The sequence below is a fragment of the Streptomyces mayonensis genome (assembly GCF_018982965.1).
Taxonomy (GTDB): Bacteria; Actinomycetota; Actinomycetes; order Streptomycetales; family Streptomycetaceae; genus Streptomyces; species Streptomyces mayonensis.
Genome location: NZ_JACBYP010000053.1, coordinates 1 through 51,782 on the forward strand (window position 1 = coordinate 1; position 51,782 = coordinate 51,782).

34 protein-coding genes and 4 pseudogenes are annotated in these 51,782 nt (G+C 70.2%); 18 read left to right on the top strand and 20 right to left on the bottom strand.

The window, feature by feature from the left end; all coding sequences use genetic code 11:
• Window positions 1-172: 172 nt before the first annotated feature.
• The 5 genes and pseudogenes from HZS56_RS20410 to HZS56_RS38355 all read right to left on the bottom strand — a co-directional run.
• Window positions 173-1,858, bottom strand: coding sequence for a ribonuclease J (locus tag HZS56_RS20410; RefSeq protein WP_216722177.1), 1,686 nt, complete (start codon window positions 1,856-1,858; stop codon window positions 173-175).
• Between the two features lie 153 nt (window positions 1,859-2,011).
• Entirely contained in the window at window positions 2,012-2,911 is a 900-nt protein-coding gene (dapA, locus tag HZS56_RS20415; RefSeq protein ID WP_216722178.1) for a 4-hydroxy-tetrahydrodipicolinate synthase, read from the bottom strand.
• A 223-nt stretch (window positions 2,912-3,134) separates the two neighbouring features.
• Window positions 3,135-3,584: pseudogene (gene thyX, locus HZS56_RS39215) on the bottom strand (FAD-dependent thymidylate synthase); the annotation flags it as partial.
• Between the two features lie 3 nt (window positions 3,585-3,587).
• Window positions 3,588-4,334: pseudogene (locus tag HZS56_RS39220) on the bottom strand (HNH endonuclease); the annotation flags it as partial.
• A gap of 102 nt (window positions 4,335-4,436) precedes the next feature.
• Window positions 4,437-4,784 (bottom strand): annotated as a pseudogene (locus HZS56_RS38355) (FAD-dependent thymidylate synthase); the annotation flags it as partial.
• Window positions 4,785-4,990: 206 nt separating this feature from the next.
• Between HZS56_RS38355 and HZS56_RS20425 the strand changes: the two are divergent.
• Together HZS56_RS20425 and HZS56_RS20430 are read left to right on the top strand one after the other, a co-directional pair.
• Window positions 4,991-5,230, top strand: a complete 240-nt coding sequence (locus tag HZS56_RS20425; RefSeq protein ID WP_216722180.1) for a hypothetical protein — start codon at window positions 4,991-4,993, stop codon at window positions 5,228-5,230.
• Window positions 5,231-5,383: 153 nt separating this feature from the next.
• A complete protein-coding gene (locus HZS56_RS20430; protein ID WP_216722181.1) occupies window positions 5,384-5,938 on the top strand; it encodes an SCO5741 family PH domain-containing membrane protein in 555 nt (184 codons plus the stop codon).
• A gap of 221 nt (window positions 5,939-6,159) precedes the next feature.
• On the opposite strand, the gene HZS56_RS20435 is transcribed toward HZS56_RS20430, so the two are convergent.
• From HZS56_RS20435 to rpsO, 5 genes are all read right to left on the bottom strand, one after another.
• Complete coding sequence (locus HZS56_RS20435; protein ID WP_216722182.1) at window positions 6,160-6,615, bottom strand: tetratricopeptide repeat protein; 456 nt, start codon at window positions 6,613-6,615, stop codon at window positions 6,160-6,162.
• Window positions 6,616-6,688: 73 nt separating this feature from the next.
• Complete coding sequence (dapB, locus tag HZS56_RS20440) at window positions 6,689-7,441, bottom strand: 4-hydroxy-tetrahydrodipicolinate reductase (RefSeq protein ID WP_216722183.1); 753 nt, start codon at window positions 7,439-7,441, stop codon at window positions 6,689-6,691.
• A 25-nt stretch (window positions 7,442-7,466) separates the two neighbouring features.
• Window positions 7,467-8,846, bottom strand: coding sequence for a M16 family metallopeptidase (locus tag HZS56_RS20445; RefSeq protein ID WP_216722184.1), 1,380 nt, complete (start codon window positions 8,844-8,846; stop codon window positions 7,467-7,469).
• Window positions 8,843-11,062, bottom strand: a complete 2,220-nt coding sequence (locus HZS56_RS20450; protein ID WP_216722185.1) for a polyribonucleotide nucleotidyltransferase — start codon at window positions 11,060-11,062, stop codon at window positions 8,843-8,845. The genes HZS56_RS20445 and HZS56_RS20450 overlap by 4 nt, the downstream gene beginning before the upstream one ends.
• A gap of 372 nt (window positions 11,063-11,434) precedes the next feature.
• The gene (gene rpsO, locus HZS56_RS20455; RefSeq protein WP_003973291.1) at window positions 11,435-11,722 is read right to left on the bottom strand and encodes a 30S ribosomal protein S15; all 288 of its coding nucleotides are present in this window, start codon (window positions 11,720-11,722) and stop codon (window positions 11,435-11,437) included.
• Between the two features lie 283 nt (window positions 11,723-12,005).
• Here rpsO and HZS56_RS20460 point away from each other — a divergent pair, with 283 nt between their 5' ends.
• On the top strand, window positions 12,006-12,302 hold the full coding sequence (locus HZS56_RS20460; protein WP_216722186.1) for a DUF397 domain-containing protein: 297 nt from the start codon (window positions 12,006-12,008) through the stop codon (window positions 12,300-12,302).
• Between the two features lie 239 nt (window positions 12,303-12,541).
• Here the strand turns inward: HZS56_RS20460 and eccD are convergent, their stop codons facing one another.
• Window positions 12,542-14,059, bottom strand: coding sequence for a type VII secretion integral membrane protein EccD (gene eccD / locus HZS56_RS20465; RefSeq protein WP_216722208.1), 1,518 nt, complete (start codon window positions 14,057-14,059; stop codon window positions 12,542-12,544).
• 331 nt (window positions 14,060-14,390) lie between these two features.
• Between eccD and eccCa the strand changes: the two genes are divergently transcribed.
• Window positions 14,391-18,365, top strand: coding sequence for a type VII secretion protein EccCa (gene eccCa / locus HZS56_RS20470; RefSeq protein ID WP_216722187.1), 3,975 nt, complete (start codon window positions 14,391-14,393; stop codon window positions 18,363-18,365).
• Between the two features lie 143 nt (window positions 18,366-18,508).
• Here the strand turns inward: eccCa and HZS56_RS20475 are convergent, their stop codons facing one another.
• The 5 genes from HZS56_RS20475 to HZS56_RS20495 form a co-directional block, all read right to left on the bottom strand.
• Window positions 18,509-18,808, bottom strand: a complete 300-nt coding sequence (locus HZS56_RS20475) for a WXG100 family type VII secretion target (protein ID WP_216722188.1) — start codon at window positions 18,806-18,808, stop codon at window positions 18,509-18,511.
• Window positions 18,809-18,923: 115 nt separating this feature from the next.
• On the bottom strand, window positions 18,924-19,271 hold the full coding sequence (locus tag HZS56_RS20480; RefSeq protein WP_216722189.1) for a WXG100 family type VII secretion target: 348 nt from the start codon (window positions 19,269-19,271) through the stop codon (window positions 18,924-18,926).
• A gap of 56 nt (window positions 19,272-19,327) precedes the next feature.
• A complete protein-coding gene (locus HZS56_RS20485; protein WP_216722190.1) occupies window positions 19,328-20,614 on the bottom strand; it encodes a S8 family serine peptidase in 1,287 nt (428 codons plus the stop codon).
• Window positions 20,615-20,638: 24 nt separating this feature from the next.
• Window positions 20,639-22,333: a WXG100 family type VII secretion target gene (locus HZS56_RS20490; RefSeq protein ID WP_216722191.1), complete on the bottom strand. Its 1,695-nt coding sequence runs from the start codon at window positions 22,331-22,333 to the stop codon at window positions 20,639-20,641.
• Window positions 22,334-22,335: 2 nt separating this feature from the next.
• A complete protein-coding gene (locus HZS56_RS20495; protein WP_216722192.1) occupies window positions 22,336-22,782 on the bottom strand; it encodes a DUF2563 family protein in 447 nt (148 codons plus the stop codon).
• Between the two features lie 1,193 nt (window positions 22,783-23,975).
• Between HZS56_RS20495 and HZS56_RS20500 the strand changes: the two genes are divergently transcribed.
• From HZS56_RS20500 to HZS56_RS20525, 6 genes are all read left to right on the top strand, one after another.
• Window positions 23,976-24,422, top strand: coding sequence for a hypothetical protein (locus HZS56_RS20500; protein ID WP_216722193.1), 447 nt, complete (start codon window positions 23,976-23,978; stop codon window positions 24,420-24,422).
• Window positions 24,422-26,488: a hypothetical protein gene (locus HZS56_RS20505; RefSeq protein WP_216722194.1), complete on the top strand. Its 2,067-nt coding sequence runs from the start codon at window positions 24,422-24,424 to the stop codon at window positions 26,486-26,488. The genes HZS56_RS20500 and HZS56_RS20505 overlap by 1 nt, the downstream gene beginning before the upstream one ends.
• A gap of 53 nt (window positions 26,489-26,541) precedes the next feature.
• Window positions 26,542-27,063 carry a hypothetical protein gene (locus HZS56_RS20510; RefSeq protein WP_216722195.1) on the top strand — a complete coding sequence of 174 codons (522 nt, stop codon included), beginning with the start codon at window positions 26,542-26,544 and terminating at the stop codon, window positions 27,061-27,063.
• Between the two features lie 390 nt (window positions 27,064-27,453).
• Window positions 27,454-27,963 carry a hypothetical protein gene (locus HZS56_RS20515; RefSeq protein ID WP_216722196.1) on the top strand — a complete coding sequence of 170 codons (510 nt, stop codon included), beginning with the start codon at window positions 27,454-27,456 and terminating at the stop codon, window positions 27,961-27,963.
• Window positions 27,964-28,032: 69 nt separating this feature from the next.
• Window positions 28,033-30,366: a hypothetical protein gene (locus HZS56_RS20520; protein ID WP_216722197.1), complete on the top strand. Its 2,334-nt coding sequence runs from the start codon at window positions 28,033-28,035 to the stop codon at window positions 30,364-30,366.
• 64 nt (window positions 30,367-30,430) lie between these two features.
• Window positions 30,431-30,946, top strand: a complete 516-nt coding sequence (locus HZS56_RS20525; protein ID WP_216722198.1) for a hypothetical protein — start codon at window positions 30,431-30,433, stop codon at window positions 30,944-30,946.
• 8 nt (window positions 30,947-30,954) lie between these two features.
• On the opposite strand, the gene mycP is transcribed toward HZS56_RS20525, so the two are convergent.
• Both mycP and eccB read right to left on the bottom strand, forming a co-directional pair.
• A complete protein-coding gene (gene mycP / locus HZS56_RS20530) occupies window positions 30,955-32,286 on the bottom strand; it encodes a type VII secretion-associated serine protease mycosin (protein WP_253914565.1) in 1,332 nt (443 codons plus the stop codon).
• Between the two features lie 4 nt (window positions 32,287-32,290).
• Window positions 32,291-33,835: a type VII secretion protein EccB gene (gene eccB, locus HZS56_RS20535; RefSeq protein WP_216722199.1), complete on the bottom strand. Its 1,545-nt coding sequence runs from the start codon at window positions 33,833-33,835 to the stop codon at window positions 32,291-32,293.
• 220 nt (window positions 33,836-34,055) lie between these two features.
• On the opposite strand from eccB, the gene eccE reads away from it, so the two are divergent.
• The 8 genes and pseudogenes from eccE (at window position 34,056) to HZS56_RS20575 (ending at window position 46,367) form a co-directional block, all read left to right on the top strand.
• Window positions 34,056-35,387 (top strand): type VII secretion protein EccE, encoded by a 1,332-nt coding sequence (eccE, locus tag HZS56_RS20540; protein ID WP_216722200.1) that lies wholly within the window; start codon window positions 34,056-34,058, stop codon window positions 35,385-35,387.
• On the top strand, window positions 35,387-36,163 hold the full coding sequence (locus HZS56_RS20545) for a hypothetical protein (protein ID WP_216722201.1): 777 nt from the start codon (window positions 35,387-35,389) through the stop codon (window positions 36,161-36,163). Before eccE ends, HZS56_RS20545 begins: the two co-directional genes overlap by 1 nt.
• A 355-nt stretch (window positions 36,164-36,518) precedes the next feature.
• A pseudogene (locus HZS56_RS20550) lies at window positions 36,519-39,740 on the top strand (SCO5717 family growth-regulating ATPase).
• 305 nt (window positions 39,741-40,045) lie between these two features.
• Window positions 40,046-41,926, top strand: coding sequence for an ABC transporter substrate-binding protein (locus HZS56_RS20555; protein ID WP_216722203.1), 1,881 nt, complete (start codon window positions 40,046-40,048; stop codon window positions 41,924-41,926).
• Between the two features lie 19 nt (window positions 41,927-41,945).
• Window positions 41,946-42,977 carry an ABC transporter permease gene (locus HZS56_RS20560; RefSeq protein ID WP_308408110.1) on the top strand — a complete coding sequence of 344 codons (1,032 nt, stop codon included), beginning with the start codon at window positions 41,946-41,948 and terminating at the stop codon, window positions 42,975-42,977.
• On the top strand, window positions 42,974-44,029 hold the full coding sequence (locus tag HZS56_RS20565; RefSeq protein ID WP_253914566.1) for an ABC transporter permease: 1,056 nt from the start codon (window positions 42,974-42,976) through the stop codon (window positions 44,027-44,029). Before HZS56_RS20560 ends, HZS56_RS20565 begins: the two co-directional genes overlap by 4 nt.
• Entirely contained in the window at window positions 44,026-45,198 is a 1,173-nt protein-coding gene (locus tag HZS56_RS20570; protein ID WP_216722205.1) for an ABC transporter ATP-binding protein, read from the top strand. Before HZS56_RS20565 ends, HZS56_RS20570 begins: the two co-directional genes overlap by 4 nt.
• Before the next feature lie 173 nt (window positions 45,199-45,371).
• On the top strand, window positions 45,372-46,367 hold the full coding sequence (locus HZS56_RS20575; protein WP_216722206.1) for an ABC transporter ATP-binding protein: 996 nt from the start codon (window positions 45,372-45,374) through the stop codon (window positions 46,365-46,367).
• Here HZS56_RS20575 and HZS56_RS20580 read toward each other — a convergent pair.
• A complete protein-coding gene (locus HZS56_RS20580) occupies window positions 46,342-47,298 on the bottom strand; it encodes a bifunctional riboflavin kinase/FAD synthetase (protein ID WP_216722207.1) in 957 nt (318 codons plus the stop codon). The genes HZS56_RS20575 and HZS56_RS20580 overlap by 26 nt on opposite strands.
• Window positions 47,299-47,525: 227 nt before the next feature.
• The gene (locus HZS56_RS20585; protein ID WP_374201186.1) at window positions 47,526-51,656 is read right to left on the bottom strand and encodes a trypsin-like peptidase domain-containing protein; all 4,131 of its coding nucleotides are present in this window, start codon (window positions 51,654-51,656) and stop codon (window positions 47,526-47,528) included.
• Window positions 51,657-51,782 lie beyond the last annotated feature (126 nt).

The window sequence follows — 51,782 nt, forward strand, 5'->3', positions numbered from 1 at the left end:
GCGGCGGCGCCCCGCGCCGCCCGGCCCCCCCCCCCCCCCCCCCCCCCCCCCCCCCCCCCCCCCCCCCCCCCCCCCCCCCCCCCCCCCCCCCCGCGCGGCGCGCGCCCCCCCCCCCCCCCCCCCCCCCCCCCCCCCCGCTCCAGGTTGGCGCTGTCGGCGAGCCGACGGGCCGTCAGACCTCCACGACGACGGGGAGGATCATCGGCCGCCGCCGGTAGGTGTCCGACACCCACTTGCCGAGGGTCCTGCGCACCAGCTGCTGAAGCTGGTGGGGCTCGACGACTCCGTCCTGGGCCGAACGCTCCAGCGCTTCCGTGACCTTGGGGAGCACTGCGGCGAAGGCCGAGTCCTCGATGCCCGAGCCACGGGCCTGGACGTGCGGGCCGCCGGTGATCTTGCCGGTGGACGAGTCGATGACCACGAAGACCGAGATGATGCCCTCGTCGCCGAGGATCTTGCGGTCCTTGAGGGCGGGCTCCCCGACGTCACCGACCGAGAGGCCGTCGACGTAGACGTATCCCGCCTGGACCTTGCCGGTGATTTTCGCCTTGCCCTCGACCAGGTCGACGACGACGCCGTCCTCGGCGATGACGATGCGGTCGTGCGGGACACCGGTCAGGGCGCCCAGTTCGGCGTTGGCACGCAGGTGGCGCCATTCGCCGTGGACCGGCATCAGGTTCTTCGGGCGGCAGATGTTGTAGAAGTACAGCAGCTCGCCGGCCGAGGCGTGGCCCGAGACGTGGACCTTGGCGTTGCCCTTGTGGACGACGTTGGCGCCCCAGCGGGTCAGGCCGTTGATCACGCGGTACACCGCGTTCTCGTTGCCCGGGATGAGGGACGAGGCGAGGATCACCGTGTCGCCGCTGACGATGCGGATCTGGTGGTCCCGGTTGGCCATGCGGGACAGGGCGGCCATGGGTTCGCCCTGGGAGCCCGTGCAGACCAGGACCACTTCGCTGTCCGGCAGGTCGTCCAGCGTCTTGACGTCCACCACGAGCCCCGGCGGGACCTTCAGGTAGCCGAGGTCCCTCGCGATGCCCATGTTGCGGACCATCGAGCGGCCGACGAAGGCCACCCGGCGGCCGTACTCGTGGGCCGCGTCGAGGATCTGCTGGATGCGGTGGACGTGGCTGGCGAAGCTGGCCACGATGATGCGCTTGCGGGCCCCGGCGAAGACCTGCCTCAGGACGTTCGAGATGTCCCGCTCGGGCGGGACGAAGCCCGGGACCTCGGCGTTCGTCGAGTCCGCGAGGAGAAGGTCGATCCCTTCCTCGCTCAGCCGCGCGAAGGAGTGCAGGTCCGTGAGGCGGCCGTCCAGCGGGAGCTGGTCCATCTTGAAGTCGCCGGTGTGGACGGCCATGCCCGCAGGGGTGCGGATGGCGACGGCCAGGGCGTCCGGGATGGAGTGGTTGACCGCGACGAACTCGCAGTCGAAGGGGCCGACCCGTTCGCGGTGTCCCTCCGCCACCTCCAGGGTGTACGGACGGATGCGGTGTTCCTGGAGCTTGGCCTCGATGAGCGCCAGGGTCAGCTTGGAGCCGATCAGCGGGATGTCCGGCTTCTCCTTGAGGAGGAACGGGACGCCGCCGATGTGGTCCTCGTGGCCGTGGGTGAGGACGATGCCCTCGATGTCGTCGAGGCGGTCCCGGATGGACGAGAAGTCCGGCAGGATCAGGTCGATTCCGGGCTGCTCCTCCTCGGGGAAGAGCACTCCGCAGTCGACGATCAGCAGACGGCCGTCGTACTCGAAGACCGTCATGTTGCGGCCGATTTCGCCGAGACCGCCGAGCGGGGTGACCCGGAGGCCGCCCTTGGGAAGCGCCGGGGGCCGGCCCAGTTCAGGGTGCGGATGACTCAAAAGACTCTCCTCACCACACGCGCCACGTACCGGTGGGCACGTGGCGCGCGTGACGTTCGTGCAGAAGCAGTTGTCGTATGGGGTGCGGGCACCGGTGGCCCGCCTATTCAGTTGTGAAGTCCGTCCGGTCGTGCGGTGGTGCGAAGTCTGATGTCAGAGATGTACCCCGCCGGCGGCAAGATCGATCTTGAGCTGTTCGGTCTCCTCTGCCGTGAGACCGACCATGGGGGCACGCAGCGGTCCGGCGGGCAGTCCCTGGAGGGCGAGCGCGGCCTTCGTGGTCATGACGCCCTGGGTACGGAACATGCCGGTGAAGACGTGGAGCAGCTTCTGGTGGATCTCCAGTGCCTTCTGTACGTCACCGGCGACGTGTGCGTCCACCATGGCACGCAGTTCCGGGGTGACGACGTGGCCGACGACCGAGACGAAGCCGACCGCGCCCACGGAGAGCAGCGGCAGGTTGAGCATGTCGTCGCCGGAGTACCAGGCGAGGCCGGAGCCCGCGATGGCCCAGCTGGCGCGGCCGAGGTCGCCCTTGGCGTCCTTGTTGGCGACGATCCGCGGGTGCTCCGCGAGGCGGACCAGGGTCTCCGTGTTGATCGGGACGCCGCTGCGGCCCGGGATGTCGTAGAGCATGACGGGCAGTGCCGAGGCGTCGGCGATGGCCGTGAAGTGCTGGTACAGGCCCTCCTGAGGGGGCTTGTTGTAGTACGGCGTGACGACCAGGAGGCCGTGTGCGCCGGCGCGCTCGGCCGTGCGGGCCAGCTCGATGCTGTGCTGGGTGTTGTTGGTACCGACGCCGGCGACGACGTGGGCCCGGTCGCCGACGGCCTCCACGACGGCTCGTACGAGGTCCGTTTTCTCCGCGTCGCTGGTGGTGGGGGACTCTCCGGTGGTGCCGTTGAGAATCAGGCCGTCGTTGCCTGCGTCCACCAGGTGGGTGGCGAGCCGCTGCGCGCCGTCGAGGTCGAGTGCGCCGTCCGCCGTGAAGGGCGTGACCATGGCGGTGAGGACCCGCCCGAAGGGGGTCTGCGGAGTGGAGGTCGGAGCCATGGGTTACACGCTACTCGTTGCTCAGGGCGGGGTCTGCCCTCGGGGGAGATGGCAGGTCGGAAGAAATGCGGAGCCCGGCACTGCCTGCTCGGGGGTTCAAGCAGTGCCGGGTCCCGTTGATCAGGCTAGATGAAATACTACAGACGCCGCAATCCGGACACTTCGCACGGTCGATGCGCACATGTGTGCCCGGTATGGGCAGCGGCGGGTCGTACCAGGGGCGTTACGGTGCGACGCGTCCGTTGGCGTTGAAGGCGGCGTAGGTGAGCGGCATGAGCCGGGCCCATTCCGCCTCCATCTTCTCGCCGACCATCTCGATCTCCCGTTGCGGGAAGGAGGGGACCTTCGCCAGCTCGTGCTGGGTGCGCAGGCCCAGGAAGTGCATCAGCGAGCGGGCGTTGCAGGTGGCGTACATCGAGGAGTACAGGCCGACGGGGAGCACCGCGCGGGCCACCTCGCGGGCGACGCCGGCTTCGAGCATCTGCTGGTACGTGCGGTAGGCCTCCAGGTAGGAGTCCTCCATGGACCGGCTCACCAGTTCGTGCTGCTCGGCGGTGCCCTCGACGAAGACGTACTTGCCGGGTCGGCCCTGCTGGACGAGCTTGCGGGACTCGTCCGGCGTGTAGAAGACCGGCTGGAGCTCGCGGTAGCGGCCGGACTCCTCGTTGTAGGAGTTGTGGACGACGATGCCGCCCGCCAGGAAGTTGTGCCAGGGGCCCTCGACGGAGAGGTCGTAGGTCATCTCCTCCCCGTCGTCCTCGATGCCGACGATCCGGTCGGGGACCGCCTTCGCGACCTCGCCGCCGCGTCGTGCCTGCGCCTGCTCACCGGCGCTCTTGACCGCGTGGCAGGGTTCACAGGCGGGGGCGAGGTTCCCGGCGTCGAGGGCCTGGGCCAGATCGCGTGCCACGGGGACGACGTGGTCCAGGGCGAGCTGCTCGCGGGGGAAGTCCTGGCCGCAGAGGTGGCAGGTGTCGACCTCCTTGATCAGCTCCTGCCGCCGCATGGCGGTCCACACGCCGATGCCCCGCCGCAGACCCGGCGGAACGAGGTCGTCGGAGGGTCGCGGGTCGGTACCGGCGGCCATGACCGCGTCGCCGACGGCGAGCTCCCCCGCCTTGCGCCACCCCTCGGGGGTGAACACGGCGTGATCCACCGTGCAGCGGAGCGTCTTCCCGGAGGCCGTGGTGATCCTCACCAGGTTCTTCACCCCGGACTGGATCACGTCGACGATCCTGGCCCGCTGGGCGAGCATCGTCTCCTCGTCGTAGCAGCGCACATGGCTGCGCCGCACCGGCTCGAGCCCCCGCAGCCGCGTACTCGGGTGCAGCTCGCGGAACTCCGCCACGGCGGACTCGGCCGCCTCACGGTTCTCGTACAGCCCCAGGTAGTGGTTGCTCTCGCCGCGCCTGACCTGTGCCATCCACTTTCCGGCCCGGCTGTGCCAGGTCACTCCGCCCGCGGAGTGCGGCAGCCGGTCCTCGACACCTGTGTGCCAGAGCTTGTACAGCTCGGCGATGGTGCGTCGGCGGAGGTTGCCGGATTCGCTCTCCAGCGTGATCTCGGTGTCGCCGGCGATGCACCAGCCGACCCGGTGCCGCATGAACTCGCGGAAGACGAAGATCGGGGCGCTGACGAAGAAGGTCATCGAGTTGTGCTCGAACGGGCTGCCGTGCCGGTCCCGCATCAGGTAGTTGATCAGGCCCTTCGAACGCTCCGGGTCCTTCTTCAACTCGTCCAGGGACTGCTCCCCGGCGGTGGAGACGCGGGCGGCGAACAGCACGTCGGAGTCGGTCGCGCTGCTCTTGACCAGCTCGACGGTGACGTCGCTGCGAAGTTCGATCTTGGAATCGTCGGCGGGGGTGTCGGTCACGGTGTGGAGGGCCTTCCCGGTCAATCTCGGTCAGTCTCAGCGCTTGGCGTGGCCACTCTACGGCCCTCCACCCGCGGGGCTTGCCGAATGGGGCGTTCAGTGCGGTGCCGCAATGAAGTCGGTGAAACAGGGCACCAGAAGGGGCGTTCGTTCGTCTGTATGAGTAACAGCGATTCACTCAGTCCCCGGAAGGAGACGCAGCTTCCATGATCCGCCGGCGTGAACCCGTGCCGTTCGCCTTCGTCGCCGAAGCCGACAGGTTCCGCAGCAATGTCACTCCCCCGCCCCGCGAGCGGGCGTCCTTCGGCCAGCTGGCCGGGCGCTGGCTGCTCGGTCTGACCGTCGTCGCCGGGATCGCGGGGTCCCTGCTGATCGGGATGCCCTCCCTGTCGGCCGACCAGCCCAACCCGCACAAGCAGCCGTCACAGGCGTCCCAGGACCGCTGAGACACGCAGCCGTCGCAGGCGTCCCAGGACCGCTCGGACACGCGGCGGGGACGACCGGACCGACCTCCGTCCGGACCCCGAGAGTGGTGACCGGAGACACAGGTCGGTAGCCTCACCGGGCACAGCACACCGTGGAACGAGTGAGGACCAGCCGTGCCCCTGCCCTTCCTGACGGCCGACCGCGCCTTCGACGCGGCCGACGACGTCGCGCTGCCGTACGACGACCGCGACCTGTGGCGCCGGCCCTACCGGCCGGGGCCCTGGCGCGTGGGGGTGGCGGCGCTGATGCTGCTGCTCGCCTCGTTCGTGCTGTTCGCGGCGGTCATCATCGCGGCGGCGGGCTCGCCGTCCTCCGCCGGAGTGGTCTTCGGCATCGCGGCCGTCGTCGTCGCCTGCGCCCTGCGGCTGCTGCGCATGGGGGCGTGGGTGAGCGCCCACGGGGTGCGTCAGGTGAGCTTCTTCAGCACGCGCACCGTGGCGTGGCAGCAAGTGGCCGGCGTGCGCACCGTGCAGCAGCCGGTGCGCTGGCTGGGTCTGCCGCGCACGGTGCAGGGGCAGGCACTGCTCCTGGCCCGGCAGGGCCGGACCGGGGAAACACTGCCCCCGCTGCTGACCACCCACAACTTCGACTTCCTCGCGCGTGACGACGCTTTCAACCGCGCCGCGGACGCGGTGGAGGCCTGGGCCGACGAGTACCGGCGGCGCTGAGCGCCGACGACAGGGCGGAGACGCCGGGGCCCGGACCGTGAGCGCGGTCCGGGCCCCGGCGTCTCCGTATCTGCCCAGGCGTCTCCGTTCCTGCCCCGGCGCATCCGTACTACCTGCCCCGGCGTCTCCGTTCCCTGCTCAGGCGTCTCCGCCCGTGCCTGGGAGTGTCCGTTCGTCCCTTCAGGCCGCCTCGACTCGTCAGGCCGCCTCGGCTCGTCCCTTCAGGCCGCCTCGGCCTGCTTGCCGTCGTGCAGGGCGATCGCGCGCTGCATCGCCTTGCGGGCGCGCGGGGTGTCGCGCGCGTCGTGGTAGGCGACGGCGAGGCGGAACCAGCTGCGCCAGTCGCCGGGTGCGTCCTCGGTCTCGGCCTTGCGCAGCGCGAAGACCTCGTCGGCCGACTCACGGTCGACGCGGCCGCTGGGGGTGCGCTTCAGCTCGTCGACGGGCAGTCCGCCCTCGGCGTCGAGTTCGGCGGCGAGCTGGTTGGCCCGGCGGACGAACTGGGTGTTCTTCCAGAGGAACCACAGGCCGATCACCGGCAGGATCAGCACCGCGACGCCGAAGGTGACGGTGAGCAGGGTGCCGGTCTTGATGAGCAGCACGCCGCGGCTGCCGACCAGGACGAAGTAGAAGACCAGGACGGCGGCCGTGACGAGGTAGGTGATCTTCGCGCGCATGGGGGTCAGGGGCTCGGTTCGCGTCTCGGTTCAGGGCTCGGTTCGGGACTCGGTTCGGGACTTGGGGCAGGTCTCAGGCGAGGTCCAGGAAGTGTTCCAGACCGAAGGTGAGGCCCGGCGTGGTGACCACCCGGCGGGCGCCCAGCAGGATGCCCGGCATGAAGCTGCTGTGGTGCAGGGAGTCGTGCCGGACGGTGAGGGTCTCCCCTTCACCGCCGAGCAGCACCTCCTGGTGGGCGAGCAGGCCACGCAGCCGGATCGCGTGCACGGGGACGCCGTCCACGTCCGCGCCGCGGGCACCGTCCAGGGCGGTGGCAGTGGCGTCGGGCGCCTGTGCGGAGCCTGCCTTCTGCCGGGCCGCCGCGATCAGCTGGGCGGTGCGGGTGGCGGTGCCGCTGGGGGCGTCCACCTTGTTCGGGTGGTGCAGCTCGACGACCTCGACGGACTCGAAGTACGGGGCGGCGAGCTGCGCGAACCTCATGGTGAGTACGGCGCCGATGGAGAAGTTCGGGGCGATGAGCACGCCCGTCTCCGGGGAGGCGTCGAGCCAGGTGTTCAGCTGCGTGAGGCGTTCGTCGGTCCAGCCGGTGGTGCCGACGACGGCGTGGATGCCGTGGCGTACGCAGTAGTCGAGGTTGTCCATCACCGAGGCGGGGGTGGTCAGCTCGACGGCGACCTGGGCGCCGGCCCCGGCCAGCGCCTCCAGGCTGTCGCCCCGGCCGAGGGCGGCGACCAGCTCCATGTCCTCGGCGGCCTCGACCGCCCGTACCGCCTCGGAGCCGATCCGGCCCTTGGCACCGAGGACGGCCACGCGCAGCTTGCTCATGTCTGTTGCTTCCTTACGGGGATCGTCAGGCGACGGCGTCGTGCAGCCGGGACGCCTGCTTGTCCTTCAGCGGGCCGATGACCGACAGGGACGGTCGCCGGCCCAGGACGTCGCGGGCGACGGCGCGGACGTCGTCCGGTGTGACCGAGGCTATCCGCGCCAGCATGTCGTCGACGGACATCTGCTCGCCCCAGCACAGTTCGCTCTTGCCGATACGGTTCATCAGCGCGCCCGTGTCCTCCAGGCCGAGGACGGTGGAGCCCTGCAGCTGGCCGATGGCACGGCCGATCTCGTCGTCGGTCAGTCCGTGCTCGGCGACGTGGTCGAGCTCGTCGCGGCAGATCTTCAGCACGTCGTGCACCTGGGCGGGCCGGCAGCCCGCGTACACGCCGAAGAGTCCGCAGTCGGCGAATCCCGAGGTGTAGGAGTACACGCTGTAGGCGAGACCGCGCTTCTCGCGCACCTCCTGGAACAGGCGGGAGGACATGCCGCCGCCGAGGGCGGTGTTCAGTACGCCCAGCGCCCAGCGGCGCTCGTCGGTGCGGGCGAGGCCGGGCATGCCGAGGATGACGTGGGCCTGCTCGGTCCTGCGGCCGATCAGCTCGACGCGGCCGGCCGCGCGGATCGTGCGCCGGCCGTCGCGCGGGGCGAGGGGCGTGGCCACCGGCTCCCGGAAGGCGCCGGCCTTCTCGAAGGCGGCGCGGACCTGGCGTACGACCTTGTGGTGGTCGACGTTGCCGGCCGCGGCGACCACCAGGTGGGTGGGGTCGTAGTGCTTCTTGTAGAAGCGGCGGATGCGGTCGGCGGTGAGGGCGTTGACCGTGTCCACGGTGCCGAGGACGGGACGGCCCAGCGCGTTGTCGCCGAACATGGTGTGCGCGAACAGGTCGTGCACGCAGTCGCCCGCGTCGTCCTCGGTCATCGCGATCTCCTCGAGGATGGCGCCGCGCTCGACGTCGACGTCCTCCTCCTGGATCAGCGAGCCGGTCAGCATGTCGCAGACGACGTCGATGGCGAGCGGCAGGTCGGTGTCGAGCACGCGCGCGTAGTAGCACGTGTACTCCTTGGCCGTGAACGCGTTCATCTCGCCGCCGACGGCGTCGATCGCGGCGGAGATGTCCAGGGCGCTGCGCCTGCGGGTGCCCTTGAAGAGCAGGTGCTCGAGGTAGTGGGTGGCGCCGTTGAGGGCCGGGGTCTCGTCGCGGGAGCCGACGTGGGCCCAGATGCCGAAGGTCGCGGAGCGGACCGAGGGCAGGGTCTCGGTGACGATGCGCAGGCCGCCCGGGAGGGTGGTCTTGCGGACCGTGCCGATGCCGTGCTCGCCCTTGATGAGGGTTTGGGTACGGGCGACGGCCCGCGCCTCCGAGGAGGTGCGGGCCGTCGCCGTGGCGCTACGGGACGTCACTTGTCGGCGTCGTCCTTCTTCTCTTCGCTGCCTTCCTCGCCCTCGATCACGGGGATCAGGGAGAGCTTGCCGCGGGAGTCGATCTCGGCGATCTCGACCTGGACCTTCTGGCCCACGCCGAGGACGTCCTCGACGTTCTCCACGCGCTTGCCGCCGGCGAGCTTGCGGATCTGCGAGATGTGCAGCAGACCGTCCTTGCCGGGCAGCAGGGAGACGAACGCGCCGAAGGTGGTCGTCTTGACGACCGTGCCCAGGTAGCGCTCGCCGACCTCGGGCATGGTCGGGTTGGCGATGCCGTTGATCGTGGCGCGGGCGGCCTCGGCGGCGGGCCCGTCGGCGGCACCGATGTAGATGGTGCCGTCGTCCTCGATCGTGATGTCGGCGCCCGTGTCCTCCTGGATCTGGTTGATCATCTTGCCCTTGGGGCCGATGACCTCGCCGATCTTGTCGACGGGGATCTTCACGGTGATGATCCGCGGCGCGTTCGGGGACATCTCGTCCGGCGTGTCGATCGCTTCCATCATCACGTCGAGGATGTGGAGGCGGGCGTCGCGGGCCTGCTTGAGGGCGGCGGCCAGGACCGAGGCGGGGATGCCGTCCAGCTTGGTGTCGAGCTGGAGGGCGGTCACGAACTCCTTGGTGCCGGCGACCTTGAAGTCCATGTCGCCGAAGGCGTCCTCCGCACCGAGGATGTCGGTGAGGGTGACGTAGTGCGTCTCGCCCTCGATCTCCTGGGAGATCAGGCCCATGGCGATACCGGCGACGGGGGCCTTCAGCGGCACACCGGCGTTCAGCAGCGACATGGTGGAGGCGCAGACCGAGCCCATGGACGTCGAGCCGTTGGAGCCGAGGGCTTCGGACACCTGGCGGATCGCGTACGGGAACTCCTCGCGCGTCGGCAGCACCGGCACGAGGGCGCGCTCGGCGAGGGCGCCGTGGCCGATCTCGCGGCGCTTCGGGGAGCCGACGCGGCCGGTCTCGCCGGTGGAGTACGGCGGGAAGTTGTAGTTGTGCATGTAGCGCTTGCGGGTCACCGGGGAGAGGGTGTCCAGCTGCTGCTCCATGCGGAGCATGTTCAGGGTGGTGACGCCCAGGATCTGGGTCTCGCCACGCTCGAACAGGGCGGATCCGTGGACGCGCGGGATGGCCTCGACCTCGGCGGCCAGGGTGCGGATGTCGGTGACACCGCGGCCGTCGATGCGCTTCTTCTCCTTGATGACGCGCTCACGGACCAGGGTCTTGGTCAGCGAGCGGTACGCGGCGGAGATCTCCTTCTCGCGGCCCTCGAACTCCGGCAGGAGCTTCTCGGCGGCGAGGGCCTTGACGCGGTCCAGCTCGGCCTCGCGCTCCTGCTTGCCGGCGATGGTGAGTGCCTGGGCCAGCTCGGGCCGGACGGCGCCGGTGAGCGCCTCGAGGACGTCGTCCTGGTAGTCCAGGAAGATCGGGAACTCGCCGGTGGCCTTGGCGGCCTTGGCGGCGAGGTCGGCCTGGGCGCGGCAGAGGACCTTGATGAAGGGCTTCGCGGCGTCCAGACCGGCGGCGACGACCTCCTCGGTGGGGGCCTCGGAGCCGCCCTCGACCAGCTTGATGGTCTTCTCGGTGGCCTCGGCCTCGACCATCATGATCGCGACGTCGCCGTCCTCCAGGGTGCGACCCGCGACGACCATGTCGAAGACGGCGTCCTCGAGCTCGGTGTGCGTCGGGAAGGCCACCCACTGGCCGCGGATCAGCGCGACGCGGACGCCGCCGATCGGGCCGGAGAAGGGCAGGCCGGCCAGCTGCGTGGACGCGGAGGCGGCGTTGATCGCCACGACGTCGTACAGGTGGTCGGGGTTGAGGGCCATGATCGTCGCGACGACCTGGATCTCGTTGCGCAGGCCCTTCTTGAAGGACGGGCGCAGCGGGCGGTCGATCAGGCGGCAGGTGAGGATCGCGTCCTCGGAGGGCCGGCCCTCGCGGCGGAAGAAGCTGCCGGGGATCTTGCCGGCGGCGTACATCCGCTCCTCGACGTCCACCGTCAGCGGGAAGAAGTCGAGCTGGTCCTTGGGGTTCTTGGAGGCGGTGGTGGCCGACAGCACCATGGTGTCGTCGTCCAGGTACGCCACGGCGGAACCGGCGGCCTGCCTGGCCAGCCGGCCCGTCTCGAAGCGGATGGTGCGGGTGCCGAAGGCGCCGTTGTCGATGACGGCCTCGGCGTAGTGGGTCTCGTTCTCCACTAGTGGTTTCTCCGATACTTGTCGTCTTTCGCCCCTCCTCGCCCGTGTGGCGGGGGGACGGTGGCGGAGAAGCGCTCCAGCAGTGCGGGCCGGTCTTCGATCGAAGCACCCGGGGTTCTGCCCCCGGGGGCCACTACCGAGGACCGGCGGCGGCGAGGCGCGCTTCTCCTCGTGTCGTTCTTGTTCGTCGTCGTACGTGTTCGTCGTACGTGTTTCGTCGTTCGTCGTGTGTCGTCGTGCGGGTACGCGAACGTGTACGCGCACATCGTGCGTCCTGTGTCTGATACCACACTACAAAGGGGCGGCAACACCGCGCACGTACAGCAAAGGGAGCGGCCCCCGAACGATGGGAACCGCTCCCTTCACGGCGTCCTAGCGGGCGCCCGCCGCACCGCGGCGGATGCCGAGGCGCTCGACCAGCGCACGGAAGCGCTGGATGTCCTTCTTGGCGAGGTACTGCAGCAGCCGGCGGCGCTGGCCGACCAGGATGAGCAGGCCACGGCGGGAGTGGTGGTCGTGCTTGTGGGTCTTCAGGTGCTCGGTCAGGTCGGAGATCCGACGGGACAGCAGGGCGACCTGGACCTCGGGGGAGCCGGTGTCGCCCTCCTTGGTACCGAACTCGGTGATGATCTGCTTCTTCACTGCGGCGTCGAGCGACACGCGTACTCCTCTTGGTCTGTGAGTGGCCACCGAGTGCCCCCGGTCTACGTCTCGGGGGATCTTCCGTGACTCGGAAGGCGGGGATCCGCTGGGCGCGACCTCCAGGGCCGAAGCTCCGGGGGCGCGTACACAAACGGCCGTCCCATACCGTACCAGCCCGTAGGGACACCTCTGTCCGCCACCCGAACCGGTACCCGCATCGGCGAACCGCTGACCTGGAAGAACGTTGGCAAGTATGGTGACCGCACAGCTCGTTGGCACAGCAGGAAGGACCGGAGCCGCGATGGCCGACGCCGAGGACCAGGATCTCAGGACACGCAAGGAACGGGAGCGGGACGAGCTCTACGCCCTCGACATCTCCGGCGTCGAGTGGCACAGCGCCCCCGGCACCGAGGAGCACGAGGAGCGGGTGGAGATCGCCTACCTGCCCGAGGGCGCCGTGGCGATGCGTTCGTCGCTCGACCCCGACACCGTGCTGCGGTACACGGAGGCGGAGTGGCGGGCGTTCGTGCTCGGCGCACGGGACGGGGAGTTCGACCTGGAGCCGGCGCCGGGCGGCGGAGCCGCGACCCCGGAGTGACGGTCGGGAGTGACGCCCGGGAGTGACAGCCCGGAGTGACAGCCCGGGCGGGCGGCACACTGGATGCCGCCCGCCCGTCGTTACGCCCTCGCAGCCGCCGGGTGGGGTGTCCCGCGCTCTTTGCCGCACTCCTCAGGCTGCCGTACTCCTCCGACTGCCGTGCTCTGCCGACTGCCGTACTCCTCCGACCGCTGTGCCCTTCCGGCTGCCGGGCCCTTCCGGGGCCGCCGGTACGGCCCTCAGTCCCCCGTCATCGACCGTGCCGCGGCGTAGACGTCGAACACCGCGAGCGCCAGAGGAATCAGCGTCAGCAGCACGAAGACCTCGGCGATCTCCATGAAGCGCCCCCAGAAGGGCGTCACCCCGCGGCGGGGAGTGATCAGGCCGATCGCGGTGACCAGAGTCACGGCCGCGGCCACCGCCGCCACCAGCCACACACTGCGGAGGTCGAGGGCGCCCGTGTCACCCCTGAGCGCGTCGCGCCAGTACTCCGCCGGCGGGCGCATCGCCAGCCCCAGGCCGAGAGCGACCAGGCAACCGAGCCCCGCGGCCAGCGTGGCGGCGACCTGAGTGGTGTAACGGAACAGCTGCGCCCGCATCACCATCGCGACGCCGGTGGCGAGCGCCAGCAGCTGCGCCCACACGTGACCGGTGAAGCCGAGGACGATCGACGCGCCCACGGAGACCAGCGCACAGCCCCCTACCAGCCCCGCGAGCAGCTCGTGGCCGCGACGGGCCTGGGCGACGACGCGCTCGGCGTCCACGGGTTCCGGCGCTGCGGTCTCGTCCGCCGAGTAGGAGCCTCGCGGCCGGTTGGGCGGTTCGTAGCCGATGGGCAGCCGTGCGAAGCGCAGGGACAGGCCCGGCAGGAAAGCGAGCGCGCACACCGACAGGACGGCGCAGACAGCGGCCGTCTCCATGGGCTCGAGGTGCGTCAGCATCGCCACGAACGTCGCGAGCAGACCGACCGCGGAGGAGAAGACGAACGCCACGAAGGCGCTGTCGCCGCTGGGCGAGACGAGGGTGAGCACGACGGAGACGACCAGGACCGCCGCGCACGCCAGGAGGAACTGGAGTCGTCCGATGCCCTGCCCCGCGGCGAGCGGGAGCAGCCCGGAGCCCGCCACGGCGACGTTCGCGAGGCCGCCGACGCCCAGGGCCAGGGCGGAGCCCCGGTCCTCGTACACACGGGCCCGCACGCACGCGAAGACGACCAGCAGGACTCCGGCGACCGCGGCGAGGATGCCCTGCAGGCCGTGCATGTCGTGGCGGACCTGGGAACTCCAGGCCACGAACGCCAGCAGAACGGGGAGTACACCCGCTCCGACCAGGCAGGCGACGCGGGTGAGGGCGCCGTCCCACAGTGTGCGGTCGTGGACGACGGCGGAGGCCACCGCTTCCGACACGTCGTCGAAGACGGCCGGGGGCAGCGAGTCGGCGAAAGGGCGCAGCGTGAGCAGCTCGCCGTCCAGGATGCGCTGCGCCCCGAAGGACCGGGCGCTGTCCAGGACGGTCCCGTCACGGCGTACCAGGTGGTACCCGACGGGTGCCCCTTCAGCCGGGCTCTGCCGGGAGAACCGCAGGATCTCCGGGTACAGGTCGGCGACCGGCACGTCGTCCGGGAGGGCGACGTCGATGCGGCTGTCGGGCGCGACGATGGTGACCCGGCAGAAGCCGAGCCCCGCGCCCGCTGCGGCCGGACTTCCGGTGCCCGTGCCTGGAGCGCCTGGCGCGCCGGTCGACGCGGAGGCCGTCATGCTCACCCGTTGTCCCCCTCGTAGGTGATGTCGACAGGGTGCGGCAGCGGCGCGCCCTGTCCCTCGGTACGGATCCTGATGGATCCTGCTCGGTTGTTCCGTGCCACCCTCCCACCGCCGCACGACGGCGCGAGGGAGTGGTGTCGAACGTTGCGCTCTTCGCGGGTCACCCGCGTTCCCAGGCGGGTTCGCAACCGCTCACACGCATCACGGGCACCCTACCGCCCACTGTTGTCCGTGTGTGTCAGTAGGATCGCCCTTCGTGATCGACGTGCACCGGCAGGCGAGCGGTGGACGGAACAGGTCTTGTCGGCAAGGAAATCGGGGCGAAGTGAGCCACATCGTCGTCAAGCGCCCGCCCAGGGCGCTGCCGAAGAACGTGCCCACGGAAGAGATCCGCCTGCAGTCGCCCCCGGAGCTTCCGCGCGGGCAGCAGGAGGGCGCGTGGATGCAACTCCTGCCCATGCTCGGCATGGGCGGGTCCGTCGTGTTCTTCTTCAATCCCCAGGCCCAGCCCATCATGAAGATCATGGGCATGGTGATGATCGCGTCCACGATCGCCATGGGCATCGCGATGCTGGTGCGCTACCGCCGCGGCAACCAGGGGCAGATGGCCGACACACGCAGGGACTATCTCCGCTACCTGTCGCAGACCAGGCGCGCCGCCCACGAGACGGCGAAGGCCCAGCGCGACGCCCAGTACTACCTGCATCCCTCACCGGAACAGTTGTGGGCGCTGGTCGCCGAGGGCAGCCGGCTGTGGGAACGGCGCACGGGCGACGAGGACTTCGCCCAGGTGCGCGTGGGACTCGGCCCGCAGGCCCTGGCCACCCCTCTGGTTCCGCCGGAGACCGCTCCGGTGGACGAGCTAGAGCCGCTGAGCGCGGGTGCCATGCATCGCTTCATCGCCACGCACAGCACCCTTGAGGACTTGCCGATGGCGGTCTCCCTGCGGGCGTTCTACCACGTGACGATCAGCGGCGAGCCGGTCACCGTGCAGGGCGCCGCCCGGGCCCTCACCGCCTCGCTCGCCGCGTTGCACTCCCCCGAGGACCTGGTGATCGCCGTCGCCACCGGACGGGAGTCGGCGCCGGGTTGGGAGTGGGCGAAGTGGCTCCCGCACGTGCAGGCGGACCGCGACGCCGACGGTGCGGGTTCACGACGGCTGATGACGGCCGACCCGATGGCCCTCGAAGCGCTGCTCGGCGCCCGTCTCGAGGGCCGCCCCAGGTTCCATCCGGCGGGCCGGCCGGTGCCCGACCAGCCGCACCTGGTCATCGTGCTCGACGGGGTCTCCCTGCCGCCCACGTCGCTGCTGGCGAGCCCGGAGGGCCTGCAGGGGGTGACCGTGCTGGAGATCGTGCCCGGCACCCTCACCACCGGACGCGGCGACCTCTCGCTCGTCGTACAGCCCGGCAGACTGCTTCTGGAGGCGGCGCACGGCGCGGTGTACGAGGGCAGCCCCGACGTCCTCTCCCGGGAGAGCGCGGAAGCGCTGGCGAGGCAGCTCGCGCCGTTGCGCGCGGGAACCGGCGGGGACGACGACGAACCGCTCCTGGCCAATCTGGAGTTCACCGACCTCCTCAACCTCGGTGACGCCGCGTCCGTCGATCCGAGCCGGACCTGGCGGCCCCGCTCCCAGTCGGAACGGCTCAGGGTGCCGATCGGCGTCGGCGAGGACGGCAGGCCCGTGATGCTCGACCTCAAGGAGGCGGCTCAGGAGGGCATGGGGCCGCACGGCCTGTGCGTGGGCGCGACCGGTTCCGGCAAGTCGGAGCTGCTGCGCACGCTGGTCCTCGGCCTGGCCGTGACCCACTCCTCCGAGACCCTCAACTTCGTGCTCGCCGACTTCAAGGGCGGTGCGACCTTCGCCGGGATGGCCCAACTGCCGCACGTCGCCGCCGTGATCACCAACCTGGCGGACGACCTGACCCTGGTCGACCGGATGGGCGACTCGATCCGCGGCGAGCTCAACCGCCGGCAGGAGATGCTCCGGGACGCCGGCAACTACGCCAACATCCACGACTACGAGAAGGCCCGCGCGGCCGGCGCCGCGCTCCAGCCGATCCCCTCGCTGGTGCTGGTGATCGACGAGTTCAGCGAACTGCTCACGGCGAAGCCGGACTTCATCGAGATGTTCGTCCAGATCGGCCGCATCGGCCGGTCGCTGGGCGTCCATCTGCTGCTCGCCTCGCAGCGCCTGGAGGAGGGCCGCCTGCGCGGCCTGGAGACCTACCTGTCGTACCGGATCGGTCTGCGCACCTTCTCCGCCGCCGAGTCCCGGGCCGCGCTCGGTGTCCCCGACGCCTACGAACTGCCCAACGTCCCCGGTTCCGGTTTCCTCAAGTTCGGCACGGACGAAATGGTGCGCTTCAAGGCCGCGTACGTCTCGGGCATGTACCGCACGGCCGCGCAGCAGTCGATGTCCGCCGGCGGCCCGCTGCCCGTCGACCGGCAGCCCGTACTGTTCACCGCCGCCGAGGTCCCGGTGCGGTACGCGGCGGTGCCCCCGCAGCGCGAGGAGAGCCCGGAGGAGGTCGACTCCGCGCTCGCCGACACCGTGCTCGACGTCGTGGTGCGGCGTCTGGAGGCACAGGGCCCGAGCGCCCACCAGGTGTGGTTGCCGCCGCTGGACAGTCCGCCGCCGCTCGACGCGCTGCTGCCCGGCCTCGCACAGGTGGCGGGGCGCGGCCTGACACAGCCGGGCTACGAGGGCGCGGGACGGCTCGTCGTGCCCGCCGGCATCGTCGACAAGCCGTACGAGCAGCGCCGGGACCCGCTGTGGGTGGACTTCGGGGGCGCCGCCGGTCACATGCAGATCCTCGGCGGACCGCAGTCCGGCAAGTCGACGCTGCTGCGCTCGCTCATCGCGTCCTTCGCCCTCACGCACACCCCGCACGAGGTGCAGTTCTACGGACTGGACTTCGGTGGCGGCGGCCTGTCGGCGGTGGCCGGCCTGCCCCACGTCGGAGGCGTGGCCTCGCGCCTCGACCCCGAGAAGGTACGGCGTACGACGGCCGAGGTCTACGGCGTCATGACCCGCCGCGAGGAGTACTTCCGAACCTCCGGCATCTCGTCGATCGCGGAGTTCCGTGCGCGCCGCGCCCGGGGTGACATCTCGGTGACCGATCAGCCGTGGGGCGACGTCTTCCTGGTCATCGACGGCTGGGGGAACTTCCGCACGGACTACGAGGGGCTGGAGTCGGTCGTCCTCGACATCGCGTCACGCGGCCTCGGCTACGGCATCCATGTGATACTCACCGCCTCGCGCTCCATGGAGGTCCGCAGCAATCTCAAGGACCACCTGATGAACCGCCTCGAACTGCGGCTCGGCGACACCATGGACTCGGAGTTCGACCGCAAGGTCGCGGCGAACGTGCCGACGGGCGTCCCCGGGCGCGGCCAGACCCCGCAGAAGCAGCACTTCATGGCGGCGGTCCCCCGCATCGACGGGCTGTCCTCCGACACGGATCTCGCCGAGGCCACCCAGGCGCTCGGAACCGAGGTCGCCCGCCACTGGCAGCAGCCGGGTGCGCCCGCGGTGCGCCTGCTGCCGCGCGAGTTCCCGCTGCACCAGCTTCCCCCCGGCGACCGGTTCCCCCGCCGCGGGGTGTCGTTCGCCCTGGACGAGGACGCCCTCGAGCCGGTCTTCGTGGACTTCGACACGGACCCGTTCTTCCTGGTCTTCGGCGAGAGCGAGTCCGGCAAGTCCAACCTCCTGAAGGCTCTCATCCGGCGGCTCGGCGAACGCTACGACGGCAACTCCTGCAAGCTGTTCGTCATCGACAACCGCCGCTCCCTGCTGGGGGTGACACCGCCCTCGCACCTGGCCGAGTACGTGCCCATGTCGAACCAGATGCAGCACCACATGGACGCCCTGGCCGAGCTGATGCAGCGCCGCACCCCCACCGCCGACGTCACGCCGGAGCAGTTGCGCGACCGCAGTTGGTGGCAGGGGCCGACGGTGTACATCGTCATCGACGACTACGACCTGGTCGCCACGTCGAGCGGCAATCCGCTGGCGGGCCTGACCGAACTCCTGCCCTTCGCCCGGGACGTCGGCGTGCGCTTCATCATCGCCCGCTCCACGGCGGGCGCGGGCCGTGCCGGCTACGAGGCGTTCATGCAGCGCATCAAGGAACTCGGCGCCCAGGGCGTCGTCCTCAGCGGCGATCCGGCCGAGGGCGACCTGCTGGGCGGGGTGCGCCCGCGGCCGATGCCTCCGGGGCGGGGCGTGTTCGTCTCCCGCAGACGCGGGAAGCCGTTGGTCCAGGTGGGGCTGGCGGAGGAACAGGACGCACGGTGAAGCCCGCGTCCCCTTCGGCGAACGGTCCGCAGCACGTCACGGCGGTACGAACCGCGAGCTGCCCGCCCGGCCCCGGGCCCTGAAACGCCACGAGGGTGGGCGTCTCCCGCGCACGCCCACCCTCGTTGCCGGCCTTCTTCCGACTACTGCAGGTACCTGGACGCCGCCAGGTCGCCCTCCATGTACGTACCGCCGGACGAGCCCACGACATGGCCAATGCCCATGAGGGCCTGGTGGATGTCGCTGGCTTCCTTGTCCCAGCGGCGCAGCTTCTCGTCGTAGGTGCCCTGGGCCTTGCCCACCCAGTACTGCTTGCTGCCCTCCACCATCTTGCGGAGCTGTTGGATGTCCTCGTCGAGCAGCTTCGCCTCGTTGGCGATGTTGGTCGCCGCGACGTCGAGTCCGTCGTACGTCACCTGCAGACCGTCCGCGTTACGGCTCATCCCTGCGCACCTCGTTTCCTTCCGACCATTTCATTGCCGGTCATTCCGACCGTGCCCCGTCTCGGTGTTCCGTCTGCGGCTGCGTCCGACCGGCGGCCGGCCGGACCTTCTCGCCTCAGAACGAACTGAACGGCGACGACTGGACCGTGGGAGCACCGTCATTGATGTTGATCTTGTTGACGGCCGCGCGGACCTCGTCTTCCTTGCTGTCCTTGATGTTGCGCGTCGCGGTCATCGCCTCGACGACATCACCGAGGATGCGGCCCATGTTCTGCAGCGACGTGTTGATCTCGTACTGCTTCGTGTCGAACGCCGCCCGTCCGATGCCCTGCCACTGACCCTCGAGGCTGTCGATGACACCCTGCAGGTTGTGCACCCGCTTGCGGATGCTCTCGAACTTCTCGTACATGTCCTTCTGCAGCTTGACTACCGCTGCGTCTTCGAGCTTCTGGTCGACGGCCATGATCCGCCCCTGCCCTCCCTGTTACTTCTCTCCATACGACACCGACGACGCCGGTGTCAGTTCGCGCGCCGAGCCCGCAGTACGGCGAAGACGCCTCCGCCGACCACGAGCACGGCTGCGGCGGCCCCCAGTGCGATCCAGAGGGTGCTGCTGCCGTCGCCCGACGCGTCGGCCGCCACGGCCTTCGCATCGTCCGACCCTGCTGCCGGCTTGTCCTCAGAAGACCCTGCGGCACCTTGTGACGGGGCTGTTGCACCCGCGGAAGGCTTCGAAGAGGCGGACGCCGGCGGGATCTCCGTCACCAGCTTCTCCCCCTCCTGCGTGTTCTCCTTCCGGAGCGGGTCGGAGTACGGCTCACCGGCGTCGTAGTCCGGGTCCGCCAGCACCGAGCGGGGGCGGATGGTCCCGTAACCGGCGGTCGCGGTCGGCTTGTCCTTGGGCCACTTGCGGCCGGCGGTGTCGATCAGCGCCCGCGTGACCTGGTTCGCCGTCCAGTCGGGGTGTGCGGACCAGATGAGGGCGGCCGCGGCGGAGGTGATGGCGGTGGAGGAACTGGTGCCTGGCACGTCGGGACAGTACTGGTCGAAGTTCGGCTTGCAGTAGCCTGGGATGTTCTCACCCGGTGCCACCAAGTCGACGTAATTGCCCGACTGGGCGAAGTCCGAGATATTGCTCTTTTCATCAATGGATGACACACCGATGACATACGGATAGGCAGCTGGGTAGCCGATATACCCACTGTCTCGGCCCTCGTTTCCCACGCCCGATACCAACAACTTCCCCTTGGACGCTGCGTACTCCACCGCGTTTTCGAAGTCCGAATCGTAGGCGGGAGAGGTGAAGGACATACTGATGATGTGCGCGTCACTGTCCGCGGCGGCCTTGATCGCTTCCATCGCAGTAGGGGCTCGCTTCTCTTCCTTGGCGGTAAGTGAGCTCCCTAGCGCGATGCGGTACGGCACAATCTTGGCATCAGGTGCCAGTCCTCGGATCCCGCCCCCCGCGCCGGTGCCGGCGATCAGCTCCGCCATGGTCGTCCCGTGGCCGTCGTAATCCTCCGTGGCTCCGTACGCGACTTGTGCCGGTACTTCATCAGCCAGAACCTGGCCTTGGAGTGAAGGCGTGTTGGGGTTGACTCCAGTGTCAATCACAGCGACCTTGATGCTCTCCCCCTTACTGGCCTTCCACATCTCCTCGGCCTGCATCGGCCCCAGGTACCACTGCTCCGACTGCACATCGGCCGCAGTGGCACCAGGAGCGAAGCTCACGCCAACGGCAATCAGGCCGCTCGCGACGGCGCCCCCTACGCGTACTCGCAGCCCTCGGCGTGTTGCTGACTTCATGATGGGGTGAGTCCTCGCTCGCGCTCAGTTGACAACCGGCGGCACATCGCGCCGGGGATTCGTAGGCAGGTGCGTCTCTTCGTCCTCGACCAGGTAGTCGGGTCGCTCCGCGCCTTCCTCCCTGCGTTCGTCATCCCGGCGCCCACGTCCGCCGGGACCGCGTACGAGCCCCGCACCACCACGGGTCATGCCGTTCCGTTCGGCGCGGGCGGCAGACCTCGGCCCCGCGGGCACACCAGTGATACCAGGCTTCGTCGTGGAGCGACCCTTGCCCGACTGAGACCCGGCATCGGCCCCGACGACCGTGCCACGGGGGATCTTCAGACCACCTCGTCCTGGTACTCCTGCAGTACTCGCCGGCCGACCTCCGACCACCCCACCGGTGCGGCCCGCGCCCGTAACCGGGCCACTCGTCGGCCTCGGTGCCATCGTGGGATTGGGACGCGGTGTACCGCCGCTCACCCCATGCCCCATGGGAGACGGCTTGGCTCCAGACGTGATCCCCTTGGCCCCGGGCTGCTGCCCGGCAGGCGTCGGACGTCCCACCTGATTGAAGGGGCCCTGGTTGCCCGGACGCCCCGGACCCGAGGCCCCACCCGAGCCGGGAGGAGTCACACGCCCCTGGGCGGAGAAGGGCGCCTTGGCACGGCCGGGTCCACCATCAGCCCGGCCGGAGCGACCAGGGGGCACTGGAGCGCCAAAGCCGGATGGGGACGGACCGATCGTCCCCCCGCTTTCAGTCGGAGGCAGTGTGATCGGCGCCGTGTGACCGGCAGTGGGAGCTGTGGGGAGCTTCGGCGTATCAACACTGTCGATGGTCGTCGCAACGGGCGGGTCAGTGAAGACGGTCTGCCTCATGATCCCTACAGGAGAAGTGACCGTGCCACCGGCTTCCTGGGGCCGAGCGGGATCCTCCATGGCCGTGATCGAACGGCCACCTGCGGGGCCTCCAGCCTCGCTTCCGTGAACGCCACCGGGCTGGCGGCCAGTGGGCACGTCCCTAATGACATCGTTGCTGGGCTTCGGGACCCCCACATCCGGCATAGCCTTGAACGTCGGCGGTTCCAGCCCTGCCAGCACCTCCTCCGACACAGCGTAGTAGGACGACAACCGGTTCATCTGGTTGATCGCCTCTTGGCGGTTCTTCTCGACACGAACCGCTTCCGCGTACTCGCTGTTGCCCTCGACCTGCTTAGGCGTCGGGAGTTGCTCGGGCCGCAGCGCTTTGCTCGTCGGCCTTGTATCACGTTCCGGCATGGCAGTGCGTACGTTCGCCAGACCCACAGCGGCAGCAGTGATCTGGTCTCCCGCCGCGCCGGCAAAGGCACTGAGGCCGTGCGTACTGGTGACCAGAGAGCGCCCCCACGTTCGGAAGGCTTCCCCCGCCTCGCCCACCCAACGCACACTCCCGATATGACCGTCCAGTTCCTTGGCTGCGTCCTTGATGGCGTCTCGCGCATCCCACAGCGCTTTGCCGGAGCTCTCCAGGTCTTCCGGGTTCGTCTTTTCAACGAGGCCGACCATCTCGTTGAGGTCGTGGTGCTCGAAGTTCGTCCGGCCCTGCATGGCAGAACCCAGCGGCGTCGATTCGACAGCCGACTGCAGAATCCTGTTGAAGATGCCGAACGAAGGACGGTCTTCCAGGCCTCGAGTGAAGTCCGCAACAGCATTCTGCTGAGAGACTCGGTCGTAGTCCGCCTCGTGGTGATTGTCGGACATCTTCAAAGGCTCCCGCTGACGGTCGGTTCGGGGCGCCGCTCGTCGCCCTTGGCATCCTCGATCTGCTGGATCTGCGCCTGAATCTGCGCGAAGCGGCGGCGCTGCTCCTCTTCGAGGTTGTCGAAGCCCACGTGCGCACCCCGGACGGCGATACCGATCGCCTCGATCTGAAGGTGCAGTGTCTTCGAGAGGCTGGTGAGCTCTTCATGGACCCGGTTGTACTGCAGGTACAACGCGTGGGCCTCCGGGAAGGCGCCCGTGCTGCCGCTGTTGAGCGAAGAGGGCTTGATCCTTTGTGCGCCGATGTGCGTCGGATCGCCCGCCGAGCCCTCGAGATTGCGAAGTGCGCTGTCCACCCGCTTCACGAACGTCGACAGCGCCTCGCCCGTGACCTCCAGGTTGGCCGCCCTTGCGGCGGACGCCCCTCCCACCATTTCCACCGGAAGCATGCTGCTACCTCCCCCGCTTCCCCGTACATCCATCGCCCGAGCCGGACTGGACCGCTCGCGCGCGCAACTGATCGTAGCCGCAAGAGAACGTCACTGTAGTCACCGGGTAGCACGTGGCCAACCGTCATTTGTGCCAGTCTCGTTGCGGCCGCGCAATGGTTTCCTCGTTCAACCACTACGGCAGCCAGGGCCCAGCGGGCGCCCTAGCAAGCCTGCCCGATCGCGTCACGGCTCCACCATGAGTACTCGTACTCATACCTCACGGCATGCCGACGCAGCACACACGCACGGACGGCTTGGGGCGAACGAGAGCACGAACAGTCGTCAAGGATTTCAGCTGCAAGAACCAACCTTCTGTTCCCACGCAGCTGCCTTCGTAATGACCGACCCCGGCTGCGATGGGGAGAGCGGGTGTCCCGGGCAAGACTCCGGAAGGGCACCTCGTCTTCTCGGGCACTGTGGACGGAAACGGGCGAAGCGTTGTCCGAGGCTTCCCGAGCACCCTGGGGCAGCACGCGAACGCCTTAGCGACATCGTCGACCGCAGAGCAGGTCTACACCCGCAGTGTGCTGAAGGAGCCACGGCTCCCGACGGCCTCAATGAGGGCCGCCAGGGCAACCGTGCGTACGGGTACCGGGGTGGAAGGCATGCTCGACCCGTCCCGGGCCGGCCGGGTCGAGTTCGGGGCTGCGGCCGGTGTCCCGGCGGGCGTCACCTTCCTGCCCGCGATCGCGACCGCGGTAGCAACTTGCTGCGGAACTAGTGGGCCACGACGCTCCGCCGCCTGCTTTGCGCGATATGCGCCTACACCACCACAAAAGCGGACGGGCCACCACTGCGACGAAATCCGCCGAGCGAAGCGGGACTTGGTCTGCGGATCGTCGTAGGCGCCGACAGCTCTCGCAAGCGGGGGGCCTCTAGCCACGCCCGCCCGGCTGAGGGAGCAGCGTCACGCATACAGGCTGTCAACGCGTCGAAAAGCGGGTAGGTGCACGCCGGTCTCGTACCGAAAGCAGCCGACTGCCGCCCTCATCGACCGCACGCGAGTGCGCGCGCGGAAACGGTTGGGCCGTAGTGTTGCGTTCAACCATTGTGATCTGATCGATTGGTACGTCCGTGCAGAACAGATCACGACATGACGCGCTCCGGCGATGACCGCAGTGCTGGGCGTACAACGGGGAGGGGGCTCGGGCGTGGCCTGGGAGGAATGGGAGCAGCTGAAGCATGAGGTGGCGGAGCGCCAGTCCACCGGCATGCAGCTGAATCAGCTGCCGGCCGACGGGGGCGGAACCACCCCGGCAGGTGACCTGTCTGTCGATCAGCAGGACCTCGCCGCCATCGGCAACACGGCGTTCGACCTGTGGGACTCCCTGGGCAACCACGGCCGTGACGCCTGGTCCAGCAGCCAGTCCGCGGCCTCCGACCTCAAGAGTCAGGGGTTCAGCCTGGGCGGCGGCCTCCACCACGTCCAGGAGCGCTGGGAAGAACAACTGACGTCGCTGCTCGACGCCTGCGGGCACATATCCAATCATCTGGACTTCACCAAGAAGGTCCACCAAGGGGACGAGCACTACATCTCGGGCATGCTGAGCAGCATCTCGACCCTCGACGACGGATTCAGTGAGGAGGCGGGGCGCTGATGGATCTGGACACGCTCAGGTTTGGCCGGTTCACGACACTGGACACCGCCATCGCGGACTGGTCACGAGTGGTCGGCCACCTCGAGACGCTGGAGAAGGACGCGCGCGACGGGCTCAAGGCCGCGGCCGACAAAGCCAACTGGAAAGGCGTGAACGCCACGGTGACGCGTGAGTTCATCGCCAAGACCGCGGACGAGTTCGCCGACGCCCACACCGAGGCCACCAGCATCCACAACATCCTCAAGGACACCTACGGCGAACTCGTGGGGTACCGGGACCAGCTCAACGAGGCGATCTCCGACGGTTTGAAGAAGAACCTGACGGTGATGGACACCGGAAACGGAGCCTTCACCGTCAGCATGAACGTCCACCCCGACAGGGCCGCCGAGGGCACCTCCGTGCCCGACCACAGCCAGCAGGACGTGGACCGTCTGAGGGACGAGGTCCAGCGCATCCTGAAGGCTGCCACCAAGAGCGACGACTCGGCCGACGAGGCCCTGCGGATCCTGGTCGACCAGGCACAGTACGGCTTCTCGGGCGCCTCCTACGAGGACCGGGACTCCGCAGCCCAGGCCGTGCAGGATGCTGAGGACCTCGCGCACCTCATCAAGGACAAGGGCGACTCCATGTCACCCGAGGAGTTCGACCGGCTCACTCGTGCCCTGGGCACCTACCGCAACGACCCGCTCTTCCAGGAGAAGTTCGCCACCACGCTCGGACCGCGCGGAACGCTGGACTTCTGGGCCGATCTCGCCGACCCGTCCGACGGCGGTGATCTGCAACGGTCCCGCCACGACCAACTGGGCGACCTGCAGAAGAACCTCGGTCTCGTTCTCGCCGGGGCGACCCGCTCCGACTCCCCCGCGATGCGCCAGTGGGAGGACCAGATGGTCCAGCTCGGCGACGACCGCATCCAGACCCGCGGCACCCAGGTGTACGGCTTCCAGCTGATGAGCAACCTCATGCGTACCGGGGACTACGACGACACGTTCCTGAACAAGTACGGGAACGCGCTCGTGGAGACCGAGAAGAAGATGCGGCTGCCGGACCACTACTGGAACGCCGGCGCGCCGCCCATGCCGAAGATGAACTTCATCGGAGACGACTTCGGCCGCGACCCGGTGACGGGCTTCATGACCGCTCTGTCCACCAGCCCGGATGCCGCGACGGACTTCTTCAACACCACCCAGCCGCAGGACAACGCCGAGTGGGTACTCAAGGACCGGCCCACCTTCGACGACACGCCCCTCGATGACGACGACGCCAACCAGTCCCGCGAGGCGACCGGCAAAGCCCTGCTGGCCGCCGCCACCGGCGTCAACCCCAACGACCCGAACGCCGTGCCCGTCGAGCACACCCCGGACAACCGGCATGTCCTCGACCGTTCCCTGAAGTACCTCTCCGAAGCCGGCGACGACATGCCTTCCGAGTTCCGCGACGACATGGCCACCGTCCTCGTCAACTGGGGCGACGAGGTCCACAACACCGCCAGCGCCCTTGCGGACGACCCGAGCGATCCCGGCCAGCTGGACCGCCACCACTTGATGGAGGTGGCCAAACAGGTCTCCCGCGACCAGCACGCCTACGGCATCCTCAACGACGGCATCAACCGCGAGATGGTTCGCGACATCTACAGCGACCACCCCAGCGATCCGAAGGAAACCCTCTTGCGCGCCGGGCACACCACTGGCTTCCTCGAGGAGGCCCGCTACCAGGCGCTCAAGACGGACAAGGACGACCCGTCCTGGGACGCCAAGTGGATCTACCACGGTTTCGGCGGTGCGGCGAACTTCATCCCCGTCGTGGGCGACGCCGCCCAGCGCGGCATCGACGCGCTTGCCTACCAATGGCAGCTGGACGAACAGAAGCGCATCGACGAGGAGATCGGCCGGCAGAACGGCGACGTCTTCACCGCCCGGGAGAACCAGCTGCAGCAGTTGGCCGACGCATGGATGGATGCCAACCCCGACCACCAGGGCAACAACCGCTACACCCTCACCTCCGAGATCAACGGAGCCGCTTTCGACGGCAATGCCCGCGCTCAAGGACTGGCAGGAGACCAGTGACCAAGCACACTTCCCCCCTGCAGGGGCGGCCGCGTCGGTCGGGCGGACGCACGTTGGCCACCGGGGCCCTGGCCGCCGTCCTTTTGTTCGTCTCAGCCGGCTGCTCGGGAACCGACCGGGCCTACTCGGTGCCCGGCGACCTGTGCGGGGTGACCGTGGACTCCGATCTGCTCTCCCCGTTCCTGCCCGACGGCGAAAAACTCGCCCAGGACTCTTACGACCACGGCGCCGTCAGCCCGCGATGCCGCGTCACCGTGGACAAGTCCCTGATCATGCACATCTCCGGTGATGTGGTCGAGCGAGACACCGACCCCGTCGAGGTGAAGGAGCGCGGACTTCTGCGGCTCGGCAACCCCTCCCCCGCGGATGTGGGCGATGCGGCTCGCGTCGCGGACCAGGGGGCCATGGCGGTCGCCGACTGCACGAGAGACGACGAGCCGATGCGCTTCGTCGCGATGATCGAACTCCAGAAGGAGATCCCCGAAGAGACCTCGGAGCGCAGGTCCGATCTGACAAAACTCCTCGGCGACTACTTCCCGAAAGCGATGGCAGCCGTGAACTGCCACGAGACCTGAAACCCGCAACGCTCGCCAGCGCGCTCGTCGTGGTTCGAGGCGTCGGTGGACGAATCCGGCGGAAGTATCGTCCTCCAGCGGGCCGCCGGTGGTGAAGCTGCCGTCCAGGGCCCGGGTGGACATGTCGGGCCCTCCCTCCCCCACGCCGCTGCCGTGCATAGTGCTGCACCACCACCGGGGACTCCCCTTCGATCTCGCGACCGGGGATGGCGCGGGGCAAAGACCCCAGCGCGCTGCCGTTGCAGACGCCTTGTCCCGTCCCTGGTTGCCCTCGGCGCACGCACCGCCCCGTCATGCCGTTGCTAGGTTATGGCGGAGTCCGGTCACCGCACGGCGCCGTCCGGTCCGTGACTGCGCTGACGGTACTGCACACGGGGAAGGTTGCCGCCCATGGCATGGGACGAGTGGGAACAGCTCAAGGCCGACGCACGAGAACGGCAACAGGGCGCTGCGCACATGCAGTTGAACCAACTGGACGGAGGCGGGCCGGTTGCCCCGCCGAGCCAGTACGGGGACCTGAAGGTCAAGAACGACGCCCTGACCAAGGTCGGCAAGGACGCCCACACCCTGTACAACCAACTGTGGGACAAGGCCCGGGTCCACATCGCCAGCAGCGACAGCGCCGCGGGGGACCTGTCCAAGCAGGGCTTCGCACTGGGCGCCGGGCTTCAGCATGTGTCGAACCGGTGGGACGAGCAACTGAAGTCGCTGATGGACGCGTGCGCCCAGATCTCCAACCACATGCAGGTCACCAAGAAGACCCATGACGGTGACGAGGGTTACATCCTGCGGCAGATGAGCAGCATCGCGACCTTGGACGTCGGCTTTGACGAACGGGTCGGGGCGCCCGGAAAGAAGAACGAGATCTACGGCGAGCAGAGCCAGCAGAAGGGCGACTGACGCCCCCGCGCCGTTGCACGGTGCCCCCGATCCTTCCTTCTGAACCGACTGACGAGGAACGAACATCCCATGGAACTCGAAGCGCTGCGCGACGCCAACTTCAAGCTGGTCGACGATGCCGTGGCGGACTGGTCGACGCTCGTCAGCAGTCTCGCGGAGCTGAAGAAGGACGCCGAGGACAATCTGCACCAGGGCGCCAACAAGGCCGACTGGGCCGGCGTGAACGCCAAGGTGTCCAAGGAGTTCATCGGGAAGACGGCGGGCGAGTTCGCGGACGCCCACACTCAGGCGAGGACCATCTACAAGATCCTCAACGACACGGTGGGTGAGCTGAAGGACTACCACCAACAGCTTCTGAACGCCCTTGAGGGCGGCCGCAAGAAGAACCTCATGGTCACCTGCCACGAGGGTGGCTTCACTGTCACCACGAACGCGCCGCCCGAGGCCCGCAGCACGATGGACCAGGACAACAAGGGCGACATCACCGCGCTGCGGGATCAGATCCAACGGATTCTCAACAAGGCAACCGAGAGTGACGACTCGGCCAAGACCGTTCTCCAGGCCATCGCCGATCAGAGTTCGCTGGGCTTCTCCGACGCCGACTACAAGGACCGGGACTCCGCAGCCGAGGCCGTGAACCAGGCCGAAGAGCTGGCGGCACTGGCGCAGAAGAACCCTGACGACCTCAGTGTCGAGGACTTCGACAGACTCAACGCCGGGCTGAAGAAGTACGCCGGCGATGAACTGTTCGCCGAACGGTTCGCCACAACGTTGGGCCCCGAGGGGACATTGGAGTTCTGGGCCGGGGTCACGGACTCGCAGCGGGGAAACTGGGACTTGCAGCGTGAACGCCGCGACCAGTTCGACGACTTGCAGCGGAGTCTGGGAATGACGCTGGCCACCGCGACGCAGAGCGATTCGACGGCGATGGGCACCTGGAAGCACACGATGACCGACATCGGTGACAAGCCGCTGTACGGCGAGCGTGGTGGCCCGATGGGTTTCCAGGTCATGAGCAATCTGATGCGGGCCGGTGACTACGACGACGGGTTCCTCAGGGACTACGGCACCAAGCTCATGGAAACCGAGCGGAAGCTCACGGGGAACGGAGAGCACCCCAACCTCGCCTGGCGGCGCCTCGGGGCGGACCCCTACCTCAACCGGATGGGGGACGACAGCGGCTCGGACCCGTTCACCGGTTACCTGAAGGGACTGTCCAACAGCCCCGACGCGGCAACCGACTTCTTCAACCAGCAGTTCGTGTCGAAAGACGACCCCGACAACCCCTTCGAACGCGACACCGACGACAACGGGAAGAAGGGGAAGGTCTCCCTGTCCAACTTCCAGTACTTGTTCGAGGAACGGGACTGGCCGCAGGAGTCGAACCTCAAGGGCGACGATCTGCATACCGGACAGAACAATCTGGCATTGGCATTGGAAGCCGCGACCACAGGCCACCCGGCGGGTGAGTTGTTCCCGATGCCGAACTCTCCTGGCCACACTGCTGAACAGGCAACACTGTTCGAGAGTCTCGTGGCGTCGATCTCGGAGGACCCCCAACGACTCACGGATCACAGCTACATGTCGGACAGTATGGGTCAAATCGCTTCCGAGTATCTTCCCGATATCAACCGCGCAGCAACCGACGTAGACCCGAACCCGGATAAGAATGACGTCGACGCCCAGCAGGCATGGAAGCGCGTAGAGAACCTCTACCCAGTCTCCGGATCCTCCGCAGAGCTAAATCACAGAGATGCTTCTCGCTTCCTTTTCACTGTCGGCCAGAACCCCGAAGGGTTCTCTGCCGTAGAGGTGGGCCAGAAGAGTTATATGGCCTCCTTGATGGACTACCACTTGAATTCTGATTTGCCCGACAATCGACACCCCAATCACGATACGGAACTCACCGTCCGATCCATTGCCAGGAATTCAGGGGAAGTCTCGGGGACGCTTGCGATGGGCCGTAACGAGGCAGTTGCGTCTGGCGCTGTGGAGAGCGACGACGCCTACGACCACTCCGTGGCTCAATGGAAAAATACTATTTCAGGAACCGTCGGCCTTGGCGTTGGCGTTGGCACGTCGTTCATCGCCTCCCCTGTTGCTGGCGCAGTGGTCGGTGGGACCGCAGGAACTGTCACCAGCGTGGTCATGGAACAAATCTTCAAGGACGTGGAAGGCAGCGCGAAAGACGATGCCGGCTCGGAAATGGGCGAGAACTGGGAAAATGGACAGGATGACAACATGAAATACACCCGGCGCGCTGCTTCGGAAGCCGCAAGGGCTCACCACCATGCGCATCCCGGGGATGTCGCCACCTGGGCAGAGGAAGAAGCCGCCCAGGGCTACCTGTCCGCAGGGGATTACATGGAACGCGTTGGCACCGAGTTGGTAACGGACCTCTGACACGGAGTCAGTGGCCTGCCTGGTTCCCGTACACCTTCTGATAAGCCAGATCTGGAGTTCTCCTGTGAAAACCTATCGAATCGCGAGCTTGTCGATGGCACTAATGGCGGTGCTCTCCGGCTGCTCGGGAGGCGAACCGGAAAGTTCGTATGAGGTCCCTGAAGAACTTTGCGGCACTCCGGTGGGCCAGGACGTCCTTTCCAGACTTCTACCCGCCGGGAAAAAGATCAATGTTCAGGAGAAGACCCCCGTGCCCAGTCGCCTGCGCTGCCAGGTGAACGTCGACGGTGAAGCAGCTCTCAGAGTAAGTCAGGAATGGTGGAAGAAAGGCAGTAGTATTACTGATGTCGCCAGGGGGGTGCCTCAATTGGACTCCGCCGCATTGACCGACTCCGAAGCATTTCTGCAGTCCGGTACTGGCGCCGCGCAACACGCACGTTGCAAGAGCACGGAGCACGGCGACCAAAGTCTTTTTGTAACCGTCCAGATCTATTCGGAGGACATTGACGATCCGGCAGCTGTGAAGAAATTCGTCACCTCGTACACACAAGCTGTGGAAGACTCGCCGTCGTGCCGCTGACTCCGCTGTCAGCGATGGCTCCCCCGCCGCCGCGCGTCCCGTACCGCCACTGCTGTGCCGGCGAGGGCGGTGGCGAGGACCAGGGCGCCGACGGCTGCGTAGGTGCCCAGGCGGGTGTTGCGTTGCTCCGGGGTTTCGCCGAGGTGGAGGGGGGCGACGTCGGGGGCCTTGGCGTGGGCGTCTGACTGTTCGGCTGCGGGGGATTCCACCGGGTTGGCCGGGTCCACGTCCGTGAGGGCCTTGACCGGGTCGATCACGCCCCAGCCGACGAGGCGGTCGTGGCCGGGGATGGAGCGTTCGGCCGTCTGCTCGATCTGGGCGACGATCTGGGCCGCCGTCCACTTGGGGTACGCCGATTTCAGCAGCGCCGCCACCGCTGCCACGTAGGGCGCGGAGAAGCTGGTGCCGTTGTCGGAGCAGTGGCCGCCGCCGGGGACGGTGGAGATCATGTCGACGCCAGGAGCCGCCACGCCCACGAACTCGCCGGCCTGCGAGAAGGATGCGCGTTCGTTGTTGCGGTCGGAGGAGGCGACGGCGAGGACGCCGGCGTAGGAGGCCGGGTAGGTCGTCTTGTCCTTGCCTCCCAGGCCGTCGTTGCCCGCCGAGGCGACGACCACGACCTGCTTGTTCAGGGCGTAGTCGACGGCCGACTTCAGGGTCGCGTCGGGTTTGACGGCGTTGGCCGTGTCCTGGGAGATGTTGATGACGTCGGCGCCCGCGTCCACGGCGTGCCGGATCGATGACGCGAGAGTGTCGGCCGTGCCGTTGCCCTCCGCGTCGTTCTGCTTGATCGGGATGATCGTGGCTTCCGGGGCCAGGCCGACGAAGCCGGTGCCCTGGGCGGGGCGGGCCGCGATGATGCCGGCCACGCGGGTGCCGTGGCCGACGGTGTCGGTGGTGCCGTGGGCGTTGCCCCGTTCGATCTTCTCGCCCTTGTCGTTCTTCGCCGGCAGGTAGTTCTTGCCCTTCGACGCCTCGACTGCGTCGGCGAGTTGGGGATGCTTCGCGTCGACGCCGGTGTCGATTACCGCGACCTGAACACCCTTGCCCTTCGACTGTGCCCACATCTCGTCCAGGTTGACGCGTTGGAGCGCCCACGGCCTGCCCTCGTAGTTCTTGGAGGGGAAGGTGCACTGTCCGCTGTCGGCCGCCCGTGCCGCGGGGGCGGCGGGGAGGAGGGTGAGGGCGGTCGGTGTGGCGAGCACGGAGGCGGCGAGCGCCGTCGTCGTCAGGGTCCGGGCGGCCCGGGCGGGCCAGAGCCCGGGGGTTCCGCGTGTTCCGGGTGTCCCCGGTGTTCCGGTCTTCTGTTGCCGCATGGGGTCGGTCTTCTGGGGAGCCATGGCGTCACGAGCCCTGCGGCTGGCGTGCGGCCGACTCGGACAGGCGTGGGCCGGTGGGCAGGAAGGTCGACCATTGCACCGGAACGGGTGAGGGTTCCACGTTCTCGTAGCCGAGCCGCGTCTGGGCGATCCGGGACTCGCTCAGTTGCTGCTCGCGCTTCTTGTCGGAGGTGCCGATGCCCTTGTCGTCGGTGGCGCTGTCGCTGTTGGACTGCAGGGCGTAGCGCAGTCCGGTGTCGGTGACCAGGAAGACTCCGCCCGCCTTCGTCTCGCTGCCCTGGAACTGGCGGTACAGCTGACCGGAGCCCGGTGTCACGTAGGCGCTGGAGGAGCCGGTCGGCAAGGGGGCGGGGAAGTCGGTGCCGGCCCAGGTGGAGAGGGTGGTGCTGCCGTTCTTGGCGTTCACCGAGCGCAGGACGTTGCAGACGGTGTTGCGGCCGGAGGTGGCCGGGGTCGCGGAGGTGGCGGAGGTGGCGTCGTTGACGGTTTTCGGGCGGTACGACGGCCAGTTCCGCTGCTCCTCGAACTCGACGCTGTCGACCACCGCTCCCGGACTGACCTGCTGTGCCTCGCCTGCCTGTCCGACGTCGACGAGCGCACCGCTGTTGAGGAGCAGGGTGGCGGTGAACTCCGAGACGCGGGCCACGGTGCCGCTCTGGACGACGTAGTACTGCATGCGCCGGCCGTCGTACGCCTTGATGACCATGCCCACCTTGTCGTACTGCCCGAGCGCGTCGGAGGCCCCCGCGGTCGCGCCGGGCGTGCCCTTGATCTCCGGGATGTCGATCGGGTCGCCCTTGTGGAGGGTGTCCAGCCATTCCTGGGAGACGCGCTGCGGGTCCCGGCCCTGGGTGTCCAGGGCCTTGAGGAGTTCCTTGTCGGCCGGGTCGGCCAGGGGGTAGGCGGAGCCGTCGGAGTCGACCACGTAGGTCGAGGTGCCGTCCGGTCCGACGACGTACATCAGGTCTCCCCCGGTGAGCCTGTTCCCGCCCTCCGTCCTGCGCCAGTCCTTCTCGGCGAGGACGAACGCGGCCTTCTGGACGGCCCGGCCGCCGGGGCCGGGCCGTTCGCAGACCGCCCAGCGCTTGGCCTGTTCGGCGTCGCCGGAACCGGGCAGGCGGTCGGGGGCGTAGGGGATGCCGATCGTGGCGCCGTGCGGTGGCTCGCCGCTGTCGAGGACGCCCTCGTCGACCGTGATGACGCCGTCTTTGTCGGGGTCGAGGAGGAGCTTGGCGGACGCCATGTTGAGGACCGGGTGCAGTTGCTTCTTCCCGTCGGTCTTCAGGACGACGTACCGGGTCGTGGAGTCGCTGGCCACGATCACGTGCCCGCCGGCCTCGTCCCAGCCCTTCGGTGCGGTCGGGCTGAACAGTCCGACCGCACCGAACACGGCGAGGACGACGATGCCGACGACCGCGCCGGGCACGATCGCCCGCAGTGGCCTGGGGGCGCCTTCCTCCGAACCGGAGGGCGATGGCTGCAGAAAAGACGCGAGTGTGCGGCGCTTCGCGAAGGTGTAGGCGTTCAGTTCATCGCGCCGTGATGCCATGTGTCTTCGTATTCTCCCCGTGCGAGGGCGTGGCGGAGCGGGGGACGCAGCGGTCGGGCCACTGATCCCTCCGCGCCCCGGTTGCCTCCGGAACCTCGGCTGTCAGACTCGGCCCCTACTATGCCTGTTGCCGGACGGTGCATGGAGCACGGGTAGGCTTCCGGAGCCTGTCGTGTGCCGAGCACGATGTCGTTGGTGAGAGGTCGGGGGATCTGGAGTGATGGCTTCCGCGTCGCGGACCCGGTCGCGCACGCCTTCGGTGCCCCGTCGTTCGGACGCGGCGCCGGACACGGGGGGTGCGGCGTCGGCCGCCAGGACCTCTGTCACACCGCACCTGCGGGCGAGGCCGGCGCGCGGCGGTTCCGCCACTCTGCAGCGGCTGGTGCTGCTGGAGTTGGCCGCCGCGCTGGCGGTGTGCGGCTGGCTCCTCGGGACGGTGGCGATGGTGCCGTCGGGCGCCGCTGCCGTGGTGCTGGTGCTTCTGGCGGTGGTACGCCGACGCGGACGCTCTCTTCCGCAATGGCTGGCCAGTCATCTCGCGCTGCGTGCCCGTCGGCGCGGTGCGGCGCTGGTCGCGGTCCCGGAGGGCGTCGACCCCGGGCTGGTCCCGGCGGTGGAGTGCGAGCCGAACCTGCGCACGTACAGTTTCGTCCACCGTGACGAGCGTGACCGGCGGCCGGTGGGCATGGTGGGTGACGGGGGCTTCCTCACCGCCGTACTCCAGGTCGAGGCCGACGCCGGGGCGCTGCGTGCCGAGCGCGGCCGCAGACCGCTGCCGCTCGCCCTGGTCCGGGACGCGCTGTACGTCGACGGCATTCGTCTCGAGTCGGCGCAGATCGTGCTGCACACACAGACCGCGCCTGCGCCCCACCTTCCGCCGCAGTCGGTCGTGGTGACCAACTACGCGCAGTTGCAGTCCGGGATCGCTGCGCCCGCCGTCCGCATCATGTGGATCGCGTTGAAGCTCGATCCCGAGCTCTGTCCCGACGCGGTGGGCGCGCGCGGTGGCGGGCTGGCGGGGGCACAGAAGTGTCTGGTGCGGTCGGCCGAGCACCTGTCCAGCCGGCTGACGGGTGCCGGCTTCCGGGTGAACCTGCTGACCGAGGACGAGGTGTCGTCCGCCCTCGCCACCTCGATGTGCGCCAACCCGATGGTGACCGTCCAGTCGGGGCAGGGCGATGCCCCCCGGCGACGGACCGAGGAGTCCGGCCGCAGTTGGCGGTGCGACAACCGGCGGCACACCACGTACTGGGTGCGGCGTTGGCCCCAGTTGGGCGGCCAGGGCGCCGGGGTGCTGCCGCAGTTGGTGGCCCAGCTGACGGCGGTGCCCGCGCTGGCCACCACGTTCAGCCTCACGCTGGCACCGAGCGGCCGGCAGGACGTGACGATCGCGGGGCACCTGCGGGTCACCGGCCGCAGCAGCACGGAGCTGGCGGACGCACGCCGGAGCCTGGAGGACGCCGCGCGCCGAACCCGGACCGGGATCGTACGTCTGGACCGCGAGCAACTGCCCGGCATGCTCGCCACCCTGCCGCTCGGAGGTGTCCGCTGATGGCCACTACGCCGTTCACCGCTCGCCCTCCTGCGACCGCCGCCTCCGGGCAGCCGGTCCCCGGCCTGCGGGAGCGCCTGCGCACCGGATTCGGTCTGCTCGGACCCCGTCACCCGCGGCACACGCTGTCCATGGCCCAGGTCGACGGGCTCGGCCTGCCCGTGGGGGACGACGGGGTCGTGGTGGGGGTCAGCAGCGAGGGGCAGCCCGCCGTGCTCGGAGTGAACCGACCGACGCCTTTCGACATCCTGTTGATCGGCGGACTGTGGACCACACAGGTCCTGGCACTGCGCGTGGCGGCGACCGGAGCGAGAGTGGCTGTGGAGACCGGCCGACCGGGGCACTGGGCGCAGGTCGTGCAGGCAGTCGGTGGCGGTCAGTCCGGCATGACCGTGCACGAGGTGGGCCGGGTCCCTCCGCAGGGCGCCTCGGCGACGGCACCGGTCCTGGTCGTCCGGGACTGCGGCATGCGTCCGCCCCGCGGGCGGGTGGTTTCCGCGCCCTGGCAGTCGGTGCTGACGCTGCTGCCCTATCTGAGTCCCCTCGCACCGCGGTTGATGCGGCAGGCACGGTTGGTGGGCGTGCAGCGTGTGTCGCCGGACGAGGCGGTGGAGATCGGCCGCGTGACCGGCCTGCCCCGCACCGAGTACGAGGCGCTGCCGACCCTCGCCGAGGGGGTCACCCTGTGGTGTACGGAACGGGACAGGCAGTACGTGATGACACAGCCGACCGATGTGGAGGCCGGCCTCCTGGGTATGCCCCGGCGGATGGACTGACCGAGTCGCACTGACCGCATCGCACTGACCGACTCGCACCGAGCGAATCACAGTGACCGAACCGCCCGGTTGTGCACGGTTTGACGTGAAAGAACGTCGCTTTTGGGTGAGTTGTGGCGTTGAACGCCGGGATGGACAGGGGTACGGGGGCATGACGGGGGTGGGTCACTCGTGATTAGGCTGGTGTCGGGCGCGACACCGGAACGCGTGGAGCGGGCGTCGGCGTCTCAAGGGGGAGAGCCGGTGGGTCGGACGACCTCGCACGGCCTCGGCCAAGGTCGAACGACAACTTCGGATGACAAGCAAGGGTCGCCCCAGCACGGCTTGAGGGTGCTCGACCACACCAGGAGGAACTGTGAGCAGCGATCGGGACGGGATCCGCGGGGGCTGGGCCACACCCGGCGATGACCAGCCCGACGCGGAGTCCTCCGTCGAGGCGACCGGCGAGTTCACCATCGACTACGCGCCACCCGCCTGGTACACGCAGAACGCGTCGAGCGGGGCGAGTGCGGCAACTGGGGCAACTGGGTCGGGGCAGGGGGGCGCTGAGGAATCGGCGGAGGACTCGGGGGCCGGGGCGCCCTCCGCTTCCTCCACGCCCTCGGCCCCGCCCACTCCTCCCGGGCCGGTTCCGCCGTTGCCGGGACTGGCTCCTCCGCCGCACGCGGCGTCGGCTGGTGGTCCTTCCGCCGTCCCGGCTCCGGCTCCGGGGGCGCCCTTCACTCCGCCGCCGCCCGCGCCGGCTCCGGGTACCGCGTTCACGCCGCCTCCGCCGCCGGGCCCCGGGGCGCCGTTCACGCCGCCCGCGCCGTTCGCCCAGCCGGCCGGGGGGCCTGCCGGGGTGCCCAGGCTGCCGGTCGGCAGCGGTTTCGAGCCGCAGCAGCCGGAGCAGCCAGAGCCCTCGCAGGAGCCGGAGCCCGCGCGAGAGCCGGAGCCCGCACAAGAGCCGGGGGACGCCTCCTCCGCTGCGCCTCCCGAGGGCGCGGCCTCTCCTGCGGCCGTGCCTGCGTTTCCGGCCGGAGGGTTCCAGCTCCAGCCGCCCGTGCCGCCGCCCGCTGCGAAGCCGGAGCCCATCGCCGCGCCCCCTGCGGAAGCCGAGTCCGAATCCGAGACCAAGTCCGAATCCGAGACCGAATCCGAGTCCGAGTCCGAGAGCAGTGGTCTTCGTGACGGGGACCTCGACAGCGGCGCCACCATGCGCTTCTCCGCGGTCGCCCTCAAGCGGGAGATCGCCGAGCGCGCCGCCTCGGAGGAAGCCGCGCAGGAGAAGGCCGCGCAGGAGGAGCCGAAGACACCCGTGGCCGACGGAGCCGGCGCCTCGGGCGAGGAGGGTGCCGCCGGACACGAAGACGCCGAAGACGACACCCCTTCCGTAGTGGCTGACGGCGCCGGTGCCGCCGACGCGTCCGGCTCCGAGCCGGAGGACGACCGCACCGGTTCCGCCGCGTCCGGGGCCACGAACGCGGACACGGACGCCGACGCCTTCCCCGCCGCGCCTCCCGCCCCGGACGCCGAGCCCGCACCGGCCGCCCTCACGGTCGTACCCGACCTCGCCCCCGAACCCGAGCCCAAGTCTGCGCCCGAGCCAGAGCCCAAGTCCGAACCCGAGACCGAGCCCGAGCCCGAGGACGCGGTGCCCGGCGCCGCCACGGCCACGGACAGCACACCGCACGACGCCGTTCCGCAGGGCGGAGTGCCGCCGCTGCCCCCGGCGTACCCGCCCGCGGCGCCCGCGCCGGCCGCCGAGTGGCCCGTACAGCCGCAGTCGGCCCCCGGTGCTCCGCAGCAGCAGCCCGGTGCACCGGCCCAGCAGCCTCCGTTCCAGCCGCAGGCCCCGCAGCCCGCACCCGCCGCCTGGAACCCGGCCGCCCCGCCGCAGCAGCCGCCCGCGCAGCCCGCGCCACAGCCCGGGTACGGCTTCCCGCAGCCGGGCGCCACACCACCGGCGCCGGCACCCCAGCCTCCCGCGCCGCAGCCGCCCGTGCCCGGGCCCGGCGCGGGGTACGGCTTCCCGCAGCCGGGCGCGCAGCCTCCGCAGGCCCAGCCCGGCGGTGGGTACGGATTCCCGCAGGCCCCGCAGGCCCCGCACGCACAGCCGGCACAGCCGCAGCCCGGTGTGCCGCAGCCGCCGCAGCCCCCGGCGGACGCGCAGACCCCGCCGGCCGCGCAGCAGTCGGCTCCGCCTGCGGCGGGGTTCCCGCAGCAGGGGCCGCCCGCCCAGCCGTTGCCCCAGCCGGGCCAGGCCCCGCAGCAACAGCCTCCGCAGCAGCCCGTGGACCCGCGGGCCGGCGCCGCCTGGCCGCAGCCCATTCAGCACGACCAGCGTCAGCCCACCAACCCGGGGGCGGCGCCGCTCGGTTACACGGCGGCCGTGGAGCTGTCGTCGGACCGGCTGCTCAACAACAAGAGGCAGAAGACGAAGAGCAGCCGTCCGGCGGCGGGCGGTTCGCGGTTCAAGCTGGGTGGGAAGAAGGAGGAGGCGGAGCGGCAGCGGAAGCTGGAGCTGATCCGCACGCCGGTGCTCTCGTGCTACCGCATCGCCGTCATCAGCCTCAAGGGCGGCGTCGGCAAGACGACCACCACCACCGCGCTCGGCTCCACGCTCGCCACCGAGCGGCAGGACAAGATCCTCGCGATCGACGCCAACCCGGACGCCGGGACGCTCGGCCGCCGGGTGCGCAGGGAGACCGGGGCCACCATCCGCGACCTCGTCCAGGCCATCCCGTACCTCAACTCGTACATGGACATCCGGCGGTTCACCTCGCAGGCCTCCTCCGGCCTGGAGATCATCGCCAACGACGTCGACCCGGCCGTGTCCACGACCTTCAACGACGAGGACTACCGGCGCGCGATCGACGTGCTCGGCCAGCAGTACCCGATCATCCTCACCGACTCGGGCACCGGCCTCCTCTACAGCGCCATGCGCGGCGTGCTCGACCTCGCCGACCAGCTGATCATCATCTCGACGCCGTCCGTGGACGGAGCGAGCAGCGCCAGTACGACGCTGGACTGGCTGTCGGCGCACGGGTATGCCGACCTCGTCTCCCGTTCACTGACCGTCATCTCCGGTGTGCGGGAGACCGGCAAGATGATCAAGGTGGAGGACATCGTCGGGCACTTCCAGACGCGGTGCCGCGGTGTCGTGGTTGTACCCTTCGACGAGCACCTCTCCGCCGGCGCGGAGGTCGACCTCGACATGATGCGGCCGAAGGTGCGCGAGGCCTACTTCAATCTCGCGGCGATGGTCGCCGAGGACTTCGTACGACACCAGCAGGCGCACGGCCTGTGGACGTCCGACGGCAACCCGCCACCGGTCGCCGCCCCGCCGATGCCGGGCCAGGCTGTGCCGGGCCAGCCGATGCCCGGACAGGCGGTGCCCGGACAGGCGGTGCCCGGGCAGCAGCCCCAGTCGGGGCAGCACCCCGTCCCGGGACAGCAGCCCATGCCCGGACAGCAGCCGATGCCGGGACAGCAGTACGCGCCGCCGCAGCCCGGGCAGCCGTATCCGCAGCCGGGGTACGGGTACCCGCATCAGGGACAGCAGGGGCAGACCCCTCCTCCCCCGCCCCAGCAGTAGCTCCGCCGACTCTCCGGAGGCCCGCGTCGTCAACGACGGCGCGGGCCTTCGCGCGTGGTGGACGAAACCGGTGGGGCTCGGCCGCCACGCTCTCACCAGGGAGGCGCCAGTGGTCTGCGCCAATGGGAGTGACGGACTGGTCAACTTGCCGTTTCCGCAGGCCACATGGGGTTTGACACACCGTTGACGCGCGCAGACTGCCGCTGGTAGACACACACTTCATTCCGCGTTCACCACTGTTCGAGCCCGCCCCGTGCGCGAGCGCCACGGCGTCCGCGCGTGCGATGACGCGAGGTCAGGTAGTCATGAGCACACACGATCAGCACCGCAGTGGACGTACCGCACCCCGCCCGTGGAGAGCCCGTCTCCTCGCCGCGCTCGGCGCCTCGGCGCTCCTCCTCGCGTCGGGGACGGTCGCCCCGTCGGCCTCCGCCGAGGACGGGGCCGGGACCAGGACCGGGGGCGGGGGCGGGGGCGACAAAGTGCTCACCGTCGCCGTCGCGCAGAGCGTCGACTCGCTCAGCCCCTTCCTGGCGGTGCGGCTGGTCAGCACGAGCATCCACCGGCTGATGTACGAGTACCTGACCAACTACGACGCCAAGGACAACCACGTCATACCGGGCCTGGCCACCGAGTGGAAGGCGTCGCCGGACAAGCTGACCTGGACGTACACGATCCGTTCCGACTCGAAGTGGTCGGACGGCGAGCAGGCCACCGCCGAGGACGCGGCGTGGACGTTCAACAAGATGATGACCGACCCGGGCGCCGCCACCGCCAACGGCAGCTTCGTCGGCAACTTCGCGGAGGTCACCGCGCCCAGTGAGACCCAGCTGGTGATCCGGCTGAAGAAGCCGCAGGCCACGATGACGGCGCTCGACGTGCCGATCGTGCCCAAGCACGTGTGGGAGAAGGTCGACGACTTCTCGGAGTTCAACAACGACAAGGACTTCCCGGTCGTCGGCAACGGACCTTTCGTCCTCACCGACTACAAGCCCGACAGCTACGTGCGGCTGAAGGCCAACAAGGACTTCTGGCGGGGCGCCCCGAACTTCGACGAGCTGGTGTTCCGTTACTACAAGGACCAGGACGCCGCCGTCGCCGCTCTGCGCAAGGGCGAGGTGTCCTTCGTGGCCGGGTCGCCGTCCCTGACGCCGGCCCAGGCCGACTCGCTCAAGGGCGAGGAGAACATTCGCGTCAACGACGCGCCCGGCCGCCGCTTCTACGCCCTCGCCACCAACCCTGGTGCGCGGGCCAAGGACGGTACGGAGTTCGGGGACGGCGACCCGTCCCTGCTGGACCTGCGGGTGCGCAACGCGCTGTTCATGGCGGTGGACCGCAAGGCGATCGTCGACAAGGTCTTCCAGGGGTACGCGGTCGAGGGGGCGGGCTACATCCCGCCGCGCTTCCCCTCGTACTTCTTCGAGCCGTCGGGCGGGCAGGAGCTGGCCCACGATCCCGGCAGGGCCGCCCAGCTGCTCGACGAGGCGGGCTACCGGACGAACGCCGACGGCAAGCGCCTCGGCAAGGACGGCAAGCCGCTGAACTACCGCGTCCTGTGCCACGCCACCGACCCGAACGACAAGGCGGTCGGCAAGTACCTCCAGGAGTGGTGGGGCGAGCTGGGCATCTCCATCACGCTCGACTGCCTGGACAACGTGACGGACCCGTGGCTGGCCGGCGAGTACGACCTGGCCTTCGACGGCTGGTCGGTCAATCCCGACCCGGACTTCGTGCTCTCCATGCACACCTGCGACGCGCTCCCGGCGACTCCGAAGGACACCGGGGCGACCGACAACTTCATCTGCGACAAGGAGTACGACGAGCTGTACGCGCGGCAGTTGGCCGAGTACGACGCCGGCAAGCGTGCGGGGATCGTCAAACAGCTGGAGTCCCGGCTGTACGACACGGGGTACATGAACGTCATGGCGTATCCGAACGCGGTCGAGGCCTACCGCACGGACCAGATCGAGTCGATCACCACGATGCCGTCCGCCGCGGGCAACATCTACGGGCAGGACGGCTACTGGAGCTGGTGGTCGGCGATGCCGGCGGACTCCGGTGACTCCTCGGGCGGTTCGTCGTCGGCCGGCACCGTGATCGGGATCGCCGCGGGCGTCGTCGTCCTCGCGGGTCTGGCCGTGCTCTTCGCCGTCCGCCGGCGGGCGACGGCCGACGACCGTGAGTAGCACGGCCGGCCCCACCGCCGTGGAGGGCGAGCAGGGCGGGGAAGGGGCGTCCGCGGCACCCCGGGGGCCTTCCCGCAGCGCGTATCCCCGGTATGTGGCCGGGAAGCTGGCCGGCGCGGTCGTCTCCCTCTTGGCCGTTCTCGTCACCAGCTTCTTCCTCTTCCGGCTGATCCCCGGCGACCCGGTGGCGTTCATGACCGGTGGCCGTCCGGTCTCCGCGGAGCAGCTCGCCGCCTACCGGCGGGAGTTCGGGCTCGACCTGCCGATGTGGCAGCAGTTCACGGACTACTGCGCCAAGGCGCTGACCGGTGACCTCGGCACGTCGTACCAGTTCCACACACCCGTCGTCGACAAGATCACCGAGGCGCTGCCGAACACGCTGCTGCTGACCGGCACGGCCTTCGTGCTGTACACCGCGCTGGGCACCTTCCTGGGCACCCGTTCGGCGTGGCGGCACGGCGGGCTCGGCGACCGGCTCAACACGGGCCTGGCGCTGACCCTTTACTCCATCCCGTCCTTCTGGCTGGGGCTGCTGCTCATCATCGTGCTGTCGGTGGGTGTGGACCCGATCCCGGGCCTGTTCCCGACGGGAGGCATGGAGTCGGGCCGCGAGGAGGGCTTCGCCCACGTGCTGGACGTGGCGCACCATCTCGTCCTGCCGGTGGTGACGCTGGTCGCGGTGGAGTACGGGCAGACGCTGCTGGTCACCCGGTCGGCGCTGCTGGACGAGATGGGCGGCGACTACCTGACGACGGCGCGGGCCAAGGGGCTCAGGGACGACCTGGTGCGGCGCCGGCACGCCGTGCCCAACGCGCTGCTGCCGACGGTGACCCTGGTCTTCGTCAATCTGGGCCGGACCGTGGCCGGGGTGATCCTCGTCGAGACGGTCTTCTCCTGGCCGGGCCTGGGCGGGCTGTTCTACCAGGCGCTCAGCGTGCCCGATCTGCCGCTGGTGCAGGGGCTGTTCTTCGTCTTCGCCGCAGCGGTGATCCTCATGAACACCCTTGCCGACCTGCTGTATCCGATGCTCGATCCGAGGGTGGGCCGATGACCTCCGAGACCACCGGCAGCACCGGCAGCACCGGCAGCACCGGCAGCACCAACGACACGAACAGGACGAACAGCACCACCACCAGCACCGGCGCCGGCACCGGCACCGGCACCGGCACGGACAGCACCGGCACCACCCAGCCTTCGGTGGAGTCGGGTGGGCCGGGTCCGCGTGCACTTGCCCGGCGGCGGCGCCGCGCCTCCGTCGTCCGCTTCTGGAGGGAGTACCGCCGGCACCGCGCGGGTGTGTTGGGGCTGGCCGCGCTGGTGCTGTTCGTACTGGTGGCGCTGACCGCGCCGCTGACCGTCGGTTCGGACGTGGACAGCGTGACCGACGCGCCCGGACAGCCGCTGGAGAGCCCGAGTGGCCGGTTCCCGCTGGGCACGGACCAGTTCGGGCGGAACCTGCTGGGCCTGCTCGTCTGGGGCTCGCGTGTCTCGCTCCTGGTCGGGCTGCTCGCGGCGGCGCTGTCAGTGCTGATCGGGGCGCTCATCGGGATCACCGCCGGGCACTTCCGCGGCTGGTACGCCACGGTGATGATGCGGATCACGGACTGGTTCCTGGTGATGCCGACGCTGGTGCTGGCGATCGTGCTGGCGACGGTCCTGTCCCGGTCGCTCGGCACGATCGTGCTGGCGATCGGCGTGACCACCTGGCCGACCACGGCGCGTCTGGTGCGTGCGCAGACGCTGGCGGTGGAGTCGCGGCCGTACATCGAACGCGCGAAGGCGCTGGGTGGCGGGCACTGGCACGTCATGTCCCGGCACGTGCTGCCCAACGTGATGCCGCTGATCCTCGCGCAGACGACCCTGATCATCTCCTCCGCGATCCTGGCCGAGGCGACCCTGGCCTTCCTGGGACTCGGGGATCCGACGGTCGTGTCCTGGGGCGGGCTGCTGCAGGACGCGCGGGAGGCGGGGTCGGTGAGTTCCGGCGACTGGTGGTACCTGGTGCCGCCGGGCATCGGGATCGCGGTGGTGGCACTGGCGTTCACGCTGTGCGGGCGCGCGGTGGAGGCCGTACTCAATCCGAGGCTGGGGGTGTCCCGTTGAGTCTGCTGGAGGTCCGGGACCTGACCGTGACGTATCCGGGTGGTGCGGCCGCCGTGCGCGGGGCCGGCCTGACCGTGGACGCGGGCGAGAAGCTCGGGATCGCGGGCGAGTCCGGCTGCGGCAAGTCGACGCTGGCACTGGCGCTGCTGCGGCTGCTGCCGGCCGGGACGCGGGTCGGCGGGGAGATCCTGCTGGACGGCGAGGACGTGCTCACGATGAAGTGGGGACGGGTGCGGGCGGTGCGCTGGGCGGGGGCGTCGATCGTCTTCCAGGGCGCGATGCATTCCCTGAACGCCGTCCACCGCATCGGCGACCAGATCGCCGAGCCGGTCCTCCTGCACCGCAGGGCCACCCCGGCCGGTGCGCGCAGGCGGGCCGGGGAACTGCTGGAGCAGGTGGGGCTGCCTGCCGTCCGGGCACGGGCCTACCCGCACGAACTGTCGGGCGGCCAGCGGCAGCGCGTGATGATCGCGATGGCCCTGGCCTGCGACCCGCGTCTGATCGTCGCCGACGAGCCGACCACGGCGCTCGACGTGATGATCCAGGCGCAGATCCTGCGGCTCATCGAGGGCCTGGTGGGTGAGCAGGGCGTCGGCCTGATCATGATCAGCCACGACCTGGCGGTACTGGCCGACACCTGCGACCGGCTCGCGGTGATGTACGCGGGGCGGGTGGTCGAGGAGGGCCCGGCCCGGGAGGTGTACGACGACGCCCGGCATCCGTACGGCCGGGCGCTGTCGGAGGCCTTCCCCAGGATCGGCGATCCCGGTTCCCGGTTCGCGCCGCGCGGGCTTCCCGGCGACCCGCCCGACCCGGCGGCGGTGCCGTCGGGGTGCGCCTTCCATCCCCGCTGTCCGGTCGCGCTGGACGTCTGCGGCACCGAGGACCAGGCCCTTCGGGAGGCGGGCGCGGGGCGGCGCGCGGCGTGCGTGCACGTGGGGGCGGACGGCTCGGGGGCGTCAGACGGCTCGGGGGCCTCGGACGGCTCGGGGGTGTCGGACAGCGCAGGGGCAGCGGGCGGCAGCGGGGCGCCGGCCGGAGGAAGGACGACCGGCGGCGACCGCGACCCGGAGGGTTCCGGCGCCCGTACGGGCTCGGCCACGTCCGGGAGTGGCTCCGGCGGTACCGCCTCGGGGCAGGACGACTCAGTGAGGAGCAGCACCCCATGACCGGCACCCCGCCCGAGCCTCCGCCCGGCACCACGCCGGGCTCCAAGCCCAGCGCCGCCCAACACCAAACCCAAGGACCCGCTCAAGGACCCACTCAGGACCCCGGTCAAGGACCCACTCAGGGCCCCACTCAGGGCCTCGCACCCGGCCCCTCACACGGTGCCGCATCCTCGTTGCTGAGCGTCGAGGGGCTGCACGTGGCCTTCCCCGGCCGGCGGGGCGGGCCCGACGCGCGGGCCGTGGACGGGGTGGACCTCGACATCGGGCGCGGCGAGATCGTCGCGCTGGTCGGCGAGTCGGGCTGCGGCAAGACGACGCTGGCCCGTTCGCTGCTGGGCCTGGTCAGGCCGACCCGGGGACGCGTCACCTTCGACGGCGCCCCCCTTGGACGGTCCTCCCGCGCGCTGAAGGCGTACCGCAGGCGGGCCCAGTTGGTCCTCCAGGATCCGAGCGGTTCGCTGAACCCGCGGCACACGGTGTACGACATCGTCGCCGAGGGCCTGCGCATCCACGCTCACCCCGGGGACGAGCGGACCGCGGTCGCCGAGGCGCTGTCGCGGGCCGGGCTGCGCCCGCCCGAGCGGTTCTTCCTGCGGTACCCCCACGAGCTGTCCGGGGGTCAGCGTCAGCGGGTGGTCATCGCGGGCGCGCTGGTGCTGGGCCCGGAACTCCTCGTCGCCGACGAGCCGGTGGCCTCGCTCGACGCGTCGGTGCGCGGCGAGATCCTCGCGCTGCTGCTGCGGCTGCGCGCCGAACTGGGCCTGTCCGCACTGGTCGTGACCCATGACCTGGGGCTGGCCTGGAACATCGCGGACCGGGTCGCGGTGATGTACCTCGGGCGGATCGTCGAGACGGGCGCGGTCGAGCAGGTCCTGACAGCACCCCGGCACCCGTACACCCGGGCCCTGCTGTCCGTGTTGCCCGAGGCGCCCGGCGACCCGGTGGTGCTCACCGGTGAGCCTCCGGACCCGTCGTACATCCCCACCGGCTGCCGCTTCCACGTCCGTTGCCAGGTCCTGGCGGACGGAACGGCCGAGCGGGCAGGCGTCGCCGACGCCTGCCGGAGCCGGGACCCGGGCGTCCTCGGTGGCGGCGGGTCGTCCCAGGCCGCCTGTCACTGGGCCCGGACGCAACCGCGGGAGGTCAGTCCTGCCGGTCCTGTGCCGTGATGATCTCGCGGCACCTGTCGACGTCCTGGCCCATCTGCGCGAGCAGGGCGTCCAGCGTCTCGAACTTCGCCTGCCCGCGGACGAAGGCCACGAAGTCCACGGCGACGTGGAGTCCGTACAGATCGAGGCCCACGCGGTCGATGGCGTACGCCTCCACCGTGCGCTCGGTGCCGTCGAACTGCGGGTTGGTGCCGACGGAGATCGCGGCCGGCATCGCCTCGCCCTGTGCGTGCAGCAGGCCGGCGTACACACCGTCGGCCGGGATCGCGGTGTGCGGGAGGGTCTCGACGTTGGCCGTGGGGAAGCCCAGCTCCCGGCCGCGCTGGGCGCCACGCACGACGACGCCCTCGACACGGTGCGGGCGGCCCAGGATCTCGGCGGCGCCGGCGACGTCGCCGTCGGCGACCAGGCGACGGGTCAGGGTCGAGGAGAACGGCTCCCCACCGCCCGCCTCGCCGGTGACGTACAGGTCGACTACCTCGACGTCGAAGTCGTAGACCTTGCCCTGTTCGACGAGGAAGTCGACGTTGCCGGCGGCCTTGTGGCCGAAGCGGAAGTTGGGGCCCTCGACGACGGCCTTGGCGCGCAGCCGGTCGACCAGGACCTTGACGACGAAGTCGGCGGCGGAGAGTTTCGAGAACTCCTTGGTGAAGGGGAGGATCAGCACCGCGTCCACGCCCAGGTCCGCCATCAGTTCGGCCCGGCGGTGGTGCGGGGCGAGCAGCGGCGGGTGGCTGCCGGGGCGGACGACCTCGCTGGGGTGCGGGTCGAAGGTGACGACGACCGCGGGGACGCCCAGCTCGCGGGCGCGGTCCACGGCGTGCTTGATGATCAGCTGGTGCCCACGGTGGACGCCGTCGTAGGAGCCGATGGTTACGACGCTGCGCCCCCAGTCCTCGGGGATGTCCTCCAAGCCACGCCAGCGCTGCACTGTGTCTGCTCCTCGGTGGGTTTCCGTGGTTTTCGTGGGTTCTCGTGGATGTTCTTGGGTTTTCGTGGTTTCCCTGGACTCGCGGATCCGGTGATTCCGCGGATTCTCCGGATCCCGTCGTGCCCCTTGCGCAGGTCTAAGGGTGCCATGCCGTCCGGCGACCGCCCGCATCGGCATCGGCCCTGTGACGGGCCGCACGCCCCGGGGGCCGGGCGGGTCCGGGGTGGTCAGGCGGGGACGCGGACGCCCGCCAGGTTCTCGAGCGTGCGGCGTGCGCTGGGGCCCACGAGTGCGGCCCAGTCGTGGGGCGCGTCGGTCAGCCAGCCGGTCAGGCGGGTGGCGAAGCCCGGGAGGTGCCGGGCCAGGTCGACCAGGGCGCGGTCGAAACGGGTGGCACCGTCTGGGGTGCGGACGAGGAGGAGGCCGGTGCGGTGGACGAGGGCGTACTGTTCCTCGCCGTCGCACGCCGCGGCCGCGCGCAGCAGCGCGTCCAGGACGGCGGGCGCCTGCTCGTGGGCGAGCAGGTGTTCCCGCAGCTCGCGGCGGAGCGTCCGGCTCTGGCCGGCGCGGTCACGGGTACCGGGGGCGCCCGAGGCGCCGGTGGGGTCGATGGTTCTGGTGCTGCCGGTGGTTCTAGTCGTGTCAGTGGTTCTACTGGTGTCAGTGGCCCTACCGGTGTCAGTGGCCCTACCGGCGTCGGTGGTGTCGGTGGGGCGAGCCCGGTCGGTGGCGAGGACGCCGGCGAGCGCGGCCCGCGCCGCCTCGGGGCCGGCGTCGAGGAGGCGGGTGACCAGCGGCAGGAGTACGGCGCGGGGCGCGGGGTCCGTGTCGAGGCGCCGGTCGACGTAGGCGGCGAGGTGCCCGGCGGTCCCGGGGCGCTCCGCCACGGCCTGTCCGAGGACGGCGGCCACCCGGTGGACCAGCACCGGTGTCGTGGCGTCGGCGAGCCGGCGCAGCGCCTCGCCGGTGTCCGGGCCGCGCAGCCGGGCCCGGAAGGCCTCCAGTACGGGTTCGGGGTGCGTGGGCAGCGCGGCGGCCACCGCGGCCGGCGGCAGGTAGGGGTCGTTCGCGGCGAAGTGGTCGAGCGCCCTCGGGAGGTGGCGGTCCCGGCTGCCGGGGTCCTGTACGAGCAGGGCGAGCGCGCCGCCGCGCAGCGGGCTGTCGGACGGGCCGGCGAGCAGCACCAGTGCGGCGTGGCGGAGGAGGGTGCGGTCGGCGGTGGTGCGGGCGTGCGGGGCGGTGCGCAGGCCGTGGGTGACCGCCGCCGTCTGCCGCGCCGGGCGCTCGTCGCGTGCCCAGCGCTCCACCGCCCGGCAGAGCGCCGACGGCTCCTCCTCGGCGAGGACGGCGAGCAGTTCGTCGGCGCGTGGGTGCGTGCTGTCGACGAGTACCTCGGTGAGGCCGTCCAGACCTCGGTGGCGGTGGGTGTGCAGCAGCGCCTGGGCGGCCGTCGCCACGGTGGCGTGCGGCGTGGAGGGCAGCAGCCGCTCGTCGCCGAACCACCGTACGAGGAGCGGCTGTACGGCCGCGGGGTCGGCGGCGAGCAGCCCGGCGACGGTGTCGAGGTGGCGGGGGCCCGGCTCGTGCGGAGGGCCGTCGGCGAGGACGAGGCGGCGCAGCAAGTCGAGGCGCGTGCTCTCCGGCAGGCGCAGGGACGTCCAGAAGTCGGACCCGAAGGCCTCCGGCAACCCTCCCCACTCCCCTCTTTCCTTCCGCCCCTGCTCCTTCAGCCCCTGCTCCTTCAGCCCCTGCTCCTTCCGCGCCTGCTCCTTCCGCTCGGCGATACCGTCGGCGAGCAGCCGCAGCACCTCCGTGTACGGCGTCGCGTCGGGCACGCGTGTCAGTACGCCGGCGAGCAGGCGGGCGGCCCACCAGGAGTGCGGGTCGAGGTCGAGGGCCTGCACCAGCTCCTCGAGGGTCAGGGCGAGTTGCAGTACGCCGTGCTGTCGACCGAGGAGCAGTACGGCCTCGACGACGGAGCCGATGCGGTGGTGCGGGACGGGCAGGGTGTGCGTCCCGTCGGGGGTTCCACGGCGGTGGACCAGGGCGCGCAGGGCCTCGTCCAGGTCCAGGTGGGAACCCTGGATCCAGTCGGCCAGTTCCTCGTGCGCGAAGCGGTAGCCGTCGCCCGCGGGTACGAGGAGGCCCTCGGCGAGGACCGCGGACGCCCATCCGACACCGCCCCCGAGACGGGCCGGTGCCGGGCCCCACGGGAACAGCGCCTCGAAGGACGCCCGGTCGAGCCCGCCCTGCCCGGGCCCGAGGCTGCGCCGTGCCGCCTCGTGGACCTGCCCGGAGACCTTCGCCGCGAGTCGGCGTACGGCGGTGCCGTGCAGTCCGTTCTCCCGGGCCAGGCGGATCGCGACGCGCAGGCACACCAGGTCCAGGTGGGCCTGGAAGACGGTGTCCCGGTCGACCGGCACGGGGGGCCGGGGGCCTGGGAGGGCGGCGTGGACCTCCGAGAGCAGGCGGAGGGTGAGGGGGTGGCCCGCGTCCCCGTCCACGAGGGCACCGTCCGGCACCCGGTGGCGGGCGCGCGCCTCCCGTGCCTCCTCGCCGGTCAGGTCCCCGAGACGGACGCAGGGCGGCAGGTCCGCGCGGTACGCCGGTCCGGCGGGGGACGTCGTCGGCCGCGGCCCTGCGGCGGCCGTGTGCTGCGGCGGCCCCTCCGCGGCGGGCGACCTCGGAGTCGACGGCCTCGTGGAGGTCGTGTGCTGCGGTGACATCTCCGGGGCGGCCGCGGTGCCCGGCGAGGGTACGCCCCACGCCGAGCCGGTACCCGGGTCCCCCGCGCCCACCCCGAAGGGCGACACGGGTTCGAGGCGTGGAGAGCGTGCCTGCGCCGGGCGCGCCGCCCCTGCCGCCCCTGTCTCACGCTGCGGCGGTACGGACAGTGGCGCCCCGGACCCCGGCAGTCCCGGCCGCGGTACCCGCACCGCACGCGACGCTCCGGAACGCGCTCCGCTCCCCGTGTCGTACAGCAGCTCGCGCGGGAACTCCGCTCCCGCGTGCTCCCAGTACTCGGCGCGGCACGCCACGACGAGCCGAGCTCCCGTGTCCCGCAGCCAGGCCGCCGTGCCCTCGGTCCACTCGGGAAGTCGGTGGGCCAGGACGGGCGGCATCTCCTCCGGTCCGTCGAGCAGGAGCAGGAGGGGCCGTCCGGCGGCGCGGGCGAGGTGGGCGAGGCGCTCGGGGCTGGTGTCGTCGAGCCCGGCGGGGCGGAAGGTCTCCGAGGCGGCGGCCACGATGCGGGCGGCGCGGGCCAGCGTCCTGCGCACCGCGTCCGCCAGCGACCGGTCGCCGTCGCGCAGGTCGGCGCCGCGCAGCCACAGGGTGGGCCCCGGCCGGGCACCCCGGGCCCGGCGGGCAGCGAGTGCCGCCAGCTCGGTCGTCCGTCCGGTGCCGGGTGCTCCGACGAGGCCCAGCACACTGGCGCGGCTCGCCTCGAAGGCGGCGAACTCGCGGGTCACCGCGGCTCGTTCGACCGGCGCCACGCGCCCGGAGCCTACGTCCGCACTCACGTCGGGTCCGTTTTCGCGACTTACGTCGAAACCTGGGCCGGGTCCGACGTCCGGTCCGATGTCGGGTCCGACGTCCGGTCCGATGTCCGGTCCGATGTCGGATCTGATGTCGGGTGGGACGTCGGGTCCTACAGGGCGGCCCGCCTGTGCGCCGCCCTCGTCGAGACCGCGCGTCGACACCCCGGCCGGGCCGTCCTGGCTCGTCGACGTCGCCGTCAGGGCGAGGACACCGGCCGGATTGAGGTCGGCGCCGTAGGCCGGGACCGTGGCCGCGTTCTCGGCGAGGAGATCGGCGAGCGGGCCCCCGGCGGTGGCGCGCAGCGGGACGGCGAAGCCGACCTCGCTGTGCCCGGAGCTGAGGGCGGTGCCGAGGACGCCGAGGACGGCGCCGGTCGACACGTCGAGCACGGGCCCGCCGGCCGCTCCGCCGCCCAGCCGCAACGCGTCCCGCCCCGACATGCCGATGGCCAGCTCCAGGGCGTCGCGGATGAGGTGGAAGCGGTCGGTGGCCGTGTAGGTGACCTCGGCCGCGCCCAGGACCCGGGCCTCGCGCCAGCCTCCGGCGGCGATGCGGACGTAGGTGCCGGGCTCGACCCGGTCGCGTGCGGCGACGGGCAGCGGGGCGACGCCGAGGCCCCCGGCGCGGACGAGGGCGAGACCGAGGCCGGGCAGCGGGGTCACGTCGGCGGCGGCCACGACGCGGCGCCGGTCCGCGGCGGTGCGCAGAATGAGGCGGGACAGGCCGTCGACCGCCTCGTGGCTGGTCAGCACCGTGCCGTGATGGTCGGCGACGAAGCCCGTACCGCGGGGACGGCCGGCGAGGTCGCCGATACGGATCAGTGCCGCGTCGGGAACGAGTACCGGCGGCGGGACCGGAGCGGGCGGCGGGCCGCCGGGCGCCCCCCGCGGAACCTGCCCGACATGCCGATGGCCAGCTCCAGGGCGTCGCGGATGAGGTGGAAG

What these genes read in the sequence shown, in the direction of transcription:
- eccE (WP_216722200.1), top strand. Translation starts at nt 34,056, where the DNA reads ATGGCTTCCGCGTCGCGGACCCGGTCGCGCACGCCTTCGGTGCCCCGT.
- HZS56_RS20460 (WP_216722186.1), top strand. Translation starts at nt 12,006, where the DNA reads ATGGCCGACGCCGAGGACCAGGATCTCAGGACACGCAAGGAACGGGAG.
- HZS56_RS20425 (WP_216722180.1), top strand. Translation starts at nt 4,991, where the DNA reads ATGATCCGCCGGCGTGAACCCGTGCCGTTCGCCTTCGTCGCCGAAGCC.
- mycP (WP_253914565.1), bottom strand. Translation starts at nt 32,286, where the DNA reads ATGGCTCCCCAGAAGACCGACCCCATGCGGCAACAGAAGACCGGAACA.
- HZS56_RS20515 (WP_216722196.1), top strand. Translation starts at nt 27,454, where the DNA reads ATGGCATGGGACGAGTGGGAACAGCTCAAGGCCGACGCACGAGAACGG.
- HZS56_RS20435 (WP_216722182.1), bottom strand. Translation starts at nt 6,615, where the DNA reads ATGCGCGCGAAGATCACCTACCTCGTCACGGCCGCCGTCCTGGTCTTC.
- HZS56_RS20555 (WP_216722203.1), top strand. Translation starts at nt 40,046, where the DNA reads ATGAGCACACACGATCAGCACCGCAGTGGACGTACCGCACCCCGCCCG.
- HZS56_RS20495 (WP_216722192.1), bottom strand. Translation starts at nt 22,782, where the DNA reads ATGCTTCCGGTGGAAATGGTGGGAGGGGCGTCCGCCGCAAGGGCGGCC.
- HZS56_RS20490 (WP_216722191.1), bottom strand. Translation starts at nt 22,333, where the DNA reads ATGTCCGACAATCACCACGAGGCGGACTACGACCGAGTCTCTCAGCAG.
- HZS56_RS20505 (WP_216722194.1), top strand. Translation starts at nt 24,422, where the DNA reads ATGGATCTGGACACGCTCAGGTTTGGCCGGTTCACGACACTGGACACC.
- HZS56_RS20480 (WP_216722189.1), bottom strand. Translation starts at nt 19,271, where the DNA reads ATGGCCGTCGACCAGAAGCTCGAAGACGCAGCGGTAGTCAAGCTGCAG.
- HZS56_RS20565 (WP_253914566.1), top strand. Translation starts at nt 42,974, where the DNA reads ATGACCTCCGAGACCACCGGCAGCACCGGCAGCACCGGCAGCACCGGC.
- dapA (WP_216722178.1), bottom strand. Translation starts at nt 2,911, where the DNA reads ATGGCTCCGACCTCCACTCCGCAGACCCCCTTCGGGCGGGTCCTCACC.
- HZS56_RS20475 (WP_216722188.1), bottom strand. Translation starts at nt 18,808, where the DNA reads ATGAGCCGTAACGCGGACGGTCTGCAGGTGACGTACGACGGACTCGAC.
- HZS56_RS20485 (WP_216722190.1), bottom strand. Translation starts at nt 20,614, where the DNA reads ATGAAGTCAGCAACACGCCGAGGGCTGCGAGTACGCGTAGGGGGCGCC.
- HZS56_RS20545 (WP_216722201.1), top strand. Translation starts at nt 35,387, where the DNA reads ATGGCCACTACGCCGTTCACCGCTCGCCCTCCTGCGACCGCCGCCTCC.
- HZS56_RS20520 (WP_216722197.1), top strand. Translation starts at nt 28,033, where the DNA reads ATGGAACTCGAAGCGCTGCGCGACGCCAACTTCAAGCTGGTCGACGAT.
- eccD (WP_216722208.1), bottom strand. Translation starts at nt 14,059, where the DNA reads ATGACGGCCTCCGCGTCGACCGGCGCGCCAGGCGCTCCAGGCACGGGC.
- eccB (WP_216722199.1), bottom strand. Translation starts at nt 33,835, where the DNA reads ATGGCATCACGGCGCGATGAACTGAACGCCTACACCTTCGCGAAGCGC.
- dapB (WP_216722183.1), bottom strand. Translation starts at nt 7,441, where the DNA reads ATGAGCAAGCTGCGCGTGGCCGTCCTCGGTGCCAAGGGCCGGATCGGC.